Annotated in this window: 49 protein-coding genes and 1 pseudogene (1 of these 50 running past the window's edge); 19 read left to right on the top strand and 31 right to left on the bottom strand. The window is 70.4% G+C overall.

All coding sequences use genetic code 11. The features are described 5' to 3' along the window. The 6 genes and pseudogenes from ABD378_RS10395 to ABD378_RS10370 form a co-directional block, all read right to left on the bottom strand. On the bottom strand, nucleotides 1-705 hold the 5' portion of the coding sequence (locus ABD378_RS10395; protein ID WP_344520293.1) for a hypothetical protein. The gene continues 84 nt to the left of window position 1, outside the view; the window shows 705 of its 789 coding nt (coding positions 1-705); the start codon lies at nucleotides 703-705; the stop codon falls past the left edge of the window. Then, on the bottom strand, nucleotides 702-1637 hold the full coding sequence (locus ABD378_RS10390; RefSeq protein ID WP_344520292.1) for an ABC transporter ATP-binding protein: 936 nt from the start codon (nucleotides 1635-1637) through the stop codon (nucleotides 702-704). Before ABD378_RS10390 ends, ABD378_RS10395 begins: the two co-directional genes overlap by 4 nt. After that, nucleotides 1634-1837 carry a hypothetical protein gene (locus ABD378_RS10385; RefSeq protein WP_266871763.1) on the bottom strand — a complete coding sequence of 68 codons (204 nt, stop codon included), beginning with the start codon at nucleotides 1835-1837 and terminating at the stop codon, nucleotides 1634-1636. The genes ABD378_RS10390 and ABD378_RS10385 overlap by 4 nt, the downstream gene beginning before the upstream one ends. Nucleotides 1838-1848: 11 nt before the next feature. Beyond that, nucleotides 1849-2958: a sporulation-delaying protein SdpB family protein gene (locus tag ABD378_RS10380; protein WP_344520291.1), complete on the bottom strand. Its 1110-nt coding sequence runs from the start codon at nucleotides 2956-2958 to the stop codon at nucleotides 1849-1851. Further along, the gene (locus ABD378_RS10375) at nucleotides 2951-3523 is read right to left on the bottom strand and encodes an SdpA family antimicrobial peptide system protein (protein ID WP_266871761.1); all 573 of its coding nucleotides are present in this window, start codon (nucleotides 3521-3523) and stop codon (nucleotides 2951-2953) included. The genes ABD378_RS10380 and ABD378_RS10375 overlap by 8 nt, the downstream gene beginning before the upstream one ends. Nucleotides 3524-3631: 108 nt before the next feature. Then, a pseudogene (locus ABD378_RS10370) lies at nucleotides 3632-3973 on the bottom strand (sporulation delaying protein family toxin); the annotation flags it as partial. A gap of 29 nt (nucleotides 3974-4002) precedes the next feature. Here ABD378_RS10370 and ABD378_RS10365 point away from each other — a divergent pair. After that, nucleotides 4003-4494, top strand: a complete 492-nt coding sequence (locus ABD378_RS10365; protein WP_344520289.1) for a 2'-5' RNA ligase family protein — start codon at nucleotides 4003-4005, stop codon at nucleotides 4492-4494. 208 nt (nucleotides 4495-4702) lie between these two features. Here ABD378_RS10365 and ABD378_RS10360 read toward each other — a convergent pair whose 3' ends face one another. From ABD378_RS10360 to ABD378_RS10325, 8 genes are all read right to left on the bottom strand, one after another. Beyond that, on the bottom strand, nucleotides 4703-5143 hold the full coding sequence (locus ABD378_RS10360; protein ID WP_344520288.1) for a hypothetical protein: 441 nt from the start codon (nucleotides 5141-5143) through the stop codon (nucleotides 4703-4705). 75 nt (nucleotides 5144-5218) lie between these two features. Continuing rightward, nucleotides 5219-6433: a cation:proton antiporter gene (locus tag ABD378_RS10355; protein WP_344520287.1), complete on the bottom strand. Its 1215-nt coding sequence runs from the start codon at nucleotides 6431-6433 to the stop codon at nucleotides 5219-5221. 56 nt (nucleotides 6434-6489) lie between these two features. Next, the gene (locus ABD378_RS10350; protein WP_344520286.1) at nucleotides 6490-6630 is read right to left on the bottom strand and encodes a hypothetical protein; all 141 of its coding nucleotides are present in this window, start codon (nucleotides 6628-6630) and stop codon (nucleotides 6490-6492) included. A gap of 197 nt (nucleotides 6631-6827) precedes the next feature. Then, entirely contained in the window at nucleotides 6828-8141 is a 1314-nt protein-coding gene (locus ABD378_RS10345) for a hypothetical protein (protein ID WP_344520285.1), read from the bottom strand. 289 nt (nucleotides 8142-8430) lie between these two features. Further along, nucleotides 8431-8853 carry an ATP-binding protein gene (locus ABD378_RS10340; protein ID WP_344520283.1) on the bottom strand — a complete coding sequence of 141 codons (423 nt, stop codon included), beginning with the start codon at nucleotides 8851-8853 and terminating at the stop codon, nucleotides 8431-8433. Between the two features lie 446 nt (nucleotides 8854-9299). Beyond that, nucleotides 9300-10619 (bottom strand): LCP family protein, encoded by a 1320-nt coding sequence (locus ABD378_RS10335; RefSeq protein WP_425583828.1) that lies wholly within the window; start codon nucleotides 10617-10619, stop codon nucleotides 9300-9302. A 90-nt stretch (nucleotides 10620-10709) separates the two neighbouring features. Further along, nucleotides 10710-12848 carry a bifunctional polysaccharide deacetylase/glycosyltransferase family 2 protein gene (locus tag ABD378_RS10330; RefSeq protein WP_344520281.1) on the bottom strand — a complete coding sequence of 713 codons (2139 nt, stop codon included), beginning with the start codon at nucleotides 12846-12848 and terminating at the stop codon, nucleotides 10710-10712. Further along, entirely contained in the window at nucleotides 12845-13189 is a 345-nt protein-coding gene (locus ABD378_RS10325) for a hypothetical protein (RefSeq protein ID WP_344520280.1), read from the bottom strand. The genes ABD378_RS10330 and ABD378_RS10325 overlap by 4 nt, the downstream gene beginning before the upstream one ends. A gap of 613 nt (nucleotides 13190-13802) precedes the next feature. Here ABD378_RS10325 and ABD378_RS10320 point away from each other — a divergent pair. The 10 genes from ABD378_RS10320 (at nucleotide 13803) to ABD378_RS10275 (ending at nucleotide 25463) form a co-directional block, all read left to right on the top strand. Further along, on the top strand, nucleotides 13803-14840 hold the full coding sequence (locus tag ABD378_RS10320; protein WP_344520279.1) for a 3'-5' exonuclease family protein: 1038 nt from the start codon (nucleotides 13803-13805) through the stop codon (nucleotides 14838-14840). 165 nt (nucleotides 14841-15005) lie between these two features. Next, nucleotides 15006-16337 carry a phytase gene (locus ABD378_RS10315; protein ID WP_344520277.1) on the top strand — a complete coding sequence of 444 codons (1332 nt, stop codon included), beginning with the start codon at nucleotides 15006-15008 and terminating at the stop codon, nucleotides 16335-16337. 601 nt (nucleotides 16338-16938) lie between these two features. Then, nucleotides 16939-18612: a pyridoxal phosphate-dependent decarboxylase family protein gene (locus ABD378_RS10310; protein WP_344520276.1), complete on the top strand. Its 1674-nt coding sequence runs from the start codon at nucleotides 16939-16941 to the stop codon at nucleotides 18610-18612. 210 nt (nucleotides 18613-18822) lie between these two features. Further along, nucleotides 18823-20199: a phenylacetate--CoA ligase family protein gene (locus ABD378_RS10305; RefSeq protein ID WP_344520275.1), complete on the top strand. Its 1377-nt coding sequence runs from the start codon at nucleotides 18823-18825 to the stop codon at nucleotides 20197-20199. Between the two features lie 20 nt (nucleotides 20200-20219). Beyond that, nucleotides 20220-20702, top strand: coding sequence for a hypothetical protein (locus ABD378_RS10300; protein WP_344520274.1), 483 nt, complete (start codon nucleotides 20220-20222; stop codon nucleotides 20700-20702). 66 nt (nucleotides 20703-20768) lie between these two features. Beyond that, nucleotides 20769-21584 carry a hypothetical protein gene (locus ABD378_RS10295; RefSeq protein ID WP_344520272.1) on the top strand — a complete coding sequence of 272 codons (816 nt, stop codon included), beginning with the start codon at nucleotides 20769-20771 and terminating at the stop codon, nucleotides 21582-21584. 33 nt (nucleotides 21585-21617) lie between these two features. After that, nucleotides 21618-22052, top strand: a complete 435-nt coding sequence (locus ABD378_RS10290; RefSeq protein ID WP_344520271.1) for a hypothetical protein — start codon at nucleotides 21618-21620, stop codon at nucleotides 22050-22052. Nucleotides 22053-22086: 34 nt separating this feature from the next. Continuing rightward, nucleotides 22087-22650, top strand: coding sequence for a hypothetical protein (locus ABD378_RS10285; protein ID WP_344520269.1), 564 nt, complete (start codon nucleotides 22087-22089; stop codon nucleotides 22648-22650). A 129-nt stretch (nucleotides 22651-22779) separates the two neighbouring features. Continuing rightward, complete coding sequence (locus tag ABD378_RS10280) at nucleotides 22780-24531, top strand: CotH kinase family protein (RefSeq protein WP_344520268.1); 1752 nt, start codon at nucleotides 22780-22782, stop codon at nucleotides 24529-24531. Beyond that, a complete protein-coding gene (locus ABD378_RS10275) occupies nucleotides 24528-25463 on the top strand; it encodes a hypothetical protein (RefSeq protein WP_344520266.1) in 936 nt (311 codons plus the stop codon). Before ABD378_RS10280 ends, ABD378_RS10275 begins: the two co-directional genes overlap by 4 nt. Before the next feature lies 1 nt (nucleotide 25464). Here ABD378_RS10275 and ABD378_RS10270 read toward each other — a convergent pair whose 3' ends face one another. From ABD378_RS10270 to ABD378_RS10245, 6 genes are all read right to left on the bottom strand, one after another. Continuing rightward, nucleotides 25465-26157 carry a GntR family transcriptional regulator gene (locus tag ABD378_RS10270; RefSeq protein WP_344520265.1) on the bottom strand — a complete coding sequence of 231 codons (693 nt, stop codon included), beginning with the start codon at nucleotides 26155-26157 and terminating at the stop codon, nucleotides 25465-25467. Between the two features lie 68 nt (nucleotides 26158-26225). Further along, a complete protein-coding gene (locus ABD378_RS10265; protein ID WP_344520264.1) occupies nucleotides 26226-27227 on the bottom strand; it encodes a proline racemase family protein in 1002 nt (333 codons plus the stop codon). A 42-nt stretch (nucleotides 27228-27269) separates the two neighbouring features. Further along, entirely contained in the window at nucleotides 27270-28172 is a 903-nt protein-coding gene (locus ABD378_RS10260) for a dihydrodipicolinate synthase family protein (protein ID WP_344520262.1), read from the bottom strand. 69 nt (nucleotides 28173-28241) lie between these two features. Then, nucleotides 28242-29870: an FAD-dependent oxidoreductase gene (locus ABD378_RS10255; RefSeq protein ID WP_425583829.1), complete on the bottom strand. Its 1629-nt coding sequence runs from the start codon at nucleotides 29868-29870 to the stop codon at nucleotides 28242-28244. A gap of 658 nt (nucleotides 29871-30528) precedes the next feature. After that, nucleotides 30529-30861 (bottom strand): (2Fe-2S)-binding protein, encoded by a 333-nt coding sequence (locus ABD378_RS10250; protein ID WP_344520260.1) that lies wholly within the window; start codon nucleotides 30859-30861, stop codon nucleotides 30529-30531. Continuing rightward, complete coding sequence (locus ABD378_RS10245) at nucleotides 30858-32036, bottom strand: NAD(P)/FAD-dependent oxidoreductase (RefSeq protein ID WP_344520259.1); 1179 nt, start codon at nucleotides 32034-32036, stop codon at nucleotides 30858-30860. Before ABD378_RS10245 ends, ABD378_RS10250 begins: the two co-directional genes overlap by 4 nt. A gap of 230 nt (nucleotides 32037-32266) precedes the next feature. Here ABD378_RS10245 and ABD378_RS10240 point away from each other — a divergent pair, with 230 nt between their 5' ends. The 3 genes from ABD378_RS10240 (at nucleotide 32267) to ABD378_RS10230 (ending at nucleotide 35061) form a co-directional block, all read left to right on the top strand. Beyond that, nucleotides 32267-33628, top strand: coding sequence for an aminopeptidase P family protein (locus ABD378_RS10240; RefSeq protein WP_344520309.1), 1362 nt, complete (start codon nucleotides 32267-32269; stop codon nucleotides 33626-33628). A 194-nt stretch (nucleotides 33629-33822) separates the two neighbouring features. Further along, nucleotides 33823-34566 carry a polysaccharide deacetylase family protein gene (locus ABD378_RS10235; protein WP_386546635.1) on the top strand — a complete coding sequence of 248 codons (744 nt, stop codon included), beginning with the start codon at nucleotides 33823-33825 and terminating at the stop codon, nucleotides 34564-34566. 39 nt (nucleotides 34567-34605) lie between these two features. Further along, nucleotides 34606-35061 carry an SRPBCC family protein gene (locus tag ABD378_RS10230; RefSeq protein ID WP_344520258.1) on the top strand — a complete coding sequence of 152 codons (456 nt, stop codon included), beginning with the start codon at nucleotides 34606-34608 and terminating at the stop codon, nucleotides 35059-35061. A 52-nt stretch (nucleotides 35062-35113) separates the two neighbouring features. Here the strand turns inward: ABD378_RS10230 and ABD378_RS10225 are convergent, their stop codons facing one another. From ABD378_RS10225 to ABD378_RS10195, 7 genes are all read right to left on the bottom strand, one after another. Continuing rightward, nucleotides 35114-36343 (bottom strand): cytochrome P450 family protein, encoded by a 1230-nt coding sequence (locus tag ABD378_RS10225; RefSeq protein ID WP_344520256.1) that lies wholly within the window; start codon nucleotides 36341-36343, stop codon nucleotides 35114-35116. Nucleotides 36344-36494: 151 nt separating this feature from the next. Beyond that, nucleotides 36495-37721 (bottom strand): FAD-dependent monooxygenase, encoded by a 1227-nt coding sequence (locus tag ABD378_RS10220; RefSeq protein ID WP_344520255.1) that lies wholly within the window; start codon nucleotides 37719-37721, stop codon nucleotides 36495-36497. Nucleotides 37722-37784: 63 nt separating this feature from the next. Then, entirely contained in the window at nucleotides 37785-38942 is a 1158-nt protein-coding gene (locus tag ABD378_RS10215; protein ID WP_344520254.1) for an XdhC family protein, read from the bottom strand. 40 nt (nucleotides 38943-38982) lie between these two features. Further along, on the bottom strand, nucleotides 38983-40461 hold the full coding sequence (locus ABD378_RS10210; RefSeq protein WP_344520253.1) for an NCS2 family permease: 1479 nt from the start codon (nucleotides 40459-40461) through the stop codon (nucleotides 38983-38985). Between the two features lie 260 nt (nucleotides 40462-40721). Beyond that, nucleotides 40722-43112 carry a xanthine dehydrogenase subunit D gene (pucD, locus tag ABD378_RS10205; protein ID WP_344520252.1) on the bottom strand — a complete coding sequence of 797 codons (2391 nt, stop codon included), beginning with the start codon at nucleotides 43110-43112 and terminating at the stop codon, nucleotides 40722-40724. A gap of 2 nt (nucleotides 43113-43114) precedes the next feature. Beyond that, entirely contained in the window at nucleotides 43115-43708 is a 594-nt protein-coding gene (locus ABD378_RS10200) for a (2Fe-2S)-binding protein (RefSeq protein WP_344520251.1), read from the bottom strand. After that, nucleotides 43708-44598, bottom strand: coding sequence for an FAD binding domain-containing protein (locus ABD378_RS10195; protein ID WP_344520250.1), 891 nt, complete (start codon nucleotides 44596-44598; stop codon nucleotides 43708-43710). Before ABD378_RS10195 ends, ABD378_RS10200 begins: the two co-directional genes overlap by 1 nt. 327 nt (nucleotides 44599-44925) lie before the next feature. Here ABD378_RS10195 and ABD378_RS10190 point away from each other — a divergent pair, with 327 nt between their 5' ends. Together ABD378_RS10190 and ABD378_RS10185 are read left to right on the top strand one after the other, a co-directional pair. Further along, nucleotides 44926-46632, top strand: a complete 1707-nt coding sequence (locus ABD378_RS10190) for a PucR family transcriptional regulator (RefSeq protein ID WP_344520249.1) — start codon at nucleotides 44926-44928, stop codon at nucleotides 46630-46632. Nucleotides 46633-46771: 139 nt separating this feature from the next. Further along, nucleotides 46772-47548, top strand: a complete 777-nt coding sequence (locus ABD378_RS10185; protein WP_344520248.1) for a hypothetical protein — start codon at nucleotides 46772-46774, stop codon at nucleotides 47546-47548. A gap of 218 nt (nucleotides 47549-47766) precedes the next feature. On the opposite strand, the gene ABD378_RS10180 is transcribed toward ABD378_RS10185, so the two are convergent. Further along, nucleotides 47767-48507 carry a GntR family transcriptional regulator gene (locus ABD378_RS10180; RefSeq protein WP_344520307.1) on the bottom strand — a complete coding sequence of 247 codons (741 nt, stop codon included), beginning with the start codon at nucleotides 48505-48507 and terminating at the stop codon, nucleotides 47767-47769. Nucleotides 48508-48699: 192 nt separating this feature from the next. Between ABD378_RS10180 and ABD378_RS10175 the strand changes: the two genes are divergently transcribed. Both ABD378_RS10175 and ABD378_RS10170 read left to right on the top strand, forming a co-directional pair. Further along, nucleotides 48700-49560: a (2Fe-2S)-binding protein gene (locus tag ABD378_RS10175; protein ID WP_344520247.1), complete on the top strand. Its 861-nt coding sequence runs from the start codon at nucleotides 48700-48702 to the stop codon at nucleotides 49558-49560. Between the two features lie 232 nt (nucleotides 49561-49792). Then, complete coding sequence (locus tag ABD378_RS10170) at nucleotides 49793-50857, top strand: DUF2637 domain-containing protein (protein WP_344520246.1); 1065 nt, start codon at nucleotides 49793-49795, stop codon at nucleotides 50855-50857. 39 nt (nucleotides 50858-50896) lie between these two features. On the opposite strand, the gene ABD378_RS10165 is transcribed toward ABD378_RS10170, so the two are convergent. Next, nucleotides 50897-51379, bottom strand: a complete 483-nt coding sequence (locus ABD378_RS10165; protein WP_344520245.1) for an ATP-binding protein — start codon at nucleotides 51377-51379, stop codon at nucleotides 50897-50899. Nucleotides 51380-51596: 217 nt separating this feature from the next. Between ABD378_RS10165 and ABD378_RS10160 the strand changes: the two genes are divergently transcribed. Next, nucleotides 51597-54653: an alpha-mannosidase gene (locus tag ABD378_RS10160; protein WP_344520244.1), complete on the top strand. Its 3057-nt coding sequence runs from the start codon at nucleotides 51597-51599 to the stop codon at nucleotides 54651-54653. A gap of 25 nt (nucleotides 54654-54678) precedes the next feature. Here the strand turns inward: ABD378_RS10160 and ABD378_RS10155 are convergent, their stop codons facing one another. Continuing rightward, nucleotides 54679-56421, bottom strand: a complete 1743-nt coding sequence (locus ABD378_RS10155; RefSeq protein ID WP_344520243.1) for a pyruvate dehydrogenase — start codon at nucleotides 56419-56421, stop codon at nucleotides 54679-54681. A 63-nt stretch (nucleotides 56422-56484) separates the two neighbouring features. Further along, nucleotides 56485-57498, bottom strand: a complete 1014-nt coding sequence (locus ABD378_RS10150; protein ID WP_344520305.1) for a protein phosphatase 2C domain-containing protein — start codon at nucleotides 57496-57498, stop codon at nucleotides 56485-56487. Between the last annotated feature and the right edge of the window lie 173 nt (nucleotides 57499-57671).

The following is a 57671-nucleotide window of genomic DNA, read 5'->3' as shown; positions in this document are numbered from 1 at the left end:
CCAGCCCGTCATCGTCGTATACGCGTCCGGCGCCAGGCTGCCGGCCGTCGTCGCCCCCAAGGCGGGGAAAAGGGCGATCGCCCGCGCGAGCCCTCCGCCGAGCCCCGCGGTCGGCCGCAGCCCCGCGGGCCAGCGAAAACCGACGAACACGGTGGCGGACGCGGCCCACAGCACGGAGGCGGCCGGGACGAGCAGCCCCAACAGCAGGTATCCGGCGCTGAGATGAACACTGCTGCCGCCGAGCGTGAGGGCGGCCCAGGCGAGTCCGGTGAAACTGAGTACGAGGACGAGCCAGGACAGCACCCCGGTGATCAGCGCGCACGCGGTGTAGGCGAGGTACACGGAACGCAGACGGACCGGTGTGGCGAGCAGCGCCTCCATGGAGCCGCCCGCCAGGTCCCCTGAGACGACGGCGCGGCTGACCGCCCCCGTGATCAGCGCGGCGGCCACCCCGAGCAGGGTGGGCGCGGCGAGCAGTGCGGTGCTCAGCGCGCGGGCGGTGGCGGAGTGCAGACCGGCCACGGCGACCAGGCCGTTGTCGGCGGCGACGAGTTCTCCGTGGACCGCGTCGGGGAATATGTGCGGCAGCACGAGCAGCAGGGCGACGAGGCCCGTACCGGCGGCCGCGGGGACGAGCAGGGCCTGGCGGCCCTGGTGGCGCCAGGTGCGGACGAGTAGGGCGCCGAGGAGTCCGCCAGTGGTCATGAGGAATCGTCCAGGAGTTGGTGGATGGCGGTTTCAATGGCAGTTCGAGTGACGGTCTCAGTGCCGGGCTCCGTGATGTCGGCGACACCTGCGGAGACGGTGTCCACGGAAACGCGGCCTTCGGAGACGGGGCGTACGTCGGTGACCTCGACACCTCCGGCGACGAGCCCGGCGATGTGCTCACCGATCGTCGTGCCCTGCCCGAGCTCGGCCCGCTCCCAGGCTCCGCCGCCGCGCGAGGTGCGCAGGTCGTACGCAGACGGCGACGCGGCCTGTTCCGCTTCTCCCGCCGCGGGCAGTCCGTGGAGCGCCCCGCCCTTGAGGACCAGCAGGTGTGAGGCGAGCGTCATCGCCTCGGGCACGCTGTGCGTGGAGTAGAGGACGGTCTTGTGCGCGCCCCAGGAACGTACGAGTGCGCGGGTGTGCTCGGCACTGACCGGATCGAGCCCCGTCATGGGCTCGTCGAGCAGCAGGACGTCCGGGTCGGTCAGGGTGAGCCTGGCCAGGTCGGCCCGTTGGAGCTGGCCCCTGCTGAGCCGGGCTGTACGCCGGCCGAGCAGCCCTTCGATGTCGAACCGCGCGGCCGCGTCCCGTATCCGCTCGGTGTGCAGCGCCCTGTCCAGGCCCTGCACCCGGGCCCAGAACTCCAGGTTGTCCCGCACGCTCAACTGCGGGCTGAGCGCGGCGCGGTGGGTCAGCACGCCGATCGCGCGCTTCGCCTCACGGTGGGTGGCCAGGTCGGTGCCACCGAGGAGAACCCGCCCCGCGAGCGGCGGCAGGATACCGGCCAGGACCCGCATGAGCGTGGTCTTCCCGGCGCCGTTGCGCCCGAGCAGGACATGCACCCCAGGGGCGAGTTCCGTGTCGATGGGGCCGATGACCGGGCGTCCGCGGTACCCGGCGACGACCCCGTCGAGGCGTACCCCCGTCACGGCGCGTCGAAGAGGGTGCCGCGCTGCTCGGCCGTCAACTCGCTCTCGTCGACACGACGGAGCAGCGACAGATGCCGACCCGCCTTGCACATGCCCAGCCGGCGCGGGCCGAGCCGGATGGTGGTCACTGAGGCTCCGTGGACCCAGCTTCCCCAGAAGACGTGGTCCTTGCCGCACGCGATGATGGTGTCCGCAGCCATGTGTCTCTCCTTCAGCCGAGGTGGGGGGTATACGTCGGTTCTCTGCCGGCTTCACTGGCTTTCCCGGCTTCACCAGTTCCACCGGCCTCGTCTGCCTCATCTGCCTCATCGAGGTCTTTGGGCTCTTCCGTGACCGAGGTCTTTCGCCCGTCCTGCGGTACGGGGTCCGCGAGTTCCACGCGATCCGGCGTCGCGGCGACCGCGGCAGCACCGATCATGATCAGGCTGAAACTCCACAGGCCGATGGTCGCGATGATGGCGCCGTGCAGCAGAACATCCATCTGGAAGGCCAGCTTCCGCCAACGCTCCGGACCGATCAGCAACGCGGCGATCACCACCTCAATGATGATCGCACCCCAGGTCATCGCGCTGACCAGCAGTCCATTTCCGGACATGTTCAGCAGGGGTGCCGCGAAGGGCTTGGCGACACCGAAGACCGGGTCGCGCAGCACGTAGTACTCGGCCGAACCGTTCAGCCAGTCCGGGACGCCGAACTTGCTGATGCCGGACTGCAGATAGAGGATCACCAGTTGTACGCGCAGGGCCCAGAAGGCGGCGAACGCCACCCCTCGGCGGCGCGGCCCGAGCACGGTGGTCGGCCGCTGCCAGTGCCAACGCCGGTCGTCGGCCAGGCCCATGAGGATCAGGAGCAGGCAGACGATCCGCGCGATGGCCTCACCGCCGTCGGGCAACGCGGTGCTGACCCCGATCGAGTACGCGATCCAGGCGTGGATCCACACTGTCCAGCGGGGCCGGTATCCGCTGGCGACCAGGGCGAGCAGTGCGACCATGATCCAGCGACGCCACTCCTGGGAGACCGCGTCACCGCCCACGCAGTACGTGGAGATGGCCTGCACGCCCGCGCAGTGCGGGTAGGGCTGCTCACCGAGGAGGGGGTGGAGCAGCGCGGCGGACGGCGTGAGCGCCAGCGTGATCAGATGCGCCACGGCGATGATCGTGCGGCCACAGCCGAACCACACCGACCGTGGGTCGAAGCGTCGCAGCGCGTGGTCCACGGCGTAGGGAAGGCTCCCGGGCGAGGTTGCCGTCGCTCGCGCGGCCACCTTCTTGTTCCTGTCGGTCATCGACTTGTTTCTGTCGATCTTCGCCGTCTCAGTCATCGCACCGGATCCGCAGGTGCGCCGCGCGGGTCACGCGCGAGGTGTCGGACAGCAAGTCGCGGTAGGCCCAGGGCACGGGCCGCTGGTTGGTCACGATGACGTCTCCGCAGAGCGAGGGAACGGGCGAGGGATTGGTCACCGCTGCGGCGGGCCGGGCCGCGGCCGTGCGCAGACAGTCGTCGTTGGAGCCCTCGCAGGTCTCCCAGTGATGCACTTTGGAGGCGAGCAGCGCCTCCTCGGGACCTTGGGCGCGCTGCCGCCGCGAGAGGCCGAAGAGGTTCTCGGCCTTGCCCTGTGGGGTCAGCGAGAGGTTCTCTGGCCGCGCTCCGCCGCCGTGCGGCCGGTAGGCGCCGAACTGCTCGCTCTGCGGGTCCTTGGTGAAGAAGGCCCAACCCTGCGGAACGAACGCGGAGAAGGCGGTCTTCACAGGGGGCATCCATGGCTGCGTGGTCACATTGCGCGGCATGGCGAAGTAGATGGAGGCGGCCAGGACGGCGAACAGCGCGGCGGCGGCCGTGACGAAGGCCCGGCGCTCTCGCTGTACGGCCTGGGACGTGTCTCTCATGTATTTTTCCTCGGACGTGTGGGGTGCCGCCCGCCGGGGAGGGCGGCGCACCCCACACACGGTGTTCACGGAGCCTCGGCGCTCAACGCGCCTTGCCCACCGCGACGTTTACAGAGCCTTGGTCACCGCGACGTTCAGCGCCTCGCGGGTGAACTGCGAGGTGTCGTCGGCGGGCCGGTAGGCAACCACCACGACCACGCCGACCTCGGCGACGGCCGCCACCGTGGTGGCCACCGTGCCGGTCTGGAGAACGACGTTGTCCGTCTTGACCCAGAAGGAGCCGCGCGCGACGCCGTCGGGGAGCGACTTCTTGTCGGTCACCTTGTTCACGTCGGCCGCGAGACGGGTGAGCGCGGCGTCGACCTTGTACGGGTCGCCGCTCTGCACGTTCTCGGTGACGGCCTTGTGGAACTGCGGGTCGGCCTTGCCCAGCGCGCCCGTGAAGGCGGCCGTCTTCGCCGCGTGCCGTCGTCATTGTCTTGCCCGATGCCGCCCCGCTCCTCGATGCGGCGTGGCGTATCGACCCGGCTCTGGTGCGTCGTGGGGTGCCGGCGCACGTCTCGCTCCTCTATCCGTTCGTGCCGGAATCGGCGCTGACAGATCAGGACGAGAAGGGCGTGCGTTCCCTGGCTGCGAGTTTTCCGGCAGCTGAGCTGCTCTTGGAGGAGGTCGTGACGGCGTCCGGCTTCGTCGCCGTCACCGTTCCGGGACTCCAGACGATCGTCGATGCGTTCCGCGCCCAGTGGCCCGGGTTGCGCCCGTACAAGGGCCGCTTCGGGGCGCAGCCCGCCGCCCATGTCACGGTCGCCATGGGTGCGGACAACCCGACAGCTGCCGCCCATGTCCGCGCTGCGATCGGCGGCCTGCTGCCGCTGCGCACCCGTGCGGCGGCGGTCCAGCTGGTGGTGCTGACGGAGGAAGGCTGGCAGCCGCGGTTCACCGTGTCGCTCGGCATCCCGGACGGGCCGTAAAAAAACACGGCCCGCCAGCCCCTCGCTCCTGGCCGCGAACACAGCCCGAGGTCGGCACCCCGTCCTCGGCCGCGCTCTGCGCCCCCGCGACCTCCCCGCACTGCTGCGCTACTGCGCTGCTGCTGTTAGCGGGGCATCGCAGGCCCGTTCACCTTCTCCGGCCACTGCGCCCCGGCGTCGGCCGTCTTGGCTGAGGGGTGATCCCCGATCAGCGGCGGCCGGTGGCCAGGATGACGAGGAACTGGCCGCCGCCCGCCTCGACGCCGGCGGTCACCGGCACCCCCGGTAGCAGTCGGGAGAACCGGTCCACCAGCCAATCCGCCGCCTCTTGGGCGTCCTTCCTGGTCGGACAACGGCCCACCATCTCGCGGCCCCCCTTGCGCTCCAGCCTGTCGCCAACGGCGATCAGCGGCGCGGGTTCGACTACGTACAGGCGCTCCGGCCAGGCGATGACCACTTTGACCGCACCCTTGCGGCTATTGCACCCGCGGTGCGCGAGCCGCTCGGCGACCTTGGCCTTCCGGTCGGCGGTCCGGCTGTCGACACTGGGCCCCCGCGGGTCGTTCACCGACTCGTCGGGGTCGACCGGTTCGTCACACACCCAGCAGCGCCAGCCGTCGCGCTCGGCCACATCATCAAGAAGACTCATCCAGGCAAACTAGCCTGCCCGGCCTCCACCCGCGTACCAGGGGCGCGCGCCCTCGTCCGTGACGGTCGCGCCCCGTCACCACGCCTCCGACTCCGAAGCGGGTCCCTCCGGGATCGTGGCCTTGCCTGCCTTGGCCCGTATCCGCAGGGCGAGCAGGGGGAAGACGAGGACGGAGACCATGGCGGCGCCCACCAGGGCCGCCGCCTCCCCCTTTTCCAGGACCCCCTCGTCCAGGCCGATCGTGGTGATGGCGACGACCAGCGGCAGGCAGGTCGAGGAGTACAGGGTCAGGGCCCTGCGGTCGGAGGGGTTCAGGTCGCGTGGTGCCAGTGCGTAGGCCGGGAGTCCTCGTACGACGAGGAACAGGAGCAGGAACACCGGGAGCAGCAGGAGGGCCCGGCCGCCGTCGAGCAGTGAGGCGAGGTCGAAGTTGATGCCGGTGACGATGAAGAACAGCGGGACGAGGAAGCCGAAGCCCATGGCTTCCACCTTGCCGAGGACCTCCTCGCCGCTCTCGGGGGCCGCCCCTTGGAACACGAGCCGGGTCAGCAGACCTGCCGCGAAGGCGCCGAGCAGTACGTCGAGGCCGAACGCGTGCGACAGGGCGAGCATCGCGACGAGCAGCAGCATCACGAAGCGGACGGCGAACTGACCGCTGGTGTGCAGCGTCGTACGGATGATCTGGGCGAACCAGGGTGGGTGGGGGCGCAGCGCCCAGTAGATCGCCGCCGCCGTGATGACCGCGAAGGCGGCGAGTACCACGGTGGAGACTCCTGGATCGCGGCCGCTGAGCAGTACCGCCATGGCGATGATGGGCGCGAACTCGCCGACCGCGCCGAAGGCCATCATCACGGTGCCGAAGCGGCCGCGCAGATCGCCGCTGTCGCGCAGGATCGGCAGGACGGTGCCGAGGGCTGTGCTGGTGAGCGCGGTGCCGATGACCACGCTCTTGGAGAGGTCCATGCCTGTCAGGGCCAGTGCGATGCCCAGGCCCAGGGCGAGGGAGACCACCCAGGCCCAGACGGAGCGGCGCAGGGTGTCGCCGCGGATGGCCGCGAAGTCGATCTCGTACCCGGCCAGGAAGATGAGCATGGACAGGCCAAGCTCCGAGAGCGTGTCGATGACCTCGTCGTGCTGTGCCAAGGCGAGTACATCGGGGCCGATGAGGATCCCGAGCACGATCTCGAAGATGACCAGGGGGATGCGGACCCAGCGGCCGGCCCCGTACGCGAGGAGGGGCGCGAGCACGGCGATGGCCATGATCAGGATGAGGGTTCCCGGATGTGTCATGCCGCTGTCCGCTTCCCCCGCGCGCAGGTCCGTGACGTTCCGTCGTGCACGGCCGGTCAGCCCTTGGGGGCGGCGGCCGCGATGCCGACTCCGTTGTCGGTGTGGGCGTCCTCGCCGCACGCGGTGGCAAGCAGCAGGGTGGCCGCGAGGGCGACGGCGAGTCGGGTAGGGGTACGGGTCCGTGGACGGGTGCGCATGGTTCGAGCCTCGGGGTGGTGGAGGCGTACCGCATGTGGGGCGGACCGAGCGGGCGATCTGTGGCTCGCCTCAGGGGATGAAGCCGTCACGCACACCGCCGTTGTGGCGGCGGTGTGCGTGGTCAGGGCGAACTGCGGGGCAGGGGGCGGCTTCCGACGGGGGGGAGGGGCGGCTTTCGGCCTGGCGTCGGGTGCCCTCAGGCGGTTTCGGCGGCGACAGGCCGGGCGCCTTCGGGCCGCTCGCCGCCCAGGAACTCCACGACCGCCAGCAGGAACAGCAGGCACAGGGCGATACCGACCACGACCCAGCCGGTCGGGTAGGACCACAACAGGTAGATGAGGAGCGCGGCGGCCACCAGCACCCAGGTGATCCAGGTGCGGTAGCGGCGTACGAAGGGACCGACGGGGCCGAGCCGCATCCCGGCGCGGTCCGCGGTGGACCGTACGGCTCCGATCCCGGCGGTCCACAGGCCGCGCACCAGGCCGGCGCGGCGACCGCCTCCGGTGAGCCAGGCGGCCAGGGCGACCACGACACCGAGCGCCACGACCATGCGGACCGTGGTGAACAGGAAGTGGGTCATGGTGTCGTACACCGCAGCGGCCGCGTCCTGCGACACGTTCGCGGGCAGCCGGTCGAGATAGAGCACACGGAAGACGCGCAGCCCGATCCCGAGCAGGCCGGTGGCCACGGCGACGGCCAGCACCGCGGTGACCAGGGACCTTCTCCTGCGTACGGAGAGCAGGACGCCGGCGGTTACGAGGACCAGGGCGATGACGGGGAGCCAGTTGCCTGCCAGTTGCAGCAGCCGCACATACGTCTTGGCCTTGCCGATCTCCTCCGACCTGACGAGCGTGAACTCGGTGTGGACCTCGGGGATCCGGCCCGCGACCGTCATTCCCTCGTCGACGAGGCGTTGCTTGACGCGGTCGACGAGGGGCGCCAGATCGAGGGTGACGTTGTCTCCCGCCAGCTTCACCGCGCCCCCGCCGCTGCCGGTCAGGGCCTTGTCGAGTGAGCTGTGGGCCTGCCGGTTGATCTGCTTCCAGATGTTCTCGAACGCGTCCGACCCGGCCACGGCACGTGCCTTGTCGTGCACGAAGCTGCGGACGGCGCCCTCCAGGGAGTCGCCGAGCTTGCCCAGGGCCTTCTCCAGGCGGGGCCGGTCGGCGGCGGGGGCGTCGGAGAGCAGTGTCGCCAGGTCGAGGCGGGACATCAGCGCTTCCGTGGCGCGGTCGGCGACGGCATCCCGCACATCGGGGTCGGAGGCGAGCGGGCCGATCGTGTCGACATATCGGTCCGTGTCACCGACCGTGTCGGCCGCCCAGGAGGCGACGACGGCGAGCGGCGCGAGCACACATCCGATCACGATGAGCACCGCGGCCAGGAACGACCGGCCCCGGTGCCGGCTGCCGCCCTTGGCGCGCTCGGACTCCAGCGCCGCCACCCGGCCGCGCAACTCCTTCAGTTCGGCCTGCTCCTCGGGGCTCACGGGCTTCTTGTCGTCCGTCATCGTCGCTCGAGCAGCCTGCCCAGGTCGCCGGTGACCGTCGCGCCGCGTCGTCCTGGCGGGTCGGCCGGGGGCAGCGTGATGTCCGGCTCGGACTGGGCGTGGTCGGACATCGGAACCCCTTGCCTGCGGCAGACGTTGAACCGCGTCGCCCGTCCCCGGACGACGCTCTGCCCTCAGCCTCACCGGAGACCGGTTACGCCGCCATTCGGGTCACTCCATATGGGCTCGCACATCCCGGCCGGTGAGAGGAAGCACCGACGCGCGCCGACGCGACGTGAAACCGCGCGGGTCACATCACGCTTCCGGCCGGGTGTCCGCCCGGGTCGTCGGCCAGCATGATGACGGCTTTGATCCGCTTGCCCACCGGTTCACGCCGCATCTCCAGACTCCGGCACACACCCGTCACGATCTCCAGGCCGTGCTGACCGACCCGGCCGGGTTCGGCGGCACGGGCTGCCGGCAGCGTCGGGTCGGTGTCCCACACGCTGATCTCCACGCCACCGCCTATGACCTCCAAGTCCAGGAGGCACGGGCCGGGCGCGTACTTGTACGCGTTGGTGACCAGCTCGCTCACCACGAGCTGCACCGTGTCCATCACCCGCGCGGAGACCGGGAGGCCGTGATCGGCCTGGACCACGGTCAGGAACTGGCGGGCGGCGTCCCGGGCAGCGGCCACCGGCTCACTTCCCATGAACGCCTCGGTGGACAGCATCGGGCGGCCGAATAGCGGCTGAGCTTCGTTGTCGTGCACCACTGCCTCACACCGCGCCCTTGTCCTGAGTCCGCCGACTGACCGCCATCTACCCCCAAAACGACCCCACAAGCAGTCCTCGCCATAGGCGCCCCGCGAACGGCGATTCCACGCACGCCCTCACCACCCTTCAGCAGGCCCGCACCGACCTGCTGTCCCTGCCCGACCCCGATCACCGCATGGCGGGCCGGGCCACCGCCGCGCTCGGCCGGACCCTGGACCACCTGGGCCGGACCGAGCAAGCCGTACCCACCCGGCGGGAAGCCGCGCGAACCCTGCGGGAGTGCGCGGCGTACGCGATGGGCAGCCGCTCGTCGAGGAGCTGCGCGCCGCGGAAGGACCGGACGGGACCTGAGCAGCGGCCGGGCAACGCTCCACCGGCGTGGCTCGGGAACCCTGCAACCGCGCTAGCGCGACGACTTCCCCGTCTCCGTCACCGGCCGGTCCCGCCGCAGGTCGTCGAAGAGGCGGGCCGACCTCTTGGCGTCCCACTTCAGTACGTTGCCCTTGGAGGTCGGGACGCCGAAGCCGGACACGGGCACGTTGATCTGCTTGCCGTGTCCGCCCGCGACGCTCTGCACGGCGCGGAACATCCCGCTGAGGTCGCGCAGGCTCATGTCCTTGTCGACGATGAGCGTGTCGAGCCCGGCCTGCATGGCCGGGCCGATCTCCGTCGGGTCGAAGAGGGTGTTGGGGCGTGCGGCCTGGTGGGCGAGGGTCGACAGGAACTTCTGCTGGTTCCTCGACCGGCCCAGGTCGCCCTCCTTCTCCTGGTGCCGCTGGCGGACGAAGGCGAGCGCCTGCTTGCCGTCCAGGGTGTGGCAGCCCTTGCGCAGGTCGGCTCCCGACTTCTTGTCCTTGATGTCCCGGTCGAGGCACATCCGAACGCCGCCGATGGCGTCGACGATGTTCACGAACCCGGCGAAGCCGATCTCCGCGTAGTGATCGATGCGCAGGCCGGTGTTCTGCTCGACGGTGTGCACAAGGAGTTCGGGGCCGCCGTAGGCGAAAGCGGCGTTCAGTTTGTCCCCCTCGGGCCGCTTCGTCTTGCCCGTCGACGTGTCGAGGCGGCCGGGCACGGTGACCCAGGAGTCGCGCGGCAGGCTGACCATGCTGGTTCCGTTGGCCCCGGTGTGCAGCAGCATCATCGAGTCGGTGCGCCGCCCGCCGCCCCCGCCGGCCCGCAGGTCCTTCACGGCGTCCGGCGAGAGCCCGTCGCGGCTGTCCGAGCCCACGATGAGGTAGTTGGTGCCCTCCCCGGGTGGCGGACGGTCCCCGTACGCGCCCAGGTCGACCTCACGCTGGAGCCGGGTCTCGGCCCAGCCGTACGTGCCGCCCGCCGCGACGACCACGCCGGTCAGCACGACGAGCAGCGCGCGCCGCAGCCTCCTGCGCTTCTTCGGATTCCGGGCGTGGGCGCGCCGTGGCCCGTAACGGGAGCTGGGGCGGTCGGCGAACCGCTCGCGCGCGGCGGAGCCTTCGGGGGCCGGGGCCGGGGCCGGGGCCGGGGCGGCGACGTACGGCATCTCATGGTCGGCGTACCGCTGCTGCTCCGGGCCGGGCGGCGTCGGCGCACGGGCGGCCCCCGGCTCCTGGCGCCACAGCTCGCCCGTCACCCGTACCGGATCCCGGCGCACGGGAGGGCCCCCGGCGGCGCCGTTCCAGCCGTGCTCCCCCGTGGGTATGGCGCGTCCGGCCCGCCGGTCAAGCGGGTCTGTCATGGTCAACTCCCTTGGTCACGTCCGAGGTCCGACTCGCGCGGCCGCCCGGCGGTTCCCCGCCCCGGCCCGGCCCGCCCCCGTCCCCGCCTCGGCTGATCACTGCGACGACAGGCTCCGCCGCGAGGGCGGCCCTTCGAGCGGGTCTTCGGAGGTCCCGGCCGGCATCTCTCCGGTCGGCGCCTCGAGCAGATACGGGTCGGCGGTGCCGGTCCGCTTCATGCTGTGCCACTTCAGGCGGGTGCCGAGCAGCGCCGTGGCCACGGAGTGGATGACCACCAGGTACATCAACTGCCGGTAGACGAACTGCTGGAGCGGCAGCACCCACAGCACGCGCAGCCGCTCGCGGTCGAGCCGCAGCGCGTACGCGGCGGTGACCAACTGGATGGCGAGGAAACCGAACCAGACGAGGGCGGCCTCCACGGGGTCGCGGAACAGCGCGCCGAACAGGGCGAACATGTCCACGACCGGCGCGCACAGCGGAAGCACGATCTGGAACAGCGTGACGTAGAGCATGACACGACGCCCGAAGCGTCCGGCGGGGCCGACCTCCACCGCGGCGTGGCGGTGCTTCCACATCGACTGGAGGGTGCCGTAGCACCAGCGGTAGCGCTGGCGCCACAACTGCCGCACGGTGCTGGGCACTTCGGTCCACGCGACCGCCGACTGCTCGTAGACGACGCGCCAGCCGGCCCGCCAGAGCGCCATCGTGAGGTCGGTGTCCTCGGCCAGGGTCTCGTCGCTGACGCCGCCGACGCCCATCAGCGCGTCCCTGCGGAAGGCCCCGATCGCGCCCGGCACCGTCGGCATGCACTCCAGGACCTCGAACATCCGCCGGTCGAGGTTGAAGCCGAGTACGTACTCCAGGTGCTGCCATTTGCCCATCAGGCTGCGCCGGTTGCCGACCTTGGTGTTGCCGCTGACCGCGCCGACCGCCGGGTGGGCGAGCGGCTGGACGAGACGGGCAAGCGCCTCGGGTTCGAAGATGGTGTCCGCGTCGACCATGACGACGATGTCGTGCCGGGCGTGCGCAAGACCGGTGTTGAGGGCGCTCGGCTTGCCGCCGTTGGGCTGCCGGATCACCGTCACCCGCGGGTCGGCGTCGGCGATGGACTCGGCGATGTCGGCGGTGGCGTCGGTCGAGCCGTCGTCGATCACGATGATCTGGAAGTGCGGGTAGGTGGAGGCAAGGAGCGAGTACACGGTGGAGGCGATGCCCGCCTCCTCGTTGTACGCGGGCACCAGGACCGTCACCGGGTCCCGCACCTCGCGCAGCCGTGGCGCGCCGGGCCGGAACCGGTGCAGCCTGCGCACGTGAAGCCGGGCGAACAACATGAACAGGAGCATCCGCAGGACGCCGAGCACGCCCGTGAGGGTCAGCGTCCACACCATCACGGTGAGGAAGGCGTGCCCGAGGCGCTGCGACCAGATCAAGCCCTCGCCCTTGATCTCCTGGGCGACCGGGACCTCGTCGAGGAAGGAGGGACGGCCGAGGCCGCCGCTGACGGTGGTGAACCATTTCACGTCGCGGTCCCGCAGCAGCTCCTCGGCCTCGCGGAAGCCGAGGTCGGTCTGGCTGTGCTGCGTCACGACGCCGCGCCACGGCTTGCGGTCCTTGTAGTCCGATGCGACCACCAAGTACCCCTGCGCCGCCGCGCGCTTCGCGGCCGTCCACTCGGGGCCGCAGAGCGTGTCCGCGGCCGTGGTGTGCGGCAGCCGCAGCAGGGTGGTGTTGATGCCGGCCGCGCCCGCGAAAGCGGTCTGGGTGAGCGAAAGTTCAAGGCGCGCGCGCAGCGGGGACGCGACGCCGAGGTCGCCTCCGCTGTAGGTGTACGAGCCGATCTCGTGGCCCTCGCGCACGATCCGCCGCATCAGCTCGGGGTGCTCGGCCGCGTCCTTCCCGTAGACGAAGAAGGTCGCCCGCGCGTGGTGCCTGCGCAGCAGGTCGAGCAGGCGCGGCGTCCACACCGGGTCGGGCCCGCCGTCGAAGGTGAGCGCGACGGTCCTCGGCGGCATGGACGCGGTGGCGACCCCCTCCGGGCCGAACCGCAGCAGGGGCTTCCCGTCGTCCGCCTCGCGCGGGATCGGCCGGGTGCACGGCGGCTTGGCGCGCGCGGCGTCGACCTGGTGGGTCGTCCAGCCCTCGAAGAGGAGGGCGACGGTGACCACCAGGAGGATCAGCAGGAGCACGAGCCAGTGTCCGCGCGGTGGTCGGCGGACAGCGGTACGCCCCGTCACTGCTTGAGGCCTCCGGCCGGCGGTGCGGTTCTGCGGGCCGGGGGGCGGCGGTGGTCGTCGCGGTCCGCGTGGGACCTGACCGCTTGCCGCCCGGCCTGGTCCCGGCCGGAAGGCACGGGCGCGTTCGTGCTCGGCACGTTCGTACGCGGCGCGTTCGTGCTCGGCGGGTGCGTGCCGACGGGCTGAAAGAGTCCGCTGATCAGCGTGCCGACGAACAGCAGATACCCGAGGCAGGCGCAGCTCACGACCAGCGCCACGCCTTGCAGCGTCCGCCTGCGCCAGCCCGACTGGTCGATGAATATGGGAAGTTGGGGCTCGGCGTCCTGTGGACGCCGCGCCACCGGGGGCACGCGAGGCGCCGCCGCCCGGTGCGGCGTGCGCCGCGTCATGTCGGTGTCGGGCCCTGGGTGCGGCGCCCTGCGGGCAGGGGGTATGGACGATCGCCCATCGTGCGGTGTGCTGGCTATGTGGGGGGTGCCCTGCACTGGTGCTCCTGATCTGCGGCCGCGCACGCGCGACTCTTTGTGTGTGAGGGTACGGACCCGGGGGCCCGCTGTACTGCCCGTGAGACGTCGGAGCCGCATCCCGGTGCCCGGCGCGTACGGAGGTTCCCGTACGCGCGCACACGATGCGCCGCCCTTCCCGGGTGGGGCCGGGAAAGCCACGCACGCACGTGCCCCCACAAGGGGCCGGAGGCCAGGGTGCGGCCGTCAGCCATCACGCAGCCACCGACCCTACTCGGGCGGACGATGACGGGCATCCCCGAAAGTGCTGTGGGGCCCCTCGCGTGACGCGAAAGGCACCACGCAGGCAGGACGTGGCCCAGATCGAGTGGCCCCACGGAGCGCTTGCGCATGAGGCCGGGCCTAAGCTGTAAGTACAGAGGGCGCAAGCCCTCCAACACGGCTTGGTTCGTGGCCGCTTGAAGCGGATGACGCGATCGAGGTGGGGCACATGGCTGGCTCCGACCGCAGCAACCGATACGCGAAGCCGTGCGCCCGATGCGGCGACGCCGTGGCCGCCGAGGCCGGTGTGCTGCTCCAGAGCAGATCGAAGAACTGGGTGGTCTACCACCCGGACCACGCCCCACCATCTGAACTCGGTGGAGTCACGTCGCACATCACGGCACTGCGGACGAACCAACGGGACGGCCAGTGCGAAAACTGTGGCGTCGTGGTCCCGGCGGGGCTCGGGGTCCTGCTCTTCACCGAGTACGGAGGCTGGGATGTGTGCCACCCGGAACATGTCCGTCCCCCCGGCCCGCCGTCCCGTGGCGGTCACCCCGGCTGGCACCGCCGGCCCCTCATGGCCGTGGACATCGCTACCACCGGCAACCGTTACGGAGTCGACCGGATCCTGGGCGCAGCCGTGCGCACCACCGGCGGAACGAGTCGGGACTGGCTGATAGACCCCGGCCCAGGAGCACTGTCCGTAGCCCCCACCAAACATCACGGCATCACGTTGGACGAGGCTCGAGCCAAGGGGATGTCTGCGTCACAGGCCCTGGATGAGCTGGCCACCGTGCTTGCCTCACATCTGGCAAGGACAGAGCCGTTGGTGGCCTGGCACGCCCCTTTCGTGCTGACCACATTGGAGACAGAGCTGCTGCGGCACGAGCTCACGCCCCTTGCTGATCGTGTACCCGACGGCTTGGAGCCGATCTGCGACCCTCTCGTCCTTGACCGGCAAGCCGCCCCGTTCCGCTTCGGTGGACACTCCCTGGAAGCCGTCACCGAGTGGTACGGCGTGACGCACGACCGTCCTGGTCACCCAGGCCACGACGCCAAGGCCTCGCTCATCGTGGCGTACATCATCGGGGCCTGTTATCCCGCCATCGGACGACTGTCCCGGCCGACCCTGCACCAGAAGCAGGCGCATTGGCACGAGCGGCAGATGCAGGAAGCCGAGATCCTGCACCCCAGCGGCAGTTGGGGCCGCCAGTGGCCGACCGCGGACGTCCACGTGCAGCCATGGCAGGACCAACCCGCCTGAGTCAGCAGGCCGGACCGTCAGCCACCAGAGCGGCAGGGCGCACAGCGAACACCGTCCGTTCACCTCGTGGCCCGCCGCCCGACCTCATATCTGCCGGGCAGCCTTCACGGCAAGATCACATAGTGCTCTCTGTCATGGAAGCCCATGCCAGAAAGGATCCCTTTCATGGTCAAGTCCCTTAGACATAGGCCCGCTTGGGGCCGTGGCGCCCTCGTCACCGCCCTCGTGGCGGTCGCCGCGACCGTGCCCCTGGACTCCGGCGCCCTCGCGGCCACGGCACTGCCCGCCGTCGAGCCGCGCGCCGAGACCCCCGCCCTGCACGATGACGACGCGGGCGGCAACGCCGACGCGGACGACCCGGCGATCTGGCGCAACCCCGCCGACCCCGACCGCAGCCTGGTCGTCGCCACCGCCAAGCAGGGCGGGCTGCGCGTGTACGACCTTCACGCGCGCGAGGTGCAGTCCGTCTCGGCGCCCGCCGCGCCGGGCCCGGACGACGCGCCCGGCCGCTTCAACAACGTCGACCTGGTGCACGGCCTGCGCCTGCCGTCGGGCCGCGCGGACCTGGCAGTGACCAGCGACCGGGGCAGCGACCGACTGCGCGTCTACCGCATCGACCGCGAGCGTTCCGGCGGCCCGCTCACCGACGTCACCGACCCGTCCGCTGCGCCCGTCTTCTCGTCCTCGCAGGAGGAGATCAACGAGCAGCGCACCGCGTACGGCCTCGCCACGTGGACGGACCCGTCGACGGGGCGGTCGTACGCCGTGGTCAGCCAGCGGGAGCGGACCCGTATCGCGCTCCTCGAACTGACCCCCAAGAGCGACGGCACGGTCGGCTACCGCAAGGTCCGCACCCTTGACCTGCCCGCCGACTTCCGGCTGCCGAACGGCACTTCGTGGTCACCGTGCGGCGAGCCCGGCGAACTGCCGCAGGTGGAGGGCATGGTCGTGGACCCGGCCAACGGCACGCTCTACGCGGGCCAGGAGGACGTCGGCATCTGGCGGCTGCGCGCCGACCTGACCGGCAAGCCCCAACTGGTGGACAAGGTGCGGGAGTACGGCGTTCCCGCGACGTACGACCCTTCGACCGAGGAGTGCGCCGCGGGCGCCGACCCCGGCTACGGCGGCAAGCGTCTCAAGGCCGACGTCGAGGGTCTGACGCTGCTTGACGAAGGCGACGGCGATGGCGACGGCGAAGGCGACGGCTATCTGCTGGCCTCCAGTCAGGGCGACAACACCTTCGCCGCCTACGACCGCGAGCTGTCCGACCGCAATGAGTACGAGGGCGGCTTCCGCGTCACCGCCGCCTCCCCCGCGCTCGACGGCTCCGAGGAGTGCGACGGCGCCGCGGTCCTCAACGAGCCGCTCGGCGCCACGTACCCGAACGGTCTGCTCGTCGTGCAGGACGGTCACGACGCGCCCGGTGACGCCGAACGGCCCTCCACCGGCTTCAAGTTCGTGGATCTGGGCGACGTGCTCGACGCCGTCGACGACTGACGCGGCAGGCTCCCGCCGCGCGGCCGGCGGGCACTGGGTGGCGGCCTCTCGGGCCGCCACCCTTTTTTCTTCCCCATTCAAGTGAAACAGCGATCCATGGGCACGTTCGGCCATGGACAGAATTTCATCCGGCCAGAATGAGACGCTCCCCCACCGGGAACGTGGCTACCTCGTCGGGCACATGACAATGGCAAGAAGCTTTCGCCCATGACGAGATCTCGTCGATGAATCTCCCTTGACGGCCGTACGCCACCTGGAATCGGCACGGTCGGCCACTGTCCGAAAGTCGCGGACGCCGTCCGGCGACCGGGATACGTATGGATACGGGTGTGGCCTGGGGGTATTGACGGCCCATCAGACGGCCCGCATTGTTTTTTGGACAGACCATTGAAAGAGTCACCTATTTGAAACATATGGCCCTACGGTTGCTTCACGTGGGGGGAAACACGAGGGGCACGAGGGGGGAGACGCCGATCGTGTGGGTGTGGCGCGAGAACCGGGGGGTCCGCGCCGCCCTGTAACACCAAAGGCTGTTCTTTCCAGGGGGTTCTGTGCGGCTGCCACCGACCGGGCGCCGCCGGAACAGATGGTGCCGTCCGGCTTGACCAGCCGGGCCGAGCCATCGGAATCGAATCGGTATTCGAAGTCCTTCTGCCCATCGGCATGCTCAAAACCGGACTCTGCGCAGGTCGTGTCCGCCCCACACCTACATGTCGGGCAACACAGGGACTTTCCGAAGGAGACCCCCGTGACGGAATCTCGGCCGAACAATCCCGCTTCCGACCAGAGCGGATTACTGCTTGAGGCATTCGACGCTCAACTGTTCCGGGAAACTTCCGAAACCGCCCTTGCGAAGCTGGAGAAGCATCTTTCCGATCAATCCATCAGGGGGCTCGAACTGACCGATCCCGCGAAGTTGTCAGAGGCGGCGAAAGCCCTGATGACGACGGAACGCGAGCGGGTGGCCGCCTTCGACGAGGAGAAGCTGGCAGGGATCATCGACCTGTACATCAGGACGGGCATCCAGGTGCACTCGCCCGGATACATGGGCCGCCAGTTCTCGGGCGTCGTACCGCTGGCCGGCGTCATCGACTTCGTCAGCTCGGTGGTCAACCAGCCGGCCTCGTTCTACGAGGCGGCCCAGCTGCCGAACGCGGTGGAACGGATCATGGCCGACGAACTCAACCGGTTCATCGGCTGGGATCCGGCGCGGTTCACGATGGTGACCACCTCGGGCGGGTCCCTGGCCAACCTCACCGCGCTCCTCGCGGCCCGCAACCAGAAGCTGCCCGGCTACTGGTCGGAGGGCGGTTCCTCCTTGCGGGGCCAGCCGCGGCCCGCCATCGCGGTGGGCGCGGACGTGCACTACAGCGTCGCCCGGGCCGCCGGTGTGATGGGCATCGGCGAGGCGCAGCTCGTGCGGCTTCCGCTGAACAGCCGGGGGCAGATCTGTGTGGCGGACGCACGGCCCGCCCTGGAGGCGGCCGAGCGGCAGAACCTGAAGGTGTTCTGTCTCGTCGCGTCGGCCGGCAGCACATCGGTGGGCGCCTTCGATCCCATCGACGAACTCGCCGTGCTTGCCCGGGAAAAGGATCTCTGGCTGCATGTCGACGGCGCCCACGGAGCGAGCCTCCTGGTGTCGGACACACTCCGCGCGAAGCTGCGCGGCATCGACAAAGCGGATTCCCTGACCTGGGACGCGCACAAAATGATGTTCGTGCCCGCGCCGTGCACGATGCTCTTCTACCGGGACAAGGAAGCGAGCCTCACCGCGTTCCGGCAGAAGGCCAGTTATGTGTTCGACGAGGAGCCGGACATATACACCGCTTACGACAGCGGGGGCAAGAACTTCGAGTGCACGAAACGGCCCATGATCATGACCTTGTGGTCGCTCTGGGCCATGTACGGTCCTGCCTTGTTCGCGGAGAAGATCGAGTATCTCTGCCAATTGACGGAGGAGGCCCACGCCATCGTGCGGGCCGAACCCGACTTCGAGACACTGCACCGTCCGGAAGCGAACATTCTGTGCTTCCGATACCACCCGGCCGGGGTCAGGAAAGAGGAGGTCCACCGCCTCCAGATCGCCATACGCAACAGCGTGAAGCTCCGGGGAAACTTCTTCATCTCCAAAGTGAACGTCGATGGAGTGGCCGCGCTGCGCGTGGTCATGATGAACCATCAGATCACCGGCGAACACTTCCGGATGCTGATATCCGAAATCAGAAGGACAGGTCAGGACCTGCTCAGCAGCGAAGCGGCAACAGAGACAGCTTAGAGGGGACGGATGTTGAGTACATCGCAAGTTCCACAGGCCGCACACGTTCCGCCGATCGCACCGGCGCCCGGAGGCGCTCGTGAACTGGCCCATTGGCTCATTCCCGATTGGGAGTTGCTGCCGGAGTCGGTTGAATCCGTAAGCGCACTCCCTCCGTTCGCCGACAAGTTACGTGAATGCGAGCGGGTCTGTCAGGCTCCGTACAGCGAGGTGTCTTACGAGGTTCAGGAAGCCGTCGTACTGCGCCGCCTGCAGCAAATGGTGAACACGACGATGCTCAATCCGCTGTGGCGCGACCGGCTGCGCAACGCGGGGACCGTGCGCGCCCCGGAGACGTACGAGGCGTGGCAGCAGATTCCGCTGTCGGACAAGGACATCCAGCGTGACTTCTTCATGGAGTCACGGCCCGGCATGGTGGTGCCCCTCGCCCGCGGCGAGTTCGAGATCGTGGCCAGCGGCGGCACCAGCGGCGGGCGCCCGCTCGAAGTCGTCTACTCCCTGCGGGAGTTGAAGGACACGTACGCGATCGCCGGCCGCTTCATGGGCGCCTATCAGCTCGCCAGGTACCTCGCGGGCACCGACCCCAAGTGGCTGTTCACCACGCTGGCCGACTACCAGATGTGGAGCAGCGGCACGATGGTGGGCGGGGTGCTGCAGAACGTGCCCGGCGTCAACTACGTCGGCGCGGGCCCGGTCACGGCCCCCGTCCTTGAGCACATGTTCTCCTACAAGGGCCCCAAGGCCCTGATGGGCATCTCCGCGGGCATCGGGATCCTGAGCGAGCTCGGCGTGGGCATGCGCAAGGAGTCCAGGGAGAGCTTCCGCGTCGCCCTGTACGGCAGCGGGGTGCTCTCGCAGCGCAAGCGGGTGGAGCTCCTGGCGCTGTACCCGAACCTGTCGATCCTCAGCTACTTCGCCGCCACCCAGGCGGAGACCATCGGCCTGCAGCTCGACCCCGCGTCGCCCTACCTGTCGGCGGTGCCCGGCCTGCACTTCATCGAGATCGTGGACGAGAACGGGCGCTGGGTCGCCGAGGGCGAGGAGGGCGAGCTCGTCGTCACCCGCCTGCACGCCCACGAGGCACCGCTGCTCCGGCTCAAGCTGGGCGACCGGATGATCCGGCGGCCCCGGACCGAGGGCCCTGGCCTGAAGACACAGCAGTTCGAGTTCGCGGGCCGCACCGGCGACGTACTCCACATCAACGACAGCCAGTACTCCGCCGCCCGCGCCTACGCCGCTCTGCGCGACGAGCTGAAGGCCGCGGAGGCGGTGGACCTGGACGCGGTGGCGCACGAGGTCCAGTTCGTGAACCACCGCGAGGGCAAGACGATCACGCTGTTCGCCTCGGTCGACGACGTGCTCGGCATGACGTACCGCACGGACACGACCCTCGGTCCGTACGGCGTCCAGCAGATGTTCGTGAACGCCCTGCCGCGTTCCCTCTCGCTGTTCAACCACGGGGAGGCGAACCCCGTGTCGATCGAGAAGACCGGATACAGCTTCCAGCTCAAGTTCGTGCCCCGGCTCTCGGCCGAGATCGAGCGGACGGCCGTCGGCAAGGTCCCGCTGGTGCGGGACCGGGGTTAGCGCCTACAGGAGGAGTGAGGATGAAACCGCAAGTGAACATCATCGCGGTCGTCGACGTCATCGGAGCGCTCTCGGGCAGCACGCTGCTCAACGGCAACCTCTGCATGATGGACGACGGCGGGCACAGCAGCGCCCATCAGGGGACGCCGGACCTGTGCACCGTGGTCAGGCCCGGCCAGGTCGTCTCCTGGACCGCCCTGGCCGTGGACCTGCAGACACCGGTCGAGATCAAGAACATCTCGTTCGTGCCCGCGAACGGGAGCCACGCCTCGGGTCAGACCGAGGGCCGGACCGCAGAGCACGCCGCGGCCCAGACACCGGGCCAGGCACCGGCGAACGGCGAACACGACGAGGGCGACAAGCTCGACCTCGATGTCTGGACCGGCGTGGTCCCCAACTGGCTGACGCCCGGAGTGGCCTACCAGTACCGCCTGGAACTCCAGATGTACGAGGGCGAGAACAGCGTCATGCACATCGACACACCCGCGTTGATGTGCCAGTAGCACCAGTGCCAGCCGGAGCGCGACGGCAAGGGCCGGGAATCCAGTAACGGCGACAAAGGCGGAATCATGCCCCAACAATTGGCGATCATCGTGCTCGTGGACGTCGGCAATGCGCTGGAGTCCGAGTCACTCGAGGGCAACACCTACCTGTTCGACAACATGAAGCTGCAGGGCTCCACCGACCAGGGAACCGGCGAGCTCGTGACCGCGATCAACGGCTCGTACTGGAGGGACGGATCGCAGGCCAGTGAGCAGGTGCTCAACTGGCTGCCGTACAGCCTGGGTTCCATCCCGCCGACCGTCCCCCGCGGTTATGAGTCCGACCGCGCGCGGCAGAGCGACGAGCAGGCCCTGGCCGAGCTGCAGGACCTCGCGACCAAGTCGTCGGTCGCGGGCACCGACCAGGCCGAGCAGCTGAGCAAGGTCCGCAAGACCGTCGGTGCCCGCGTCAAGACCACGCGGCGCACCCGCGGCCGCATGTCAGGGCAGAAGATCCTGGACGTCACCGGCAAGGTCCTCACCGAGGAAAACACGGCGGCGTACACCTACCCCGCCCCGGTGATCACCGACATCTACGGCGAGGCCGTCGACTCGAAGATCATGTATCCGGCGGAGTACGGCTCCCCCGACCTGGTCACCGACGGCTGGTACTGGTCCGCGACGGTCGACACCTCACGGCCCGGAACGTACTCGTACATGATGCGGATCCAGCTGCACAAGCTGGTGGGCCTCAACGGCGAACTGCGGTGGGAGGCGGTCAACTTGACCTGTCCCTCGACCCTGAAGATCACCTCGGAGCCCCGCAGGAACGCCTTCACCAAGGCGGGCATGGGCATGCTGCCCATCCCTCCGGGGGCCGAGACGCGCCCCGGCACGCCCTGACCCCGCAAGGACTTCAGCCAGAAGGAGGAGCAGATGACCACCACCACGCCCAAGCGGCGGGAGAGCGGCGGCGCGAAGCGGCCCGTCTCCATCACCGCCGTAGTGGACTGTGTGGGTGCCCTGGCAGCGGGCAACATGCAGGGCCACCTGTACATGTACGACACCAACAAGGCCGCGGGATCCACGGGCTTCGGTACCGAGGAGCTGCAGACGCGCGTACTGAAGGGCGACCAACTCCTCTGGAACGCGCTCGCGTTGGAGTGTGAGGCGTATGTCGCGATCGACGACATCGTGATCGACAGCTCCATCTGCGTTCCGGAGCGGAAGGTCTATCCGGGCACCGACGTCGCCTACTGGATCGGCACGGTGAAGAAGGACGCGGCCAACATCACGTACCAGATCAAGTTCAAGCTGGGCACGAGGGACGAACCGATCGCCACCACTCTGTCGTCGTCCCTCGTCGGCTAGGACCTGGCATGGCGGCGTACGCGAAGGAGGAGCGTTGACCAGCAGCGTGCAGGAGAAGTCGACCAGCAGCGTGCAGAAGCAGAACCCCGGACAGCTGAACTCGGTCCAGCTGAACATCGTGACGCTCATCAACATGGAGCGGGCCACGGAGACGGGCTCCCTGAGCGACTCCATCTACATGATGGACAACAGCATCGGCGGCAAGGGGCAGGGCACGTCGTCCCTGGAGACGGTCTGCAAGCAGGGCCAGGTCCTGAACTGGATCGTGCGCCCGCTCGACATGGAGAAGCGCCCGGACGGCACCTGGCCCCCCATGCCGAAGATCAACAACATCACCTTCCTCGACACCGAACTGGGTGACGAGGAGGACGTGGCCGAGCGGAAGATCTTCACCGAGCTGAAGATCTACGGGATGCCGGACCGCATGCGGGACAAGTTCACGCCGGTCTACTACTACTGGGCCGGCACGGTCCTGAGCAACGCCAAGCCGGGCGTGCACCGGTACCGGCTCGTGATGGAGCTGGAGCAGGAGCACAAGAAGGAGAAGCTGTACCTGAACACGGCCATCCACCCGTCGATCAGGATCCTCGGGGTCTGACGGGCCGAGGCGGCTACGTGTGCGGGGTCTGACGCACCGCGTGACCGCCAGGCCGGTTCTCGGTCTGGCGGTCATGCGGCGTCGGGCGTAGAGAGGAAGGTTCACCCCAGGGAGCCCAGGGAGGCCGTAGTGGACAGGACCATCGGCAAGGGCACGTTCCGGGACGCGTTCAAGAACCAGGTCATCGCGCTCTCCGCGCTGCCGCCGGGCACGGGGCGGCGGCTCGCCGAGCGGGCCAACGCGACGACGGGTCCGGCCGATGCCGCGCTGCGGACGAAGGCCGAGTTCAGCTCGTTGTACGACCTCCTGCTCGTCGAGCAGGGGGACCCGTCGGGCGAATCGGCCGACGGCAGCCTCATACTTCTCGACGCCGACGGACAGCTCACCGCGATCGGGCGGATCGTCGACGAGTTCCTCAACTCGGCCGAGAACAAAGCGGAGTTCTTCGCTCAGGACATGTATCAGGTCAAGGTCACCGGCTGGCCGCCCGGCGTCCTGACGGCCGACGAGGTGATCGAGGCGCCGCAGGGCGCCCGGCTGACCCTCGCGAGGAGCGGCACCCCGGACGACACACTGCTCGCGACAGCGTCGTTCTCGATGGTCAACAGCGGCAATATGACGGCTCACGCGCCCAAGCGCTCCTGGAAGATCGACTTCGAGGTCGGTGAGAGCGAGGACCGGCTCTACGGCATGGAGCGGGTCAACCTCAAGGCGATGTACAACGACCCGTCGCAGATGCGCGAGGCCGTCGCCTGGCGGCTCCTGGAGCGCGCGGGCGTCCCGGCGGCGCAGCACACGTACGCGACGTTCTCGATCAACGACCGCTACATGGGGCTCTTCTCGGTCATCGAGCAGGTCGACAAGAAGTTCCTGAAGGACCACTTCGGCAAGAACGCCGAGGGCAACCTCTACAAGGCGTACTGCGGCGACGTCGGCTGCGCGACCCTGGAGCACCGCACCGGCACGGGCGGCTCCGACGGCGGCCGGCAGTACTTCACCGAGGGCAGCCTGGAGGACGATCGCACCTACCGCCTGAAGACGAACGAGGACGATCCTTCCGCCAGCACCTACGACGACCTCGCCACTCTCGTCCGGACCATCAACGGCGTTCAACTGGGCGGCGGTGATGGCCGGTTCGGGACCGACGCCTTCCGCGACGCGGTCGAGCAGGTCCTGAACGTGCCGGCCTTCCTGCGCTGGGCGGGCGCCAACGTCCTGCTCGGCAGCTGGGACAACTACTTCGCGACGCCGTCGAACTACTACCTCTACAACTCGGGCCGGCTCGGCGACCCGGCGGGCTTCATGGCACGCCCGTACTTCACGTTCATCCCCTGGGACTACGACAACAGCTCGGGCATCGACTTCTTCTCGACGCCGTGGCAGCACACGGATCTGCTCGACTGGCCCGCGATGAGCCGCGAGTACTGCCGGATCACGAAGGCACCGCACGAGGTGTCACACCTGCCGCTGTTCACCAACCTGCTGCGGCACCACGACTTCTGCCAGTACTACCTCGACCACCTCGAATACCTCCTGGACACGGAGTTCGGCCCCGAGCGGGTCGCCGCGCTGCTCGGCGCGGAGGGCTCAGGGCGGACCGACGGCCTGTGGCAGCTCATCTCGTCCGCCGCGTACGGCGAGTCCACGAGCCCGCACGGACAGCCCTTCACCGGGCGGCAGTTCACCAACGACGAGGTGTACCGCGCCGGATACCGGCAGTGGGAGCTGAGCCGGGGCTCGCAGTTCACGTACGGGATCTTCCACTACACCCGGATGCGCTACGACCACGCACGTCAGCAGCTTGCCGAGCTGCGCAAGACCTATCCCAACGGCGCAAGCGGGGCGGCGTTCCCCGGCGCGATGGAGGTACTGCCCTCATGACAGCGACGAAGAAGTCGGCCAAGGCCAAGGCCAAGGCACCGAGCGAGCTGCGCCTGGTCAAGGAAGCCAAGATCCAGGACCTGATCGGCGTCAGCGCGGGAAGCCGCCTGGAGGCGAGCGGCGTCCTCTACCGCGACGGCGCCTTCCTGATCGTCTGCGACAACCTGCCCTCCCTCATCAGGGTCAGCAGCGAGCTGTCGCCCAAGGCGCCGGAGAACGGTGTCGTCAACGCGGGCAAGGGGAAGAAGTCCGGCGGTTCCGATGCGGCGAACGAGGGGTACGAGGACCTCGCCCACGACGAGCTGCGCGACCACTACTTCACGCTGAGCGAGGCCGAGCCGGTCAAGCCCAAGGGCTTTCGCGCCCGCGTCCACGAGTACGACGGGAAGCTGCGCCCGATCGGCTCGGCTCTCCTCGACTTCGATCTGGCGGACGCCAACAAGGGCATGGAAGGCCTGGAGTGGGTCGAGCGCTCGGGCACGGGCCACCTCCTCGCCCTGTGCGAGGGAAACCGGTGCGAGGGCGGCAAGAAGGGCAGGAAGCCGGGCGGCGGCCGTATCCAGGTCTTCCGGCGCGGCGGCAAGCGCTGGATCAACACGGCGACGATCGAGCTGCCCAAGTCGCTGCCCTTCGAGGACTACGCGAGCGTGTCCGTGCGCGACGGCCGGATCGCCGTCCTGTCGCAGGCCTCGTCCGCGCTGTGGGTCGGCCGTATCTCCACCAAGAAGTGGCAGGTCGACGAGGGCACGGTCTACCGCCTCCCCACCGACAGCAAGGGCCGTACGGTCTACGGCAACCCCGAGGGCGTGTCCTGGGTCTCGGCCGACCACGTGGTGATCGTGTCCGACCGGGCGAAGAAGGGCGCGGAGAACGAGCGGTACCGCGCGAAGGACCAGTCGGTCCACCTGTTCCTGATCCCGGGCGACAGCTGAGCTACTCGGCCGCCCACAGGCCGCGCACGTGACCGAGGTGGCGGGTCATCACCGCGCGTACGGCCTCCTCGTCGCGGGCGAGCAGCGCGTCGAGGATCTCCAGGTGCTCCTCGGCCGAGGCCTCCAGACGGCCCGCGTCGACCAGTGCCTGCAGTCCGTACAGGCGGGAGCGCTTGCGCAGGTCGCCGACGACCTCGACCAGGTGGTCGTTGCCGCTGAGCGCGAGCAGACCGAGGTGGAAGCGGATGTCGGCCTCCACGTACGCGATGAGGTCGCCGTCCGCCGCCGCCGTGACGATCTCACGCGCGACCGGCCGCAGTGCTTCGAGGGCGGCGGGGTCGGCCGACGTGGCGAGCTCCGCCGTGGTGGGGATCTCGATCAGCGCGCGGATGTGCTTGTACTCGTCGAGCTGCTTCTCGGAGACCGCGGTGACCCGGAAGCCCTTGTTCGGCACCGTGTCGACGAGCCCCTCCTTGGCGAGGTCGAGCATGGCCTCGCGCACCGGTGTCGCGGAGACGCCGAAGCGCACGGCGAGGGTGGGCGCCGAGTAGACCTCGCCCGCGCGCAGTTCGCCCGCGATGAGCGCGGCGCGCAGCGCGTCCGCGACCCGCTCGCGGTAGCTGCTGCGCGTCCCGCCCAGGCTCGGCAGGGCGGCGGGGGCTGCGGACGGAGCGCGGTTGCGCTGGGCGGCCATGGGGGTGGGTCCTCCTTGGTGCAATGTCACGTGCCATGAGTATCCCAGCTCGCCGGGGCCGACAGACCCTAGAGGACGAACCCCGCGGGGAAGGGGTCGTCCGGGTCGAGGAGGTACTGCGCGGTGCCGGTCACCCAGGCGCGCCCGGTGAAGCTGGGCAGCACTGCGGGGATGCCCGCGACCTCGGTGGTCCCGAGCAGCCGCCCGCTGAACCGCGTACCGATGAAGGACTCGTTGACGAACTCCGTGTCCAGCGGCAGCTCTCCGCGCGCGTGCAGCTGGGCCATGCGCGCGCTCGTGCCGGTGCCGCACGGCGAGCGGTCGAACCAGCCGGGGTGGATGGCCATCGCGTGCCGTGAGTACGTGGCGGTGGCGCCGGGCGCGTAGAGGTGGACGTGGTGGCAGCCGCGGATGGACGGGTCCTCGGGATGCGCCGGCTCGTCATCGGCGTTGATCGCCTCCATCAGCGAGAGGCCGGCCGCGAGGATCTCGTCCTTGCGCCCGCGCTCGAAGGGGAGCCCGAACTGCTCCAGAGGCAGGATCGCGTAGAAGTTGCCGCCGTAGGCCAGGTCGTACGTCACCGAACGGCCGTCCGGCAGGGTGATCTTGCGGTCGAGGGCGACCGCGAAGGACGGCACATTCTTCAGCGTGACGGCCTTCGCCGCACCGCCCTCGACGGCGACTTCGGCGACGACGAGGCCTGCCGGGGTGTCCAGGCGGATTGTGGTGACGGGCTCGACGACCTCGACCATGCCGGTCTCGACGAGGACGGTGGCGACGCCGATGGTGCCGTGCCCGCACATGGGCAGATAGCCCGAGACCTCGATGTAGATCACGCCGTAGTCGCAGTCGGGCCGGGTCGGCGGCTGGAGGATCGCGCCGCTCATCGCCGCGTGCCCGCGCGGTTCGTTCATCAGGAGCTGCTTGATGTCGTCGCGGTGCTCGCGGAAGTGCAGCCTGCGCTCGTTCATCGTCGCGCCGGGGACGGTGCCGATGCCGCCGGTGATCACCCGCGTCGGCATGCCTTCGGTGTGCGAGTCGACCGCGTGCAGGACGAGTTTGCTGCGCATGTGCGGGTCCTTTCCGTACTCGGGCGGGTGCGGGAAGTGCTGCTAGTGGAGCCCGGCGGCTACGGCTCGTTCGGTGGCGGTGCGCACCGCCTGCTCCTGCTCGGGGAGCAGCGGCACACGGGGTGGGCGGCAGGGGCCGCCGTGACGTCCCGCGATGTCCATGGACAGCTTGATGGCCTGGACGAACTCGGGCTTGGAGTCCCAGCGCAGCAGCGGGTGCAACTGCCGGTAGAGCTTGCCCGCGGTGGCCAGGTCGCCTGCCACGGCGGCGCGGTAGAGCTCGACGGACGCGGCGGGCAGCATGTTCGGATACCCGGCGATCCAGCCCTTGGCGCCCGCGACGGCGAGTTCGAGCAGTACGTCGTCGGCGCCGACCAACAGGTCGAGTTCCGGGGCGAGTTCGGCGATGCGGTAGGCGCGGCGGACGTCTCCGGAGAACTCCTTGACGGCGTGCACGTACCCCTCGGCGTGCAGCTTCGCGAGGAGCTCGGGGACGAGGTCGACCTTGGTGTCGATGGGGTTGTTGTACGCCACGATCGGGATGCCGGCCTTGGCCACCTCCTCGTAGTGCGCGAGGACGGAACGCTCGTCGGCGCGGTAGGCGTTCGGCGGCAGCAGCATCACGGACGCGCAGCCCGCGTCCTTGGCCTGCTCGGCCCAGCGGCGCGCCTCGGCGGAGCCGTAGGCGGCGACGCCGGGCATCACCCGCCGCCCGCCGACCGCGGCGACGGCGGTCTCCACGACCTTGGTGCGCTCCTCGGGGGTGAGCACCTGGTACTCGCCGAGCGAGCCGTTGGGCACGACGCCGTCGCAGCCGTTCTCGACGAGCCAGGCGCAGTGCTCGGCGAAGCGGCCGTAGTTGACGGAGAGATCGTCGTCGAGCGGGAGCGCGGTGGCGACGAGGACGCCGTGCCAGGGGCGGGGACGGTCGGCGGGCGGGGTCATGGGCGGGGTCCCTTCGTTGCGGTGCGGGGAGGGGCGGTGCGTGCGGGGAGGTGCGGTGCGGGGAGGTAGCTAGGAGGAGGGGGCCTGTTCGTCGTCGTCATCGGCGGTCCGTGCGAGCGCCCCGAGCGGCACCGGGCGGGCGAACGGCCGCCGCGCGGACCGCTCCTCGCAGCCCGCGAGCCCGGCGACGGCCGCCGAGCACATCCGGCCCTGACACCAGCCCATGCCGGCCCGGGTGAGGAGTTTCACGGTCCGTGCGTCCGTGCCCCCGAGTTCCTCGACGGCCTCGCGGACCGCCGCGGCCGGGACCTCCTCGCAGCGGCAGACGAGGGTGTCGTCGTGGAGCTGCTCGGCCCAGTGCGCGGGCGGCACGTACACGGCACCGAGCGCTGCGGCGAACTCCCGCATCTTCTTACGGGACTTGGCGGCGGCCCATGCGCGGGGGTCGGGTGCGCTCCCCCGGAGCCGGGCGGCGGCCGAGCGTCCGGCGATGTGTCCCTCGGCGAGCGAGAGGGCGGCGCCGCCGATGCCGGTGGTCTCGCCCGCTGCCCAGACGCCGGGGACGTCGGTGCGCTGCTCGGCGTCGACGGCGACGTTCAGGCCGTCGACGCGGCAGCCGAGCCCCTCGGCGAGATCGGTGTGCGGCAGCATGCCGTGACCGACGGCGAGGGTGTCACAGGGGATGCGCCGCTCGGTGCCGGGCCTGACACGCCCCGCCGCGTCGAGCGCGGCGATGGTCACCGCCTCGAGCGCGTCCTTGCCGTGCGCTTCGACGACGGTGTGCCGCGAGGCCAACGGGACACGGTGGCGCAGCATTTGGGCGGCGTACCGGGCGCCTTCGGCGAGCTTGTCCGGATGGGCGGCGAGGGTGGCCGCGTGCCGCGCGAAGGCCTTCGGGTCGGCGGACTCGACCAGGGCGGCCACCTCGGCACCGGCCGCCGCGAGCCCGGCGGCGACGGGCATGAGCAGGGGCCCGGTTCCGGCCACGACGGCGGTACGCCCCGGAAGGACGAGGCCTCCCTTGAGCATGGCCTGCGCGCCACCGGCGGTGATCACGCCGGGCAGGGTCCAGCCGGGGAACGGCAGAACCTTCTCGTACCCCCCGGTCGCGAGAAGCACGGCATCGGCATGCACCGCCACGGACTCCTCCTGCTCGGGCCCGAGGAGCGCGTGCACGACGAAGCCACGGGCGCCAAGCGCGGCGGGCGGAGCCGGGGCGGGGGCCGCCGCCACGGGCGGCTGCCCGCCGCCCACATGCGCGGCGGTCGAGGACGAGCCCAGGGTCGACGCTGCCGCCCCGGCAACAGGCGGCTGCCCGTCGGACACGCGCCCATCAGCGCCGCCCTGTGCAGCGGAGGCAGATGGGCCCGATGGCGTTTCTACCCGTTCGCTCGGCCCCGACCCCGGCGACTGCCTGGTCGACGCGTCCCCGCCGCGGCGCTCCACGAACCAGACGTGATGCTCCGTCAAGTGCGTGACGCGGCCCACCGCGATCTGTTCCGCGAGCCCGTCCCGTAGCCGCTGCCAGGTCCGCCACTGGTGATGCAGGGCCTGCGGCCGACGCGCACCGAGCGCTCCGGCGGGCTGCCGGTAGAACTGCCCGCCCGCCTGCGCGGCCGAGTCGACCACCGTCACCCGCACCCCGCACTGAGCCGCGGCAAGCGCCGCCGCGAGGCCCGCGGGGCCCGCGCCGATCACGGCAAGCGTGCCCGTGCGAGCCGCACCCGCGGACACGTCAGAAGCCGTAGTCACCGGCCACCTCCCGTCGACAACTCACCACACACCACGCCGCCCCGCCCACCACCGGCCCGCAGCCGGCCCCGCCGGCCCCCGAACTGCGCCCGGACCCCACCACCCACGCCCACCCGACAACCCACCGACGATCCCCCGCCGACCACGCCGGTCGGCGTTCCGTCATGCCTGGCCCCGGAACAAGTCCGGACCCCACCACCTGCGCCCACCCGCCAACCCACCGACGAACCCCTGCTGACCACAGCGAGCGCGCCGGTCGCCGTTCCCTCACGCCCGATCCCGGACCGCGACCGGATCCCCTCACCTGGGCCCACCCGACAGCCCACCGACGAATCCCCACCGACCCTGCCGATCGCCGTTCCGTCACGACCGCTCCCTGACCACACCCGGGCCCCACCACCTATGTCCACCCGAGAACCCACCGACGAAGCCCCGCCGACCACGCCGGTCGGCGTTCCCTCACGCCCGCCCCCGGAGCACGTGCGGGCCACGTGGCCGACCCGCTTCGGAACCGGACGAGGCCGGCCGTCGCGCCCAGCCGGGTGCGACGCGGTCGGCAGCCCGACAGGGACCGCCCCGGCTACCGCGCGGGTACGAGAGCCGCTCATCGTCCCTCCCCCGGCTTCCCGCCATGGCCGCTGCCGTCCTGCGTCCGGATCTCGTCGCCGGGTGCGGCCGGGGTCAGGCAAGCCCGTTGGTTCGAGCGCCCGTTGACCTCCACCAGGCAGTCGAAGCAGACGCCGATCCCGCAGAAGACGCCCCTCGGTTCGCCGCCGCGCCGCGTGGTGCGCCAGGCCGTGATGCCCGCCGACCAGAGCGCGGCGGCCACCGTCTGGCCCGGCAGGGCCGGGATCTCGCGGCCGTCGAACGTGACCGTGTGCGGCGGGCCCGGACGGGCGCGGACCAGGTTCAGGGGGGTGCGGGTGCGCTTACTCATGACGGCTCCTCTGGCGGGCAGTCGGCGAAACGGTCGGGGCGGAACGGCGTTAGGGCCAGCTCCGGGCTCTCCCCGCTCAGCACCTGGGCGATCAAGTGGCCGGTTCCCGCGGCGAGTCCGATCCCGGCGCCCTCGTGCCCACAGGCGTGGACGAGCCCCGGCACCCGGGCGTCAGGACCGATGGCGGGGAGATGGTCCGGCATGTAAGGGCGGAAGCCCACGTACGCACGCATCGCGCGGACGCCCTCCAGGAACGGGAAGAGCCGGGTCGCCCCCGCCGCGATGGCCCGCATTACCGGCAGCGAGAAGGAGCGGTCGAAGCCGACCCGCTCGCGGCTGGCGCCGATCAGGATCGGGCCCGCCGCCGTGCCCTCGACCACCGGCGACGTCTGGAGCGCCGCGGATCCGCTGGCCACGTCGGCCACGTAGTCGGCGGCGTACACCTTGTGCCGGACCATGCGCGGCAGCGGCTCGGTCACCAGGACGAAGCCGCGCCGCGGCAGCACGGGCAGGCGGGCTCCGGCGAGGTCGGCGAGTTCGCCGCCCCAGGTGCCCGCGGCGTTCACGACGTACGGGGCGTGGATCTCGCCCTGGTCGGTGCGGACTCCGCGTACATCGCCGCCCGCGGTCCGCAGCACGGCGGTGACGGCCCACCCCGTGCGCAGGCTGACACCCAACCCCCTTGCCAGGCGCACCAGTTGGGCCGCGGCCAGGGTCGGCATAACTTGGGAGTCCTGCGGATAGAAGACACCGCCCGCCACGCCGGGAGCGAGGTGCGGTTCGAGCTCGTACAGATCATCGGCCGCAACGGCCCTCGCGTCGACCCCGACTTCGCGCTGTCCGGCAGCCAACTCCCCGAGCGCCGCAAGACCTTCGCCCGACGACGCCACGACGACGCCGCCCTTGGCCTCGAACTCGATGCTCGCGCCCACGCCCGGCTCGGCGGCGAGCTCCGTCCACAATCGGCCCGAGAGGAGGGCGAGTTCGAGCTCAGGGCCTGGCTCCTTGTCGGACACGAGGAGGTTCCCCTCGCCGGATCCGGTCGTGCCGCCGGCCACCGGACCGCGGTCCACCAGGACGACGGACAGCCCGGCCCTGGCCGCGTACAGGGCACAGGCGGCGCCCACCATCCCGGCGCCGACTACCACAACATCGCAGGTCAGCCGCTTTGTCACGCCAGTACTATGTCACATGTTCCCTTACGGGCCAAGGGTCTCTACGCTGGCGGAACCGCAACAGAGCACTCCACCACGAGCCCCGGAACGGGGAAGAAAAGGTGAAGCCCATGACCGAGCCCGGCAAGCTCAACAAGGCCAGCAGGCCCAACAAGTCCAGCAAGGCCAACAAGTCCAACGTGCGCAAGAACGGCCTTTACCCCGAGATCTCCGATGAGCTCTCCGCCCTGATGAGGACGGGCTGGGCCGACACCGAGCAGCGCGACCTGCGCCCGGCCGAGCAGTCCCCGCACGCCGCGCACCGCCGCGCCGCCCTGTCCGCGCTGTTCCCGGGCGAGCGCCTGGTGATCCCCTCGGGGAAGCTCAAGATCCGCTCGAACGACAGCCATTACCCCTTCCGCCCGTACTCCGCCTACGTCCACATGACCGGCGACCAGGCAAGGGACTGCGCCCTGGTCCTCGAACCGCGCGCCGGGGGCGACGGCCACGACGCGCACCTCTACCAACTCCCCCGCGACAGCCGGGACAGTGACGAGTTCTGGACCGGCATGACCGCCGAACTGTGGATGGGCCGCAGGCGCAGCCTCGCCGAGTCCGAGCTGCTCCTCGGCCTGCCCTGCCGCGACGTCCGCGACGCCCCGGCCGAGCTTGCCGCCTCACCCGACGTACCGACCCGCATCGTGCGCGGCCATGACCCGGCGCTCGAAGCGGCCGTGGCGACCGACGAGGAGCGTGACGCCGAGCTGGAGGAGGCGCTCTCGGGCCTGCGCCTGGTCAAGGACGACTGGGAGATCGGCGAGCTGCGCAAGGCGGTCGACTCCACGGTCCACGGATTCACCGATGTCGTACGGGAGTTGGCCACCGCCGTCGCCACGTCGGAACGCTGGATCGAGGGCACCTTCTTCCGCCGCGCCCGACTTGAGGGCAACCACATCGGCTACGGCTCGATCTGCGCGGCGGGCGAGCACGCCACGATCATGCACTGGCAGGACAACGACGGCCCCGTGCGCCCCGGCGAACTCCTGCTCCTGGACGCGGGCGTGGAGACGCACACCCTCTACACCGCCGACGTCACGCGCACCCTCCCCATCGACGGCACCTTCACCCCGCTCCAGCGCAAGATCTACGACGCGGTGTTCGAGGCGCAGGAGGCGGGCATAGCCGCCGTGAAGCCGGGCGCCGCGTACCGCGACTTCCACGACGCCGCGCAGCGGTACCTCGCGCACAAGCTCGTCGAATGGGGCCTCCTCGGAGGCGACCCGGAGCAGGTCTTCGAGCTCGCCCTGCAGCGCCGCTTCACCATGGCGGGCACGGGCCACATGCTCGGCCTCGACGTCCACGACTGCGCCCAGGCCCGCACCGAGGAGTACGTCGGCGGCGTACTCGAAGCGGGCATGGTGCTCACCGTCGAACCCGGCCTGTACTTCCAGCCGGACGACCTCACCGTGCCCGAGGAGTACCGGGGCATCGGCGTTCGCATCGAGGACGACATCCTCGTCACGGCCGACGGCAACGAGAACCTGTCGGCGGGTCTGCCGCGCGGCGCCGCGGCGGTCGAGGCCTGGATGAGCGGCCTGGCAGGCGACCGCTAAGAGCGGGCCGCCCTCGGCTCAAGCCCTCGCCGTACACCCTCGGCACACCCTCAGCGCGCTCTCGGCACACCCGGGGCGCGCTTTCGGCGACCCCACTATGCACCCCGCGTATACACACTATGTATAGTCCTCGCATGCCCGCTTCGAAAAGCAAGATGAAGAGATCCACCAAGGGGTTCCGTCGAGCCGCCTCCATGACGGCCATGACCTCCGTGGTCATGACCGTCGCCCTGACGGGATGCACCAAGGTGGACACCACGGCGCCAAGCTCCGTCCGCAAGGACGCGGCGTCCGTGAGCGTCAAGAGCCAGGCGAAGCTCGGGACGGTCGACTGCCGCAAGGCGAAGTGCGTGGCCCTGACGTTCGACGCGGGACCGAGCGAGAACTCGCCGCGGCTGCTCGACATCCTCAAGGAGGAGAAGGTGCCCGCCACCTTCTTCCTGCTCGGCAAGAACCACATAGCCAAGCACCCCGGCCTCGTGAAGCGCATGGAGGCCGAGGGCCACGAGGTGGCGAGCCACACCTGGTCGCACAAGATCCTCACCGACATCACGCCGGACGAGGCACGCGAGGAACTGCGCAGGCCCAACGAGGCGATAGAGAAGCTGATCGGCCACAAGCCGACGCTGATGCGGCCGCCGCAGGGCCGCACCAACCCCGACGTCAACAAGATCTCGCGCGAAGAGGGCCTCTCCGAGGTCCTGTGGAGCGTGACCGCCAAGGACTACACGACCAACGACTCCGCCCTGATCCAAAAGCGCGTCATCGATCAGACCAAGCGGGACGGCATCATCCTGCTGCACGACATCTACAAGGGGACGGTGCCCGCGGTGCCGGGCATCATCGACGAGCTGAAGAAGCGCGGATACGTCTTCGTGACGGTGCCCCAGCTCCTCGCGCCCGGCAAGGCCGAACCGGGGAAGGTCTACCGGCCGTAGCAGGCGGGTTTCACCTCCGGGCCCTGGCAGGATCGCCGTGTGGCTCTCTTCCGTATCGACCGGCAATCGTCCCTGCCCGCCGGCGAGGCCTGGCGCAGGCTCACCGCGTGGGAACGGCACGCCGACGTGGTCCCGCTGACGCGGGTGACCGTCCGGACGCCGCCGCCCAGTGGGGAGGGGACGGTGTTCGTCGCCCGCACCGGACTCGGCCCGGCCGGGTTCGACGACGTGATGGAGGTCGTGACGTGGCGCCCGGCCGCCGAGGGCGGGGGCCTGTGCCGCCTCGAGAAGCGGGGGTCGTTCGTGACGGGGTGGGCGGAGATCGAGGTGTCCTCCCGGGCGGGGGCCGGTTCGACGGTCGCCTGGCGGGAGGACCTGCGCGTGCGGTGGCTGCCGCGGGTCTTCGACGGGATGCTCGTGGCCGCCGCACGGTGGATGTTCGGGCGGGCGGTGGACGGGCTGCTCTCTTCTCCCCCGCCGCGCCCCTTCCCCTGACTGACCCGGGCTCCGGACGGGACGAGCACTCGGCCCGCCCGGTGTCGGCGCCCTACTTCAGCCGCACCGGAAGCGAAGCGAACCCATCCCCGATGAAGGACTCCACCGGAAGCGCCGCCCCCGCCCCGGGGTCAAGACGCAACCCCGGAAACCGCTCGAACAGCGCGGGCAGCGCGACCCCCGCCTCCAGGCGGGCCAGCGGCGCCCCCATGCAGTAGTGCACCCCGTGGCCGAAGGCGAGGTGCTCCTTGTCGACGCGGCCGATGTCGAACTGCCCGGCGGTGTCGCCGTGCCGCAGCGGGTCGCGTCCCGCGGCCCCGTAGGCCGCGAGGATCGCGTCGCCCCGCGCGATCACCGTTCCGTCCGGCAGCTCGATGTCACAGACCGCGTACCGCAGCGGCAGATTCGCGATCGACGGCGCGTACCGCAGCGTCTCCTCGATGACCTCGCTCCACGGCACCTCCCCGCCGCGCACTCGCGCCAACTGCTCGGGGTGGCTCAGCAGTGCCTGCACCGCGTTGCCGATGAGGTTGACCGTCGTCTCGTGCCCCGCCCCGATGACCAGGAGCAGCGTGTCGATCAGCTCGGTCTCGGTGAGCGCCGACCCCTCCTCGTCCCGGGTCGCGATCAGGACACTCGTCATGTCGTCGCCGGGCTCGGCCCGTTTGAGGGCCACGAGACCGGCGAGCAGCTGGTGCACTTCCTGCCAGGTGGCCGCGGCCTGCTCCGGCGTCGCGGTCGTGTCCATGATCGACTCGACGAGGCGCGCGGTGTCGGCCTGCCGGTCCTCCGGCAGCCCGAACAGCTCGCAGATGACCTGCATCGGCAGCGGATGGGCGTAGGAGGCCCGCAGGTCCACCACCCCGTCATCGGCTTTCGCCATCGCGTCGAGCAGCCCGGCCGTCAGTTCCTCGACGCGCGGGCGCAGCGCGTCCGTACGCCGTTTGGTGAACGCGGGCGACACCAGCTTCCGCAGCCGCCGGTGGTTCGAGCCGTAGGCGGTGAACATATTCGTCACGCCCACCCAGGAGTTGACCCAGGTCTCGCGGAACTCGCCCGCCATCCAGGCGGGCCAGTGCTGGTTCGGGTCCTTCGACACCCGCTCGTCCGCGAGGAGTTGCTTCAGTACGTCGTACTGGGTGGGGGCCCAGGCCCTTATGCCGTCGGGGAGTTCGACCAGGGCGGCGCAGCCGTGCTGCCGCAGCCGGTCCGCCTCCCCGTGGAGATCGCGGCCTGCGGGGTCGATGGTGATGGCCTGCTGCGGCGCGGATGACTGCGACATGGGGCTCCTGCCATGGGGGGAAAGGGAGGGGACGGGACGTCGTAGATCATGATCATTCTAGGTGTCCGCCCCTCCCCCGGCCCAGCCCGGCGGAGCCAGTGACTCGGCCAGTGACTCGCCCTGGGAATCGGCCGGTTGCCCGGCCCGCCGCTCAGTCCCGCGAAGCCTTCGCCCGCCCGTGCAGCGTCCGCGCCACCCGCGGCCCCAGCCACCGCTTCATCTTCCGCAGCGGCTCCAACTGCTCGGCCGCGCGGTCGATCCGGTAGTACAGCTGCGGCGGGATGTGCGGAAGCAGCGGCGAGTGGCGCTGGCCGAGGAGCGCGAACATCTGGGCCGGGTCGAGGCCGATGTAGCGCGGCAGGTTCTCGTACCACTGGGCGCTGTAGCGGGCCGCGCTCTGGACGGAGAGAAGGGCGGACCTCCGCTCACGCTCGTAGCTCGTGAGGGCGGAGCCCAGCTCCGGGCTCCCCCGCAGGGCGCCCGCCAGGGACATCGCGTCCTCCAGGGCGAGCGTGGTGCCCGCGCCGATGGAGTAGTGCGTGGTGTGCGCGGCGTCCCCGAGCAGGACCACGTTGCCCCGGTGCCACGTCCGGTTGGTCAGCGTACGGAAGTTGAGCCACTGCGCGCTGCCGTCGGACTGCGCGCGGCCGATCAGGCGGTGCCCGTCGAGCGGCCCCGCGAACAGCCGCTCCAGGAGGGCACGGCCGTCGGCCTCGCTCGCCTCGTGCAGGCCGAGGCCCGTCCAGGTCTCCGGGGAGCACTCGACGACACAGGTGCTCCGCTCGTCGCTGAAGCGGTAGCCGTAGCACCAGATCCAGCCGTGCGCGGTCTCCACGAAGGCGAAGGTGAAGGAGTCGAAGACCTTGGTGGTGCCGAGCCAGATGTACTTGTTCCGGCCGAGCGCGATCTGCGCGCCGAAGTGGCCGGTATGCCGCTCGCGCAGCGCGCTCCTGACGCCGTCGCCCGCGACGACCAGATCGGCACCGGGCAGCTGGGCCGCGTCCGTGATCTCGCTCTCGAACTCGACGCGTACGCCGAGGGATTGGGCCCGCGTGGCGAGGATGTCGAGCAGCCGGTGGCGCCCGATGCCGTGGCCCTCGTCGCCGTGGTGGACCGTGGTGCGGTCGCCGACGTGCGCGACGCCGTCGCTCCAGCGGACCGAGTGCTCGCTGATGGCGCGCGCGGACTCTGGGTCGCCGGCGCGGAGCTTCTCGAGCAGGCCTCCCCAGTAGGTGACCCCCCAGCCGTACGTCGACCCGGCCGGGTTCCGCTCGTGGACGGTGATGTCGTGGGACGGGTCCTGCCGCTTGAGCAGGATCGACAGATACAGGGCGGCGGGACCGCCGCCGACGCAGGCGACTTTCACACGTGCTCCCATTGCGTCACAAAGTGGTCATTTTGTGACGCAACGTAGCAGGAATGTGGCCTAAGGCCGTGGATCTCAGGCCACGGACCCGATACGTCCCGCAGGGCGCCGGGAGCCGTCGTGGTGGATCGGCGTGTGCGCGCCCGTCAGCGAGACGCCGCTGCCGCCACGGCGGTTCGCGACGATCTCCGCGGCGATCGAAAGGGCCGTCTCCTCCGGGGTGCGCGCCCCCAGGTCGAGGCCGATGGGCGAGCGAAGGCGGGTCAACTCCAGCTCGGTGACGCCGACTTCACGCAGCCGCGCGTTGCGGTCCTCATGCGTGCGGCGCGATCCCATCGCGCCCACGTAGGCGACCGGCAGGCGCAGGGCCAGTTCGAGCAGGGGCACGTCGAACTTGGCGTCGTGGGTGAGCACACACAGGACGGTGCGGCCGTCGACCTCCGTCCGCTTCAGATACTTGTCCGGCCACTCGACGACGATCTCGTCCGCGTCGGGGAAGCGCGCTGCCGTGGCGAACACGGGCCGCGCGTCACACACGGTCACGCGGTAACCGAGGAACTTGCCGATCTTGACGAGCGCCGACGCGAAGTCGATCGCGCCGAACACGATCATGCGGGGCGGCGGCACGCTCGACTCGACGAGGAGCGTGAGCGGCTGCCCGCAGCGCGAGCCGTCCTCGCCGATCTCCACCGTGCCGGTGCGCCCCGCGTCCAGCATCGCGCGGGCCTCGCCCGCCGCGGTGCGGTCAAGCTCGGGATGGCCGCCGAGCCCGCCCTCATGAGCGGCGTCGGCGTCGGAACGTACGAGAAGTGCCCGGCCCACGAGTTCCGCGGGTCCGGAAGTGATGCGGGCGACGGCCGCGGCCTCGCCCGATGCGGCCGCGGCGAGCGCGGACGCCAGAACCGGCCGTGCGGAGGAGTCCGCGCGGACCGGGGTGACGAGGATGTCGATGATGCCGCCGCAGGTCAGGCCCACGGCGAAGGCGTCCTCGTCGCTGTATCCGAAGCGCTCCAGGATGCTGTCGCCGTCTTCGAGCGCCTGCTGACACAGTTCATAGACGGCGCCTTCCACACACCCGCCGGAGACGGAGCCGATCGCCGTGCCGTCGGAGTCGACGGCCAGGGCCGCACCGGGCTGCCGGGGCGCGCTGCCGCCGACCGCCACCACGGTGGCGACGGCGAAGTCGCGTCCCTGCTCGACCCACCGGTTCAGCTCTTCGGCGATGTCCAGCATGTCCGTCTCCTAACGGGTGTGTGGTTTCCAGGATGAGCGGCTAGTTGACGCCCATCCAGTTCTCGATCGGGTGGAGCGCGAAGAAGGCGAGGAACACGAGCGCGAGCACCCACATGAGCCAGCCGATCTCACGGACCTTGCCCTGGGCGGCCTTGATCAGGACGTGGGCGATGACACCGGCCGCGATACCCACCGTGATGGAGTACGTGAACGGCATCAGGACCGTGGTCAGGAACACCGGAATGGCGGTGGCCTGGTCGGTCCAGTCGATGTGCCGGGCGTTGCTCAGCATCATCGCGCCGATGACGACGAGCGCCGCGGCGGCGACCTGGGTCGGGATGAGCTGGGCCAGCGGGGTGAAGAAGAGGCACAGCGTGAAGGCGAGACCGGTGACGACGCTCGCGAAGCCGGTCCGCGCGCCGTCGCCGACGCCCGCGGTGGACTCGACGAATACGGTCTGGCCGGAAGCGCCGGCGAAGCCGCCGACGACACCGCCCGCACCGTCGATCGCCAGGGCCTTGTTCAGACCCGGCATCTTGCCGTCCTTGTCGGCGAGGTTGGCCTGCTGGCCGATGCCGATGATGGTGCCCATGGCGTCGAAGAAGCCGGCGAGGACCAGGGTGAAGACGATGACGCCCACGGTGATGGCGCCGATGTCGCCGATCCCGCTGAAGGACACCTCACCGAAGAGGCCGAAGTCGGGCGACGAGACGATGGAACCGTTGAGTTCCGGGGCGTTCAGGCCCCAGTCCTGCTGGCGCATGCCCGCGACCTGGTTGACGATCGCGGCGAAGACGGCGCCGCCGACGATGCCGATGAGGATCGCGCCCGGGACCTTGCGGACCTGGAGCAGGAAGATCAGCAGGACGGTGACCGCGAAGCAGAGGACGGGCCAGCCCATGAGCTTGTCGTCGACGCCCAGCTGGATCGGCTTCGAGTACATGTCGCCGTGCTTGGACGGCATGGAGGTGACGAAGCCCGCCTGGACCAGACCGATCAGCGTGACGAACATGCCGATGCCCATGGTGATGGCGTGCTTCAGCGCCAGCGGAATCGCGTCCATGATCAGGGTCCGCAGGCCCGTGAGGACCAGCAGGATGATGATGGCGCCGTAGATGATGCACATCGCCATCGCGTTGCCCCAGGTCATCTCCGGGGCGACCTGGAAGGCCATGACGGCGGAGACACTGAGTCCCGCCGCGAGGGCCAGCGGCACATTGCCGAGGATCCCCATGACGATGGTGGTGGCGGCCGCCGCGAAGACGGTGGCGGTGGTCAGTTGATCACCGTCGAGCCGGTGTCCCGTGGCGTCGGGCACCGAGAGGATCACGGGGTTCAGAAGGATGATGTAGGCCATCGCCATGAAGGTGGTGATGCCGCCACGCACCTCCCGGCCGACGGTCGATCCTCTGTGGGTTATGTGGAAATACCGGTCGAGCCAGGACCTGCCGGCCGGGACGCGTGAGCCGTTGCCCGCGTCCTCTGCCGACGTCTTCGGCTCCGTTGACTGCTGGGTCATGGTGCCTAACTCCCAAGGTTCAAAGGGGCACCCGCAACAGGCTGTTAGTAAAGGGGTCGGGCCTGTGGAGACTGCGGGATTTGGGATGGTGCGTTTGGCTGCACGACCCGGGGGACGGCCCGAGACGAACTGGGGCTCCGAAGAGCGTGGGTACTGCGCAAGACCGCGAGCGGTGCGGTACTGGGGTTCTCCGGACGGCGCGAGCGAAAGGAAGTGTGACGTTCCGAGGGAGGCGCGCGCCGCCCGGAGAGATCGTGGGATCAGGTGCCGGTGAGGTGCTCTGGACGTACCGGCGTCCTGTTCAGCTCCAGACCCGTCGCGTTCCGGATCGCCGCGAGGACGGCCGGGGTCGACGAGAGGGTCGGGGCCTCGCCCATGCCACGGAGGCCGTAGGGCGCGTTCGGGTCGGCCAGTTCGAGCACGTCGACCGGGATGGTCGGCGTGTCGAGGATGGTCGGGATGAGGTAGTCCGTGAAGGAGGGGTTGCGCACCTTCGCGGTCTTCGGGTCGACGATGATCTCTTCCATCACCGCGACGCCCAGGCCCTGGGTGGTACCACCCTGGATCTGACCGACCACGGAGAGCGGGTTCAGCGCCTTGCCGACGTCCTGGGCGGTGGCGAGCTCGATGACCTTGACCAGGCCGAGCTCGGTGTCCACCTCGACGACCGCGCGGTGCGCGGCGAACGAGTACTGCACGTGGCCGTTGCCCTGACCGGTCTTCTTGTCGAAGGCCACGGTCGGACGGTGCCGCCACTCGGCCTCGGTCTCGACACTCTCGCCCTCGAGCAGCTCGGCCAGGTCCGCGAGGACCTCGCCGCCGTCGGTGACGACCTTGCCGCCTTCGAGGAGCAGCTCGGCGGTCGCCCACGCGGGGTGGTACGAGCCGAACTTGCGGCGTCCGATCTCGAGGACCTGCTCTCGGACGAGCTCGCAGGAGTTCTTGACCGCGCCACCGGTGACGTACGTCTGACGGGACGCGGACGTCGAACCGGCGGAACCCACCTGGGTGTCGGCGGGATGGATGGTCACCTGCTGGACGCCGAGCTCGGTGCGGGCGATCTGCGCGTGGACGGTGATGCCGCCCTGGCCGACCTCCGCCATCGCGGTGTGGACGGTCGCGACCGCCTCACCGTTGATGACCTCCATGCGCACCTTGGCGGTGGAGTAGTCGTCGAAGCCCTCGGAGAAGCCGACGTTCTTGATGCCGACCGCGTAGCCGATGCCGCGGACGACGCCTTCGCCGTGCGTGGTGTTGGAGAGTCCGCCGGGCAGCGCGCGGACGTCCGCGCCCTCGCTGGACTCCCACTGGCGCTCGGGCGGCAGCGGACGGGCCTTGACGCGGCGCAGGATCTCGGCGACGGGGGCCGGCGAGTCGACCGGCTGTCCCGTCGGCAGGAGCGTGCCCTGCGACATGGCGTTGAGCTGGCGGAACTCGACCCGGTCCATGCCCACCTTGTCGGCGAGCTTGTCCATCTGGGCCTCGTAGGCGAAGCAGGCCTGGACGGCGCCGAAGCCGCGCATCGCGCCGCACGGAGGGTTGTTGGAGTAGAGGGCGATCGCCTCGATGTCGACGTCCTCGACCACGTACGGACCGACCGACAGGGACGAGGCGTTGCCCACGACCGCCGGGGAGGCGGACGCGTAGGCGCCGCCGTCCAGGACGATCTTGCACTTCATGTGCGTGAGCTTGCCGTCCTTGGTGGCGCCGTGCTCGTAGTAGAGCTTCGCCGGGTGGCGGTGCACGTGGCCGAAGAAGGACTCGAAGCGGTTGTAGACGATCTTGACCGGCTTACCGGTGCGCAGCGCCAGGAGGCAGGCGTGGATCTGCATCGAGATGTCCTCGCGGCCACCGAACGCGCCGCCGACGCCGGAGAGCGTCATGCGCACCTTCTCCTCGGGCAGGCCGAGGACCGGGGCGATCTGTTCGAGGTCCGAGTGCAGCCACTGGGTGGCGACGTACAGCTCGACACCGCCGTCCTCGGACGGCACGGCGAGGCCGGACTCCGGGCCGAGGAAGGCCTGGTCCTGCATGCCGAAGGTGTACTCGCCCTTGACGATGAAGTCGGCCTTCTTGGCGGCCTCTTCGGCGTTGCCCCGGATGATCGGCTGGTTGTGCACGATGTTGGGGTGCGGGACGTGCTTGATGTACTCGTCGGTGCGGCCCTCGTGGACGAGGACGGCGTCCGGAGCGGTCGCCGATGCCTCGTCGGTGATGACGGGCAGTTCCCTGTACTCGACCACGATCTTCGCGGCGGCACGGCGGGCGGTCTCCGGGTGGTCGGCGGCCACGAGGGCGACCGGCTCACCGTGGTGACGGACCTTGCCGTGGGCGAGAACCGGGGTGTCCTGGATCTCCAGGCCGTAGTTCTTCATCTCGGCCGGCAGGTCGTCGTAGGTCAGGACGGCGTAGACGCCGGGCACCTTGAGCGCTTCGACGGTGTCGATCGACACGATCTCGGCGTGCGCCACGGTGCTGCGGAGCGTCTGGCCCCAGAGCATGTCCTCGTGCCACATGTCCGAGGAGTAGGCGAACTCGCCCGTGACCTTCAGGGTGCCGTCCGGGCGGAGCGTGGACTCGCCGATGCCGCCCTTGTTGTGCTTCTGGGTGACGTCGGTGGGCGCGCCCGTGGTGGTCTTGGTTCCAGCCATGATCAGACCGTCTCTTCCTGACGGGCGGCCGCCAGGCGGACCGCGTCCAGGATCTTCTCGTAACCGGTGCAGCGGCAGAGGTTGCCGGAGAGCGCCTCACGGATGTCGGCGTCCGACGGCGATGCGTTGCGCTCGAGCAGTTCGTCGGCCGCGACGAGGAGGCCGGGGGTGCAGAAGCCGCACTGGACGGCGCCGGCGTCGATGAACGCCTGCTGGATCGTGGAGAGTTCGCCGCCCTCGCCGGTCTGCCCGTCCGTTCCCTTGGCCTGCCACTGGCGGGCCTCCTGGAGGCTGGTGCCGCCGCAGACGGAGCCGCAGGCGCCGCCCGGGTGGGAGTCCTCGCGGTGCTTGGCGTAGTCCGCCAGGCCCTCGACGGTGACGACCTCGCGGCCCTGGACCTGTCCGGCCGCGACCAGACACGAACACACCGGTACGCCGTCGAGGCGGACGGTGCACGAACCGCACTCGCCCTGCTCACAGGCGTTCTTGGAGCCCGGAAGCCCCATGCGCTCACGCAGGACGTAGAGAAGGGACTCGCCCTCCCAGACGTCGTCGGCTTCCTGCTGACGGCCGTTGACCGTGAAGTTCACGCGCATTATGCGACTCCCTCAGTGCTGCGGCCGTTGCCGCGGTACGACTCCCAGGTCCAGCCGAGCGTGCGGCGGGCCATGATGCCGACGGCGTGCCGGCGGTAGTTCGCCGTGCCGCGGACGTCGTCGATCGGGTTGGCGGCACCGGAGGCGAGCTCCGCGAACTGCTTGGCGATCGAGGGGGTGATGATCTTCTTGCTGTCCCAGAAGCCGCCCTCGTCGAGCGCGGCGTTCAAGAACTCCTCGGCCGCCTTCGCCCGGATGGGGGTCGGGGCGGCGGAGCCGATGCCGGTCCGTACGGTCCGGGTCTCGGGGTGCAGGGCGATACCGAAGGCGCACACGGCGATGACCATCGCGTTGCGGGTGCCGACCTTCGAGTACTGCTGCGGTCCGTCCGCCTTCTTGATGTGGACGGACTTGATCAGCTCGTCGGCGGCGAGCGCGTTGCGCTTGACACCGGTGTAGAAGTCGTCGATCGGGATGAGGCGCGATCCGCGTACGGACTCCACCTCGACCTCACAGTCGGCGGCGAGCAGCGCCGGGTGGGCGTCACCGGCCGGGGACGCCGTCCCGAGGTTGCCGCCTACGCCGCCGCGGTTGCGGATCTGCGGGGAGGCCACCGTGTGCGAGGCCAGCGCGAGACCGGGGAGCTCCGTGCGCAGCTCCTCCATGATCTGGGTGTACGGAACCGAGGCGCCCAGCTGGACCGTCTCCTCGCCCACCGACCACTCGCTCAGCTCGGCGACGCGGTTGAGGTCAAGCAGGTACTCGGGACGACGGTGGTCGAAGTTGATCTCGACCATCACATCGGTGCCACCCGCAATCGGCACAGCGGTGGGGTGCTCGGCCTTGGCGGCGAGCGCCTCCTCCCAGCTGGCGGGGCGAAGGAAGTCCATGAGGCTCTCTTCTTCTTCATATCGAGGGTCGTTCGTTCGAGAGGATCCAGCCAAGTCGGACCGGAGGCCTCTCGACTGCTCGTTCATGTGCTGTTAACGCGGAGTGGGGCAAGTACACCGCCCGGTCGTCCGATGGGGTCAGTCACCGAAACCATGAAGGAGTTGGCTGGCCAAGCCGCGCGTCTTGTAGATTCGTATGAAGAACGGGCCTCAGTAACCTCGCGGATTCCCCCTGGAAACCGGAGACACCCCAAGGCACGCGGGCCCGGGTCGACTGATCCGGGCTGCCTGTACATCCCATTCGAGACAAGATCGGCGGCGACCACCATGCGGCTGCGCGCACTCCTTGACACCGACGCGCTGGGCCTGCGGCTGCTCGGCGGTGAGGAAGAGCTCGACCGCACCGTACGTGGCGTGATGACCACGGACCTGCGCGACCCGAGCCGGTACCTCGCGGGCGGCGAGCTGGTCCTGACCGGCCTCGCCTGGCGTCGCGACGCCTCGGACACCGAACCCTTCGTACGCATCCTCGCGAGCGCCGGAGTGGCGGCGCTCGCCGCGGGCGAGGCCGAGCTCGGCGATGTGCCCGACGACATCGTCGAGGCCTGCGCGCGGCACCGCCTGCCGCTGTTCGCCGTCAACGAGTCGGTCGCCTTCGCGACGATCACCGAGCACGTCGTCCGTCAGGTGTCCGGCGAGCGGGCCGGTGATCTGGCCGCCGTCGTCGACCGGCACCGCCGCCTGATGACCTCGGGCCCGACCGGCGGAGGCCCCGACGTCGTCCTCGACCTGCTCGGCTCCGACCTGGACCTGCGGGCCTGGGTCCTGTCCCCGGCCGGCCGCGCCATCGCGGGGTCGAGCGCGACGGGGCCCGCCCTGTCCACGGCGGTGTGCGCCCGCCTGGCGGCCGAGCACCTGGCCGCGGCGCGCACGGGTCGGCGTCGGCCGCACAGGGTCCAGCTGGACGGCACGACGTACTCCCTGTTCCCCGTTCGGAGCAGTGGGCGCGGTCCGGCTTCCGCGTCGGCCACGGCCGCGGCGAGCGCGGCGTCCCTGCGCGACGCGCGCGAGACGGTCCTTTCCGACTGGTTCCTGGCGGTCGAGGCCGACGCGGGCGACTGGCCCGAGGAGCGGCTCGACCTGCTGCAGGGCGTCACCCAGCTGATCGCGGTGGAGCGTGACCGGCGCGATGCCGCCCGCACGGTGCGGCGCAGGCTGGCCCAGGAGGTTCTCGAACTGGTCCAGACGGGCGCGGCCCCCGCGGAGATCGCGGCGCGCCTGCGGGTCGCCGCCCCCGTGCTCCTTCCCGGCCTGGGCGCGGCGCCGCACTGGCAGGTCGTGGTGGCCCGCGTCGAGTGGGACGGGGGCGAGATCGAGGGCGGCCCGGTGGCCCAGTCCCTCCTGGAGGAGATCCTCGTCGACCCGCTGGCGGCCGGCCCCGAGCCGTCCGACCGGATCGCGGTGGCCCATACGGGTGACGAGGCGATCGCGCTCGTGCCGCTGCCCGCGGTCTCCGCGGAGCACGACGGCTCGGAGACGGGCCTCCTTGCCGACACCCTCCTCGAGTCCGTCCGCGACCCCCTCTCGGCGGGCCTCGACGGCGACGGACGCCTCACGCTCGGCGTCAGCGCTTCCGTGCACTCGGCGGAGGGTCTTCGCGGCGCCCTGGAGGAAGCACGGCACGCCCGCCGGGTCGCGGCGGCGCGTCCGGGGCGGGTCTGCGCCGCGGGCCACCAGGAGCTGGCCTCGCACGTCCTGCTGCTGCCCTTCGTCCCGGACGACGTGCGCAAGGCCTTCACGGCCCGCCTCCTCGACCCGCTGCGGGACTACGACCGGCGCCACCGTGCGGAGCTCATCCCGACCCTGGAGGCGTTCTTGGACTGCGACGGTTCCTGGACGCGCTGCGCGGCGCGGCTGCACCTGCACGTCAACACGTTGCGCTACCGGGTGGGCCGTATCGAGCAGTTGACGAGTCGTGACCTTTCGCGCCTCGAGGACAAGCTCGATTTCTTCCTGGCACTGCGGATGAGCTGACGCGAGCGGCCTCGGTCAAACCCCTTTCATGGTCCGCCCTTTGTGAATTCTTTCACCCAGCCCCTTGGCCGGGTGCGCACATCCATGCTGAGATGCGCCCACGACTCAACAGCTCAATGGCGTGCTCGGGGAGGGCAACGTGGCGCATACCGCCATGTCTGGTTCCGGAACGACTGCAGGGGACGATCCACTCCAGACCGCGGTATGGCGGCTGCGCTCGCGCGGCTGCTGGACCGACGCGGCCGCGCTGCTGGCCTCGCGAGAGGGGCCATCGGCGGCGCTCCAGAGAACCTCACTCCTGGTGGAGCGGTGCCTGTTCACCGGCGAGGGATGGGCCGAGGCGGAGGACGGACTGCGCACGGCGGAGGCGCTCGCCGTGGCGGACGACGACCGTGGGGCCGCGGCGTGCGAGCGCGGGCAGCTGGCGTACGCCTCCACGGTGCTCGGCGTGCGGGACCGGGCGGACGAGGCGCGTACGGCGCTGGGGCGGGCGGCGGCGCTGCTCGCCCCGAATGCTTCGGGGCGCCCTCTCCTCGACTTCCGCCGTGGCCTGATCGCCGAGCACATCGCGGACTCGCCCCAGGCGGCGCGGGCCGCCTACCGGCGGGCGCATGCGGGGGCGACGGCGCACTCGGATCCCTTGCTGCTGTCCTTCACCTGGCGTCATCTGGCCGGACTCGCCCTGCGGGAAGGGGAGTTGGCGGAGGCGCGGCATGGGTTCGCGGAGTCGCTGCGGATTCGGGAGGAGCTGGGGTATCTGGTGGGGACGGCTCCTGCGCTTGCGGCTCTCGCCGATGCCGAGCCGGAGCCTGAGGCGGGGCGGCTTCGGGCTGAGGCGGCGCGGCTGTTCCGGTTGATGGGCGGGGTGCCGTCGTGGCTGGCGCAGCAGTTGTCGCCTCCGGCGCCGGCGGCGTGAGGTAGGAGCGGTTACACCCGCTCGGCGCGGGGGCCTTGGTTGCCGTCATCACCGGCTTCGCCGAGTTCGTCCTCAAACGCCGGACGGGCTGAAGATTCACTCCCGGCCCGGGGGAGATCTTTCAGCCCCTCCGGCGTTTGAGGAGCGGGGTCTGGGGCGGAGCCCCAGTTTCGGGAAGGGGTGGGGTTGGGGAAAGCCCCGCAGGGACCGCCCGAACCTCAGCCCCCCGCCCCCGCAAAGTGCTCCCGCACCAGGGACTGGACGACCCCCAGGTCCTGCGCCACCAACGCCTCCAGCAAAGCCATGTGCTCCGCCGCGTCAGCGACGAGGTCCGCGCGGCGGGCATGGACAGGGCCGCTCACGAGGGGCCACTGCGACCGGCGGTGCAGATCGTCCGCCACCTGGACCAGCTGCTGATTCCCGGAGAGGCCGAGCACCGCCCCGTGAAAGGCCCGATCCGCCTCCGCGTACCGGGCGAGATCGCCCCCCGCCGCCGCCACCGCACTCGCCTCCGCGAGCGGCCGCAGCTCGCACCACCGCGCCGCGGGCACCGTACGGGCAAGCCGAAGCATCACCGGCACCTCGATCAGCGCCCGCACCTCCGCCAGCTCCCCCAGCTCGCGCGCGCTCCGCTCGGTGACACGGAAGCCGCGGTTCGGTACGACCTCCACCGCTCCCTCGATCGCCAGCTGCTGCATCGCCTCGCGCACGGGAGTCGCCGAGACCCCGAAGCGCTCGCCGAGCACGGGCGCCGAGTAAACCTCGCCCGGCGCGAGATCGCCGCCGACGAGCGCGGCCCGCAGGGCGGCCAGGATCTGCCCGCGGACCGAGTTCCGCTGCACCGTCTTGCGGGGCGCGGGCACCGCCGCCTCACCGTGCGTGTGCTCACCGCGAGCCGGACGCGACGCCGGGGCCGGGGCAGAGGCCGGAGCCGGAGCCGGGGCCGAGGAGGCCCGCACCTGCTCCGGCACACGGACGGCGAGGCGGTACGCGTCATGCGCTCTGGCCTGCTCCACGAGGTCCACCCCAAAGTCCGCTCGGTCCGAAAGGTACGAGAGGCACCATAGGCGGACAGCCCCCCAGTTGAAACCTCGATCATTCCGGGTAAGGTTAGGCTTACCTGCAATCGATCGCGATTCGGTGGTCCCTCCATGTCCGTTCCCGCCTTGGCGAAGCGCGCCCCGAGCGCCCTCGCGGACGCCTACGCACGCCTCACCGAGGTGTTCCCCGGACTGCGTGTGACAGAGCTCGACGACCTCGGCGCGTACGAGCAGGCCCCACAGGGCGGCGGTTGGGTCACCGCCTCCCGGCTCGCGGAGGGCGGGGCCGACCTCGACGCTTTCATGGCGTGGGACGAGGCGCAGGTGCTGAAGGACTACGGGCAGGCGGGGCGCCCTGACGTCATCGCCAGCTTCGCGCTGCACCGCTATGCCTGGCCGGCCACCCTGCTGATCACCCTGCCGTGGTTCCTGCACCGCCGCGTGCCCCGTTACCCCGTACAGAACGTCGCCTTCCAGCGCACCCTCGGCCGCCTCGCCGTCCGCAGCGCGGGCTTCGCCTGTCTGCCGGGCGATCCGGCCGCCTCGCTGCCCGGCGCCCGCGTCGTGCCGGACGAGGAGGCTCTGCGCGCGGAGGTGCGGGCCTCCGTCGCCGAGCATCTGGGACCGCTCCTTGACGCCTTCGGGCCCCGGATGCGGCGCCGCTCGCGCGCCCTGTGGAGCGTCGCCACGGACGAGATCGTCGAGGGGCTCTGGTACATCGCCCATCTCCTCGGTGAGGAGCAGCGCGCCACTGACGAGCTGGAGCGACTGCTTCCGGGAGCCACCAAGCCGTACGTGGGGACGGCGGGGTTCCGTGAGCTGACGGGGCCGAACGGCGAGTCCCTGCCGACGCGTGACCGCGCGAGCTGCTGCATGTTCTACACGCTGCGCCCCGAGGACACCTGTGTGACCTGCCCGCGCACCTGCGACGCGGACCGCGTCGCGCGGCTGAGCGCCGCCGCGGCGGCCTGACCGGAGCCCCGCTCCGGACCGAAACCGCGACCCCTCCCCCTTGAACCACCCTTTCGTGTTCGTTTAATCGAACTCAACTCCCCTCCCCGTGGCCTGAGTTCGAGCAAAACGGCGCGCGCCGCACCCCTTTGCACCCCCCTTGGCGTTCTCTTGCGCCGAAACCCCTCTGGGGGCCATCGGGATTGGGCCACTATGGCGCCCGAACGCCCTACCGCGACGCAAGGGACCCCAGATGAGACTGACCGACATATCGCTGGACTGGCTGCTTCCGGGCTGTGTCCTGCTCCTGGGCATGGCGGTGGCGGTGGCGGTACTCGCACGCGGCAAGCGCGCCGGGCAGAAGGCGGCCGCCAATGCCTCGAGTGACGACACGTGGGAACGCAGCGAGGAGCGCCGCAGGCGCAAGGAAGCCGTCTACGGAACGGCCTCGTACGTTCTGCTGTTCTGCTGTGCGGCGGTCGCCGCCGCGCTCTCCTTCCACGGCCTGGTCGGCTTCGGCCGGCAGAACCTCAACCTCACCGGCGGCTGGGAGTACCTGGTCCCGTTCGGGCTCGACGGCGCGGCGATGTTCTGCTCCGTGCTCGCCGTGCGCGAGGCGAGCCACGGTGACGCGGCCCTCGGCTCGCGGCTCCTGGTGTGGACGTTCGCCGGCGCCGCCGCGTGGTTCAACTGGGTGCACGCGCCCAGGGGCCTGGGCCACGCGGGCGCCCCGCAGTTCTTCGCCGGGATGTCGCTTTCGGCCGCGGTGCTCTTCGACCGCGCCCTGAAGCAGACGCGCCGTGCGGCGCTGCGCGAACAGGGCCTGGTGCCGAGGCCGTTGCCGCAGATCCGGATCGTGCGGTGGCTGCGCGCGCCCCGGGAGACCTTCGGCGCCTGGTCGCTGATGCTCCTCGAAGGCGTGCGCACCCTGGACGAGGCGGTCGAGGAGGTCCGCGAGGACCGGCGCGAGAAGGAGCGCACCCGGATCACCAGGCGGGACCGGGAGAAGCTGGAGCGTGCGCAGCTCAAGGCGATCAGCCGCGGGCATCGCGCCCTCCCCGGCCGGGGCGGAGGGCGCCAGGTCGATCTGCCCGCGGTCGCGCCTGCCGCCGGGTCCGCGCAGGTCGGCACGGACCCTGCCATAGCGCCGCAGCCCCAGGAACAGCTGCCTCTGCGCTCCCGGCCCTCCCTCCAGGCCGTCAAGAACGGCACTGAACCCGTCACCGTCGACCTCACCGCCGAGGACGACACCCAGACGCTGCCGCGGCTCGACTCCCTTGAGCAGAAGCTCAAGGATCTGGAGCAGCAGTTCGGCTGATGTCAGCAGCGCAGGACGGGAGTTGGGCGGTGGTCCGGTTCATGCCGGGCCGCCGTCCAGTTCGAACCACACCACCTTCCCGACCCCGTGCGCCCGCACGCCCCACGCGTCGGCGAGGGACTGCACGAGCATCAGACCTCGGCCGTGCGTGCTGCCGTCGGCGTCCGGCACGCAGAGCTTCGGGCGACGCCCCACGAAGTCCCTGACCTCGACGCGCAGCCTGCCCGGCCGCACGGTCGCCGTCAGGATGGCGTCACGATCGGTGTGCACCAGTGCGTTCGTGACCAGCTCGCTGGTCAGCAGCTCGGCTATCTCGGATCTTCCGGGCCTCCCCCAGGACCGGAGCAGTTCACGCAGCGCGCCCCTGACTTCAGGGACCGCCCGTAGGTCGGATCGCCCCAATCTGCGCCGGAGTTGAGCCCGATGGAGCTCTACCGGCTTGCTGTCGGTCGGCTCGTCCCTTGCTTTCGGCGAAGAAGTCCCGAGATGGATGGGACTGCCCCCTCTTAACTGCCTTGTCATGACCCCCGCCCACAAAACGAGTCAGATCCTTCCTGCTCGAACACCCTCACGGAATGCATGCCCCACCCGGTTGGCGGCACTCATGTCCATTCGTCAACCATTGGGGTGGGTGCGCCCGAGCCCGGCGGGGAAGTGAAGCGGTGGACCGTTTCTGCTTGATCCCGACCGGGCCCGAACACGCCACGCCGGGCCCGCCCGAGCATTCCGAGGAGCCGCCGTGCACGACGACCGACTGCTGGTGGAGGGACGCCTGGAGCGCGCCCTGCGGCAGTTCATCCGCCCCGCCCAGTACGCGGACCGTGTGCCGCTCGCCCTCTCCGTCTGGCACGCGCCGGGCGAACCGGTCCCCGTCGCCGAGGCTCTCGAAGCCTCGTACGCGCCCTTCGAGACGGGCACCGAGTGGGGAAAACCCTGGTCAACCAGTTGGTTCCGGTTGCGCGGTCAGGTGCCGGACGCCTGGCGCGGGCGCCACGTCGAGGTGGTCGTCGACCCCGGCTTCACCGGCGATGGACCCGGCTTCCAGGCGGAGGGCCTGGTGTACGACGCGTCGGGCGTCCCCCTCAAGGGCATTCACCCCCGCAACCGGCACATCCCCGTGGCGGCCTCCGCGCGGGGCGGCGAGCCGGTGCACCTCCTCCTGGAGGCGGCGGCCAACCCGGCCGTCCTGCATGACTTCGAACCGACACCGCTGGGCGACGTACTGACCGCGGGAGATCGTCCCATCTACCGATTCGCCTCTGCCGATCTCGCCGTACTGGACGAGGACGTTTGGCAGTTGACCCTGGACATCGAGGTCCTTTCGGAGCTGATGTACGAACTGGACGCCGCCCGCCCGCGCCGTCACGAGATTCTGCGCGCCCTGGAGAGGGCCCTGGACGCGCTCGATCTGCACGACGTGCCGGGCACGGCGGCAGCCGCCCGCGCCGAGCTCGCCGAGGTCCTTGCGAGCCCCGCCCACGCCAGCGCCCACCGGGTCTCGGCCACCGGGCACGCCCATATCGACTCGGCGTGGCTGTGGCCGCTGCGCGAGACGGTGCGCAAGGCGTCCCGCACCTTTGCCAATGTGACGGCGCTCGCCCGGGACTACCCCGAGCTGGTCTTCGCCTGCTCGCAGGCCCAGCAGTACGCGTGGGTCAAGGAGCACCAGCCGCACATCTGGGAGCGCATCAAGAAGGCCGTCGCGGACGGCAATTGGGCGCCGGTGGGTTCCATGTGGGTCGAGTCGGACGCGAACATGCCGGGCGGCGAGGCGCTGGCCCGGCAGATCACGCACGGGATGCGGTTCTTCCGCGAGGAGCTGGGCGTGGAGACGGAGGAGATCTGGCTGCCGGACTCCTTCGGCTACACGGCGGCGTTCCCGCAACTGGCGAAGCTCGCGGGCGTGCGCTGGTTCCTCACCCAGAAGCTGAGCTGGAACCAGTCCAACAAGATGCCGCACCACACCTTCTGGTGGGAGGGCATCGACGGCACCCGTGTCTTCACGCACTTCCCCCCGGTGGACACCTACAACTCCCAGTTCCACGGCGCCGAACTCGCCCACGCGGAGCGGAACTTCGCCGAGAAGGGCCGCGCGTCGCGTTCCCTGGTGCCGTTCGGCTGGGGTGACGGCGGGGGCGGTCCGACCCGCGAAATGCTGGAGAAGGCACGGCGGTTGCGGTCCCTGGAGGGTTCACCGCGGGTCGAGATCGAGAAGCCGTCGAAGTTCTTCGTCGCCGCCGAGGAGGAGTACGGGGCGCAGGCGCCGGTCTGGTCCGGCGAGCTCTATCTGGAGCTGCACCGTGCCACGTACACGACGCAGGCGGCCACCAAGCGCGGCAACCGGCGTACCGAACACGCCTTGCGCGAGGCGGAGTTGTGGTGCACCGCGGCCGCGCTGCGCGACCCTTCGTACGCCTATCCCTACGACGCCCTGGACCGTCTGTGGAAGACGGTGCTCCTGCACCAGTTCCACGACATCCTGCCGGGCTCGTCGATCGCGTGGGTGCACCGGGAGGCCCGCGACACGTACGCGCGCGTGCTCGCCGAGCTCGATGAGATCACCGCGGAGGCGGTACGTTCCCTCGGCGAGGGAGAGCCCGCCGCGCTCAACGCGTCGCCGTACGCGCGCAGCGAGGTCGTCACGACCGACCAGGGCGCTCTGGTGCACGTCAATGTCCCTGCCCTGGGGACGCGGGGCCTGACGGAGGCCGCCGGGTACACCCGGGAGACCGGGGCCACCGCTCTCCTGGCGGACGGTGAGATCCAGCTCCTGAACGAGCACCTGCGCGTCTCCATCGACGCGGACGGCCTGCTGACCTCCGTGCACGACGTCGACGCGCACCGCGAGGTCCTGTCCCCCGGTTCGCGCGGCAACCTCCTCCAGCTGCATCCCGACCACCCCACGCACTACGACGCGTGGGACCTCGACAAGCACTACCGCCACACGCACACCGACCTCACGGACGCCGAGTCCGTGGAGCTGGTCGAGGACGGGCCGCTGCGGGTCTCCGTCCGTGTGGTGCGGGTCTTCGGGGAGTCGCGGATCACCCAGGAGATCCGGCTCGCGGCGGGCAGCCGGCGTATCGACGTCGTCACGGACGTCGACTGGCGGGAGTCGGAGAAGGTGCTCAAGGCCGCCTTCCCGCTGGACGTGCACGCCGAACGGTCCGCCGCCGAGATCCAGTTCGGGCACGTACACCGTTCCACGCACGCCAACACCGGCTGGGACGCGGCCCGTTTCGAGATCTGCGCGCACCGGTGGCTGCGGGTCGCCGAGGAGGCGTACGGCGTGGCGGTGCTCAACGACTCGACGTACGGCCATGACGTGACGCGCGCCCCGCACGGCGACGGTCTCGGCACCACCGTGCGGCTCACGCTCCTTCGCGCCCCGCACAGCCCGGACCCGGAGACGGATCTGGGCGTGCACCGTTTCACGTACGCCCTGCTGCCCGGCGCGACGACGGGCGACGCGGTCGCGGAGGGGCTCGCGCTGAACCTGCCGCTGCGGGTCGCGTCCGCGCCCGTGCTGCCCTCCCTGGTGAGCGTCGACAATCCGGCGGTGACGGTGGAGTCGGTGAAGCTCGCGGACGACGGGAGCGGCGATGTCGTGGTGCGGCTCTACGAGTCGCGGGGCGGGCGCGCGGCGGCCGCGCTCACCACGTCGTTCGCGGTGAGCGCGGCCGAGGTGACCGATCTTCTGGAGCGCCCGCTCGAACCGGCCCACACGGACGACGCGGGGCTCCTGCTCGCGCTGCGTCCGTTCCAGATCCTGACGCTGCGACTGCGGCCTGCCTGATCTGTCTGGTCTGCCTGACCCAACGTCAGGGGCGTGGCACGTTCCGCAGGTTGGAGCGTGCCATCTGGACCATGCGGCCGACCCCGCCATCCAGGACGATCTTGCTGGCGGAGAGCGCGAAGCCCGTCACCATCTCGGAGCTGATCTTGGGCGGGATGGAGAGGGCGTTCGGGTCGGTGACGATGTCGACGAGGGCGGGGCCCTTGTGCGAGAAGGCGTCCTTCAGGGCGCCCGCGAGCTGCTTGGGCTTCTCGACACGCACTCCGTAGGCACCGGCGGCGCGGGCCACGGCGGCGAAGTCGGGGTTGTGGTTGTCCGTGCCGAAGGAAGGGAGGCCGGCCACCAGCATCTCCAACTCGACCATGCCGAGGGAGGAGTTGTTGAAGAGGACGACCTTCACCGGCAGGTCGTACTGGACGAGGGTGAGGAAGTCGCCCATCAGCATGGAGAACCCGCCGTCGCCCGACATGGAGACGACCTGGCGCTTGCGGTCGGTGAACTGGGCGCCGATCGCCTGCGGCAGGGCGTTGGCCATCGAGCCGTGGCTGAAGGAGCCGATGATGCGGCGCTTGCCGTTCGGGGAGAGGTAGCGGGCCGCCCAGACGTTGCACATGCCCGTGTCGACGGTGAACACCGCGTCGTCGGCGGCGAGTTCGTCGACGACGGACGCCACGTACTCGGGGTGGATCGGGATGTGCTTCTCGACCTTGCGCGTGTAGGCCTTGATGACGCCTTCAAGCGCGTCCGCGTGCTTCTTCAGCATCTTGTCGAGGAACTTGCGGTTGCTCTTCGGCGTGACGCGCGGGGTGAGACAGCGCAGGGTCTCGCGTACGTCGCCCCAGACGGCGAGGTCCAGCTTGGAGCGGCGGCCGAGGCGTTCGGGGCGCACGTCGACCTGGGCGATCTTGACGTCGTCGGGCAGGAAGGCGTTGTACGGGAAGTCCGTGCCGAGGAGGATCAGGAGGTCGCACTCGTGGGTGGCCTCGTAGGCGGCGCCGTAGCCGAGGAGCCCGCTCATGCCGACGTCGTACGGGTTGTCGTACTGGATCCACTCCTTGCCGCGCAGGGCGTGACCCACCGGAGACTTGATCTTCTCGGCGAACTCCATGACCTCGGCGTGCGCGCCTGCCGTGCCGCTGCCGCAGAAGAGGGTGACCTTGTCGGCCTCGTCGATCATCGCGGCGAGCTTGTCGATCTCCGTGTCGCCGGGGCGCACGGTGGGGCGCGAGGTGACCAGGGCGCTCTCGGGTGACTTGTCCGGGGCGGGCTGGTCGGCGATGTCTCCGGGCAGCGTGACGACGCTGACGCCGGACTGCCCGATCGCGTGCTGGATGGCGCTCTGGAGCAGCCTCGGCATCTGCTTCGGATTGGAGATCATCTCGCTGTAGTGACTGCACTCCTGGAAGAGCCGATCGGGGTGGGTCTCCTGGAAGAACCCGAGGCCGATCTCGCTCGACGGGATGTGCGACGCGAGGGCGAGGACGGGCGCCATGGAGCGGTGGGCGTCGTAGAGGCCGTTGATCAGGTGGAGGTTGCCGGGGCCGCAGGATCCGGCGCAGACGGCGAGGCTCCCGGTGATCTGGGCCTCGGCGCCGGCCGCGAAGGCCGCGGTCTCCTCGTGCCTGACCTGCACCCAGTCGATGCCCTTGGTGCGTCTGATCGCGTCCACGACCGGGTTGAGGCTGTCGCCCACGACTCCGTACATGCGGCGCACACCGGCGCGGACGAGGATGTCGACGAACTGTTCGGCGACGTTCTGCTTGGCCATGGCTTCACGAACCCTTCAGTCCCCTTGATTCTCTTGGGGTCCATGAATTCACGGTTAGGGCACTCACGCCTCCCAAACAGCGGCCGCCGTTCGGTCGTCCGCGTACCCCTTGACCCTGACCTGGATGTCCGCGAGGAAGGTCGCGAGGCCCGGCGGACCGCTCTTGGCCCACCGCTGCGTGAGGTGCGCGGCGAACTCGGGCTCGCCCCGCAGGGGCTCGGCGAGGCCGCCGCTGCAGAGCACCAGGGCATCACCCGGGCGGGCTACGGAGGCGCGGAAACGGAAGGGTTCGCGGTGCGGGGGCTCGGGGGCGGGCTCGTACGGACTCGGGGGCGTGATGATCCCCATGTCCATGGTGAGCCGATCGCCGTCGGGGGTCTCCGGGGGTACGGAGCCGAATCCGACGACGGGAGGCCCGGCGTCACCGGCGGGGTCGCTGACGCGGGGCTCTATGTCCTGCCAGGCGCCGTCCCTGAGCCGGAAGAGTCCGCCGCCGCCGACGCCGAAGAAGACGCGGGTTCGGCACTCGGGGTCGGCGGGCAGCAGGAGGCAGCGCAGGGACGCCGCGTACTCCTCGGGCTCGACGCCCAGGTCGGCCGCGTGCGCGCGGAGCTTGCCGAGGCTGCGGTCGGTGAGGCGGTGCAGACCGCTCTTGAGGTCGCCGCGCCGGGCGGCCCGGATGTCCTCGGAAAGCCGCTGATGGCTGCGCCCCACGGCACGGCCGATCCAGGCGCAGGCCTCGGCGGCGGCGCGGTGGGCGCCCGGTGTGGCCCGCGCGCCGGTTGCCATGGCCACCAGGATCAGAGCGCTCTCCCCGGTCCCGAACCGCGCGGTGAGCAGCGAGTCGCGGCGCGGCTCGCCCCGATAGCGCGCGGAGTCCCCACGCACGGAGACGGCCCGCAGGGTCGATGTGCCGTAGCGGGCGCCGTCGAGCACGGTGTCGGCGACCAGATCGCCCAGGTCGTCGGGGTCGGCGGCGGGCAGGACGGTGGGCTCGGCGTCGTAGGTGGGCGGCCCGTCGCCGACGTACGGGACGGCGTCCACGGCTGCTGCCGTCACAGACGGCTCCCGCTCCACCGGGGTGGGTACCTGCGGATCCACCGGGGCGGACGCCTGCGGACCCGGAACCGTGGATTCCTCGGGCGCGCGGGGCGCGGGGACGGCGGTCGTGCGGCTCGGGTCACCGGGAGGCTTCGACGGCCCCGCCGGAAAAGTGACCGGCCCCGTGGGCGCGGCGGGTGGCTCCCAGG

Source organism: Streptomyces rectiviolaceus (genome assembly GCF_039533825.1).
Lineage (GTDB): Bacteria > Actinomycetota > Actinomycetes > Streptomycetales > Streptomycetaceae > Streptomyces > Streptomyces rectiviolaceus.
Note: the sequence above shows the minus strand (reverse complement) of the source record. Positions and strands in the feature narration are given on the sequence as shown.

Bases quoted from the DNA above. Each gene is read 5' to 3' on its own strand.
- ABD378_RS10195 (WP_344520250.1), bottom strand. From the start codon at position 44,598: ATGGACTTCCTTCGCCCCGCCAGCTGGGAGGAGGCGCTCGCCGCCAAG.
- ABD378_RS10350 (WP_344520286.1), bottom strand. From the start codon at position 6,630: ATGCGCACCCGTCCACGGACCCGTACCCCTACCCGACTCGCCGTCGCC.
- ABD378_RS10210 (WP_344520253.1), bottom strand. From the start codon at position 40,461: ATGACCCAGCAGTCAACGGAGCCGAAGACGTCGGCAGAGGACGCGGGC.
- ABD378_RS10265 (WP_344520264.1), bottom strand. From the start codon at position 27,227: ATGCGCAGCAAACTCGTCCTGCACGCGGTCGACTCGCACACCGAAGGC.
- ABD378_RS10315 (WP_344520277.1), top strand. From the start codon at position 15,006: ATGGTCAAGTCCCTTAGACATAGGCCCGCTTGGGGCCGTGGCGCCCTC.
- ABD378_RS10275 (WP_344520266.1), top strand. From the start codon at position 24,528: ATGACAGCGACGAAGAAGTCGGCCAAGGCCAAGGCCAAGGCACCGAGC.
- ABD378_RS10375 (WP_266871761.1), bottom strand. From the start codon at position 3,523: ATGAGAGACACGTCCCAGGCCGTACAGCGAGAGCGCCGGGCCTTCGTC.
- ABD378_RS10235 (WP_386546635.1), top strand. From the start codon at position 33,823: ATGACGGCCATGACCTCCGTGGTCATGACCGTCGCCCTGACGGGATGC.
- ABD378_RS10175 (WP_344520247.1), top strand. From the start codon at position 48,700: ATGTCCGTTCCCGCCTTGGCGAAGCGCGCCCCGAGCGCCCTCGCGGAC.
- ABD378_RS10170 (WP_344520246.1), top strand. From the start codon at position 49,793: ATGAGACTGACCGACATATCGCTGGACTGGCTGCTTCCGGGCTGTGTC.
- ABD378_RS10385 (WP_266871763.1), bottom strand. From the start codon at position 1,837: ATGGCTGCGGACACCATCATCGCGTGCGGCAAGGACCACGTCTTCTGG.
- ABD378_RS10220 (WP_344520255.1), bottom strand. From the start codon at position 37,721: ATGGGAGCACGTGTGAAAGTCGCCTGCGTCGGCGGCGGTCCCGCCGCC.
- ABD378_RS10250 (WP_344520260.1), bottom strand. From the start codon at position 30,861: ATGAGTAAGCGCACCCGCACCCCCCTGAACCTGGTCCGCGCCCGTCCG.
- ABD378_RS10270 (WP_344520265.1), bottom strand. From the start codon at position 26,157: ATGGCCGCCCAGCGCAACCGCGCTCCGTCCGCAGCCCCCGCCGCCCTG.
- ABD378_RS10290 (WP_344520271.1), top strand. From the start codon at position 21,618: ATGACCACCACCACGCCCAAGCGGCGGGAGAGCGGCGGCGCGAAGCGG.
- ABD378_RS10190 (WP_344520249.1), top strand. From the start codon at position 44,926: ATGCGGCTGCGCGCACTCCTTGACACCGACGCGCTGGGCCTGCGGCTG.
- ABD378_RS10295 (WP_344520272.1), top strand. From the start codon at position 20,769: ATGCCCCAACAATTGGCGATCATCGTGCTCGTGGACGTCGGCAATGCG.
- ABD378_RS10380 (WP_344520291.1), bottom strand. From the start codon at position 2,958: ATGACTGAGACGGCGAAGATCGACAGAAACAAGTCGATGACCGACAGG.
- ABD378_RS10240 (WP_344520309.1), top strand. From the start codon at position 32,267: ATGAGGACGGGCTGGGCCGACACCGAGCAGCGCGACCTGCGCCCGGCC.
- ABD378_RS10320 (WP_344520279.1), top strand. From the start codon at position 13,803: ATGGCTGGCTCCGACCGCAGCAACCGATACGCGAAGCCGTGCGCCCGA.
- ABD378_RS10360 (WP_344520288.1), bottom strand. From the start codon at position 5,143: ATGAGTCTTCTTGATGATGTGGCCGAGCGCGACGGCTGGCGCTGCTGG.
- ABD378_RS10200 (WP_344520251.1), bottom strand. From the start codon at position 43,708: ATGCGCGTGAACTTCACGGTCAACGGCCGTCAGCAGGAAGCCGACGAC.
- ABD378_RS10355 (WP_344520287.1), bottom strand. From the start codon at position 6,433: ATGACACATCCGGGAACCCTCATCCTGATCATGGCCATCGCCGTGCTC.
- ABD378_RS10300 (WP_344520274.1), top strand. From the start codon at position 20,220: ATGAAACCGCAAGTGAACATCATCGCGGTCGTCGACGTCATCGGAGCG.
- pucD (WP_344520252.1), bottom strand. From the start codon at position 43,112: ATGGCTGGAACCAAGACCACCACGGGCGCGCCCACCGACGTCACCCAG.
- ABD378_RS10260 (WP_344520262.1), bottom strand. From the start codon at position 28,172: ATGACCCCGCCCGCCGACCGTCCCCGCCCCTGGCACGGCGTCCTCGTC.
- ABD378_RS10165 (WP_344520245.1), bottom strand. From the start codon at position 51,379: ATGACAAGGCAGTTAAGAGGGGGCAGTCCCATCCATCTCGGGACTTCT.
- ABD378_RS10215 (WP_344520254.1), bottom strand. From the start codon at position 38,942: ATGCTGGACATCGCCGAAGAGCTGAACCGGTGGGTCGAGCAGGGACGC.
- ABD378_RS10345 (WP_344520285.1), bottom strand. From the start codon at position 8,141: ATGACGGACGACAAGAAGCCCGTGAGCCCCGAGGAGCAGGCCGAACTG.
- ABD378_RS10225 (WP_344520256.1), bottom strand. From the start codon at position 36,343: ATGTCGCAGTCATCCGCGCCGCAGCAGGCCATCACCATCGACCCCGCA.
- ABD378_RS10155 (WP_344520243.1), bottom strand. From the start codon at position 56,421: ATGGCCAAGCAGAACGTCGCCGAACAGTTCGTCGACATCCTCGTCCGC.
- ABD378_RS10340 (WP_344520283.1), bottom strand. From the start codon at position 8,853: ATGCTGTCCACCGAGGCGTTCATGGGAAGTGAGCCGGTGGCCGCTGCC.